58 protein-coding genes, 2 pseudogenes and 1 riboswitch (1 of these 61 running past the window's edge) are annotated in these 57,671 nt (G+C 30.1%); of the genes and pseudogenes, 20 read left to right on the plus strand and 40 right to left on the minus strand.

Features of this window, described 5'->3' with window-relative positions; translation table 11 throughout:
* From AS157_RS04320 to AS157_RS04415, 20 genes and pseudogenes are all read right to left on the minus strand, one after another.
* A pseudogene (locus tag AS157_RS04320) lies at positions 1–228 on the minus strand (hypothetical protein); the annotation flags it as partial.
* Positions 229–239: 11 nt separating this feature from the next.
* On the minus strand, positions 240–1,706 hold the full coding sequence (locus tag AS157_RS04325) for an HD-GYP domain-containing protein (RefSeq protein WP_214494973.1): 1,467 nt from the start codon (positions 1,704–1,706) through the stop codon (positions 240–242).
* Entirely contained in the window at positions 1,693–2,601 is a 909-nt protein-coding gene (locus tag AS157_RS04330) for an ABC transporter substrate-binding protein (protein WP_214494974.1), read from the minus strand. The genes AS157_RS04325 and AS157_RS04330 overlap by 14 nt, the downstream gene beginning before the upstream one ends.
* Positions 2,602–2,645: 44 nt before the next feature.
* Positions 2,646–3,704, minus strand: a complete 1,059-nt coding sequence (locus tag AS157_RS04335) for a BMP family lipoprotein (protein ID WP_077290009.1) — start codon at positions 3,702–3,704, stop codon at positions 2,646–2,648.
* Between the two features lie 10 nt (positions 3,705–3,714).
* The gene (der, locus tag AS157_RS04340; RefSeq protein WP_077290008.1) at positions 3,715–5,031 is read right to left on the minus strand and encodes a ribosome biogenesis GTPase Der; all 1,317 of its coding nucleotides are present in this window, start codon (positions 5,029–5,031) and stop codon (positions 3,715–3,717) included.
* Positions 5,000–7,432 (minus strand): bifunctional 4-hydroxy-3-methylbut-2-enyl diphosphate reductase/30S ribosomal protein S1, encoded by a 2,433-nt coding sequence (locus AS157_RS04345; protein WP_077290007.1) that lies wholly within the window; start codon positions 7,430–7,432, stop codon positions 5,000–5,002. The genes der and AS157_RS04345 overlap by 32 nt, the downstream gene beginning before the upstream one ends.
* Positions 7,405–8,073, minus strand: coding sequence for a (d)CMP kinase (cmk, locus tag AS157_RS04350; protein WP_077290006.1), 669 nt, complete (start codon positions 8,071–8,073; stop codon positions 7,405–7,407). The genes AS157_RS04345 and cmk overlap by 28 nt, the downstream gene beginning before the upstream one ends.
* An 8-nt stretch (positions 8,074–8,081) precedes the next feature.
* Positions 8,082–8,414 carry an STAS domain-containing protein gene (locus tag AS157_RS04355; RefSeq protein ID WP_077290005.1) on the minus strand — a complete coding sequence of 111 codons (333 nt, stop codon included), beginning with the start codon at positions 8,412–8,414 and terminating at the stop codon, positions 8,082–8,084.
* Complete coding sequence (gene aspS, locus AS157_RS04360) at positions 8,395–10,140, minus strand: aspartate--tRNA ligase (protein ID WP_077290004.1); 1,746 nt, start codon at positions 10,138–10,140, stop codon at positions 8,395–8,397. Before aspS ends, AS157_RS04355 begins: the two co-directional genes overlap by 20 nt.
* Before the next feature lie 5 nt (positions 10,141–10,145).
* A complete protein-coding gene (fsa, locus tag AS157_RS04365) occupies positions 10,146–10,796 on the minus strand; it encodes a fructose-6-phosphate aldolase (protein WP_075666593.1) in 651 nt (216 codons plus the stop codon).
* A gap of 20 nt (positions 10,797–10,816) precedes the next feature.
* Positions 10,817–12,967, minus strand: a complete 2,151-nt coding sequence (locus AS157_RS04370) for a carbohydrate ABC transporter permease (protein ID WP_077290003.1) — start codon at positions 12,965–12,967, stop codon at positions 10,817–10,819.
* A 10-nt stretch (positions 12,968–12,977) separates the two neighbouring features.
* On the minus strand, positions 12,978–14,264 hold the full coding sequence (locus tag AS157_RS04375; protein WP_077290002.1) for a carbohydrate ABC transporter permease: 1,287 nt from the start codon (positions 14,262–14,264) through the stop codon (positions 12,978–12,980).
* Between the two features lie 10 nt (positions 14,265–14,274).
* Positions 14,275–15,654 carry an ATP-dependent protease ATPase subunit HslU gene (gene hslU, locus AS157_RS04380; protein WP_077290001.1) on the minus strand — a complete coding sequence of 460 codons (1,380 nt, stop codon included), beginning with the start codon at positions 15,652–15,654 and terminating at the stop codon, positions 14,275–14,277.
* 10 nt (positions 15,655–15,664) lie between these two features.
* Entirely contained in the window at positions 15,665–16,657 is a 993-nt protein-coding gene (locus AS157_RS04385) for an HD-GYP domain-containing protein (RefSeq protein WP_077290000.1), read from the minus strand.
* Positions 16,654–17,895, minus strand: a complete 1,242-nt coding sequence (locus AS157_RS04390) for a M16 family metallopeptidase (protein ID WP_231450403.1) — start codon at positions 17,893–17,895, stop codon at positions 16,654–16,656. Before AS157_RS04390 ends, AS157_RS04385 begins: the two co-directional genes overlap by 4 nt.
* Before the next feature lie 14 nt (positions 17,896–17,909).
* Positions 17,910–20,006, minus strand: coding sequence for a polyribonucleotide nucleotidyltransferase (locus AS157_RS04395; protein WP_214494975.1), 2,097 nt, complete (start codon positions 20,004–20,006; stop codon positions 17,910–17,912).
* 11 nt (positions 20,007–20,017) lie between these two features.
* Positions 20,018–22,126, minus strand: a complete 2,109-nt coding sequence (locus AS157_RS04400) for a TIM-barrel domain-containing protein (protein ID WP_214494976.1) — start codon at positions 22,124–22,126, stop codon at positions 20,018–20,020.
* A 4-nt stretch (positions 22,127–22,130) separates the two neighbouring features.
* Entirely contained in the window at positions 22,131–22,967 is an 837-nt protein-coding gene (panC, locus tag AS157_RS04405) for a pantoate--beta-alanine ligase (RefSeq protein WP_077289997.1), read from the minus strand.
* The gene (gene dprA, locus AS157_RS04410) at positions 22,954–23,745 is read right to left on the minus strand and encodes a DNA-processing protein DprA (RefSeq protein ID WP_077289996.1); all 792 of its coding nucleotides are present in this window, start codon (positions 23,743–23,745) and stop codon (positions 22,954–22,956) included. The genes panC and dprA overlap by 14 nt, the downstream gene beginning before the upstream one ends.
* Positions 23,742–24,020 (minus strand): RnfABCDGE type electron transport complex subunit B, encoded by a 279-nt coding sequence (locus AS157_RS04415; RefSeq protein WP_077289995.1) that lies wholly within the window; start codon positions 24,018–24,020, stop codon positions 23,742–23,744. The genes dprA and AS157_RS04415 overlap by 4 nt, the downstream gene beginning before the upstream one ends.
* A gap of 106 nt (positions 24,021–24,126) precedes the next feature.
* On the opposite strand from AS157_RS04415, the gene murJ reads away from it, so the two are divergent.
* The 11 genes from murJ (at position 24,127) to hydE (ending at position 33,928) form a co-directional block, all read left to right on the plus strand.
* A complete protein-coding gene (gene murJ / locus AS157_RS04420) occupies positions 24,127–25,533 on the plus strand; it encodes a murein biosynthesis integral membrane protein MurJ (RefSeq protein WP_077289994.1) in 1,407 nt (468 codons plus the stop codon).
* Positions 25,520–26,212, plus strand: a complete 693-nt coding sequence (locus AS157_RS04425) for a biotin--[acetyl-CoA-carboxylase] ligase (RefSeq protein WP_077289993.1) — start codon at positions 25,520–25,522, stop codon at positions 26,210–26,212. The genes murJ and AS157_RS04425 overlap by 14 nt, the downstream gene beginning before the upstream one ends.
* Positions 26,205–27,230, plus strand: a complete 1,026-nt coding sequence (locus AS157_RS04430; RefSeq protein ID WP_077289992.1) for a 7-cyano-7-deazaguanine synthase — start codon at positions 26,205–26,207, stop codon at positions 27,228–27,230. Before AS157_RS04425 ends, AS157_RS04430 begins: the two co-directional genes overlap by 8 nt.
* On the plus strand, positions 27,149–27,844 hold the full coding sequence (gene rnc / locus AS157_RS04435; RefSeq protein ID WP_077289991.1) for a ribonuclease III: 696 nt from the start codon (positions 27,149–27,151) through the stop codon (positions 27,842–27,844). Before AS157_RS04430 ends, rnc begins: the two co-directional genes overlap by 82 nt.
* On the plus strand, positions 27,834–28,082 hold the full coding sequence (locus AS157_RS04440; protein WP_075666578.1) for a hypothetical protein: 249 nt from the start codon (positions 27,834–27,836) through the stop codon (positions 28,080–28,082). Before rnc ends, AS157_RS04440 begins: the two co-directional genes overlap by 11 nt.
* Entirely contained in the window at positions 28,079–28,954 is an 876-nt protein-coding gene (locus AS157_RS04445) for an AEC family transporter (protein WP_077289990.1), read from the plus strand. The genes AS157_RS04440 and AS157_RS04445 overlap by 4 nt, the downstream gene beginning before the upstream one ends.
* Before the next feature lie 177 nt (positions 28,955–29,131).
* Positions 29,132–30,880, plus strand: coding sequence for an NADH-dependent [FeFe] hydrogenase, group A6 (locus AS157_RS04450; protein WP_214494977.1), 1,749 nt, complete (start codon positions 29,132–29,134; stop codon positions 30,878–30,880).
* A 131-nt stretch (positions 30,881–31,011) separates the two neighbouring features.
* Complete coding sequence (locus tag AS157_RS04455) at positions 31,012–31,263, plus strand: TM1266 family iron-only hydrogenase system putative regulator (RefSeq protein ID WP_075666575.1); 252 nt, start codon at positions 31,012–31,014, stop codon at positions 31,261–31,263.
* 2 nt (positions 31,264–31,265) lie between these two features.
* A complete protein-coding gene (gene hydG, locus AS157_RS04460; protein ID WP_077289988.1) occupies positions 31,266–32,681 on the plus strand; it encodes a [FeFe] hydrogenase H-cluster radical SAM maturase HydG in 1,416 nt (471 codons plus the stop codon).
* Positions 32,668–32,937 (plus strand): hypothetical protein, encoded by a 270-nt coding sequence (locus tag AS157_RS04465; protein ID WP_077289987.1) that lies wholly within the window; start codon positions 32,668–32,670, stop codon positions 32,935–32,937. Before hydG ends, AS157_RS04465 begins: the two co-directional genes overlap by 14 nt.
* Positions 32,903–33,928, plus strand: a complete 1,026-nt coding sequence (gene hydE / locus AS157_RS04470) for a [FeFe] hydrogenase H-cluster radical SAM maturase HydE (protein WP_077289986.1) — start codon at positions 32,903–32,905, stop codon at positions 33,926–33,928. Before AS157_RS04465 ends, hydE begins: the two co-directional genes overlap by 35 nt.
* On the opposite strand, the gene AS157_RS04475 is transcribed toward hydE, so the two are convergent.
* The 9 genes from AS157_RS04475 to AS157_RS04515 form a co-directional block, all read right to left on the minus strand.
* Positions 33,901–35,202, minus strand: a complete 1,302-nt coding sequence (locus AS157_RS04475) for an amidohydrolase (protein WP_077289985.1) — start codon at positions 35,200–35,202, stop codon at positions 33,901–33,903. The two genes, hydE and AS157_RS04475, sit on opposite strands and share 28 nt — an antisense overlap.
* Positions 35,199–36,158 (minus strand): 6-phosphofructokinase, encoded by a 960-nt coding sequence (gene pfkA / locus AS157_RS04480; protein ID WP_077289984.1) that lies wholly within the window; start codon positions 36,156–36,158, stop codon positions 35,199–35,201. The genes AS157_RS04475 and pfkA overlap by 4 nt, the downstream gene beginning before the upstream one ends.
* 99 nt (positions 36,159–36,257) lie before the next feature.
* Positions 36,258–37,457 carry a thiamine-phosphate synthase family protein gene (locus tag AS157_RS04485; protein ID WP_077289983.1) on the minus strand — a complete coding sequence of 400 codons (1,200 nt, stop codon included), beginning with the start codon at positions 37,455–37,457 and terminating at the stop codon, positions 36,258–36,260.
* A 3-nt stretch (positions 37,458–37,460) separates the two neighbouring features.
* Positions 37,461–38,171: an IolE/MocC family protein gene (locus AS157_RS04490; protein WP_077289982.1), complete on the minus strand. Its 711-nt coding sequence runs from the start codon at positions 38,169–38,171 to the stop codon at positions 37,461–37,463.
* Positions 38,168–39,445 (minus strand): phosphomethylpyrimidine synthase ThiC, encoded by a 1,278-nt coding sequence (gene thiC / locus AS157_RS04495; RefSeq protein ID WP_077289981.1) that lies wholly within the window; start codon positions 39,443–39,445, stop codon positions 38,168–38,170. The genes AS157_RS04490 and thiC overlap by 4 nt, the downstream gene beginning before the upstream one ends.
* On the minus strand, positions 39,442–40,218 hold the full coding sequence (locus AS157_RS04500) for a sulfide-dependent adenosine diphosphate thiazole synthase (protein WP_077290039.1): 777 nt from the start codon (positions 40,216–40,218) through the stop codon (positions 39,442–39,444). Before AS157_RS04500 ends, thiC begins: the two co-directional genes overlap by 4 nt.
* Before the next feature lie 51 nt (positions 40,219–40,269).
* Positions 40,270–40,381: riboswitch (TPP riboswitch) on the minus strand.
* Positions 40,382–40,417: 36 nt separating this feature from the next.
* Positions 40,418–40,855, minus strand: a complete 438-nt coding sequence (locus AS157_RS04505; protein ID WP_231450401.1) for a DUF4234 domain-containing protein — start codon at positions 40,853–40,855, stop codon at positions 40,418–40,420.
* Positions 40,856–41,960: 1,105 nt separating this feature from the next.
* Positions 41,961–42,107: a hypothetical protein gene (locus AS157_RS04510; protein ID WP_214494978.1), complete on the minus strand. Its 147-nt coding sequence runs from the start codon at positions 42,105–42,107 to the stop codon at positions 41,961–41,963.
* 855 nt (positions 42,108–42,962) lie between these two features.
* Entirely contained in the window at positions 42,963–43,985 is a 1,023-nt protein-coding gene (locus AS157_RS04515) for an LVIVD repeat-containing protein (RefSeq protein ID WP_077289979.1), read from the minus strand.
* 1,414 nt (positions 43,986–45,399) lie between these two features.
* Here AS157_RS04515 and istA point away from each other — a divergent pair.
* Together istA and AS157_RS04525 are read left to right on the plus strand one after the other, a co-directional pair.
* Complete coding sequence (gene istA / locus AS157_RS04520; RefSeq protein ID WP_077289978.1) at positions 45,400–46,191, plus strand: IS21 family transposase; 792 nt, start codon at positions 45,400–45,402, stop codon at positions 46,189–46,191.
* Positions 46,192–46,364: 173 nt separating this feature from the next.
* Positions 46,365–46,751, plus strand: a pseudogene (locus tag AS157_RS04525) (ATP-binding protein); the annotation flags it as partial.
* A gap of 552 nt (positions 46,752–47,303) precedes the next feature.
* On the opposite strand, the gene AS157_RS04530 reads toward AS157_RS04525, so the two are convergent.
* The 11 genes from AS157_RS04530 to AS157_RS09720 form a co-directional block, all read right to left on the minus strand.
* A complete protein-coding gene (locus tag AS157_RS04530; protein WP_077290038.1) occupies positions 47,304–47,540 on the minus strand; it encodes a YciI family protein in 237 nt (78 codons plus the stop codon).
* 18 nt (positions 47,541–47,558) lie between these two features.
* Positions 47,559–47,735 (minus strand): hypothetical protein, encoded by a 177-nt coding sequence (locus tag AS157_RS04535; RefSeq protein WP_197023284.1) that lies wholly within the window; start codon positions 47,733–47,735, stop codon positions 47,559–47,561.
* Positions 47,732–48,097: an HD domain-containing protein gene (locus AS157_RS04540; protein WP_197023282.1), complete on the minus strand. Its 366-nt coding sequence runs from the start codon at positions 48,095–48,097 to the stop codon at positions 47,732–47,734. Before AS157_RS04540 ends, AS157_RS04535 begins: the two co-directional genes overlap by 4 nt.
* A gap of 10 nt (positions 48,098–48,107) precedes the next feature.
* Positions 48,108–48,971, minus strand: a complete 864-nt coding sequence (locus AS157_RS04545) for a hypothetical protein (protein ID WP_077289977.1) — start codon at positions 48,969–48,971, stop codon at positions 48,108–48,110.
* Positions 48,972–49,137: 166 nt separating this feature from the next.
* Positions 49,138–49,641 carry an amidohydrolase family protein gene (locus tag AS157_RS04550; RefSeq protein ID WP_214494981.1) on the minus strand — a complete coding sequence of 168 codons (504 nt, stop codon included), beginning with the start codon at positions 49,639–49,641 and terminating at the stop codon, positions 49,138–49,140.
* A 12-nt stretch (positions 49,642–49,653) separates the two neighbouring features.
* Complete coding sequence (locus AS157_RS04555; protein WP_077289975.1) at positions 49,654–49,887, minus strand: hypothetical protein; 234 nt, start codon at positions 49,885–49,887, stop codon at positions 49,654–49,656.
* Between the two features lie 438 nt (positions 49,888–50,325).
* Positions 50,326–50,874 carry an alpha/beta fold hydrolase gene (locus AS157_RS04560; protein ID WP_077289974.1) on the minus strand — a complete coding sequence of 183 codons (549 nt, stop codon included), beginning with the start codon at positions 50,872–50,874 and terminating at the stop codon, positions 50,326–50,328.
* A 110-nt stretch (positions 50,875–50,984) separates the two neighbouring features.
* On the minus strand, positions 50,985–51,503 hold the full coding sequence (locus AS157_RS09465; protein WP_197023280.1) for an NUDIX domain-containing protein: 519 nt from the start codon (positions 51,501–51,503) through the stop codon (positions 50,985–50,987).
* A 24-nt stretch (positions 51,504–51,527) separates the two neighbouring features.
* Complete coding sequence (locus AS157_RS04570) at positions 51,528–51,737, minus strand: inorganic diphosphatase (RefSeq protein ID WP_197023278.1); 210 nt, start codon at positions 51,735–51,737, stop codon at positions 51,528–51,530.
* 31 nt (positions 51,738–51,768) lie between these two features.
* On the minus strand, positions 51,769–52,227 hold the full coding sequence (locus AS157_RS04575; protein WP_077289973.1) for a hypothetical protein: 459 nt from the start codon (positions 52,225–52,227) through the stop codon (positions 51,769–51,771).
* A gap of 27 nt (positions 52,228–52,254) precedes the next feature.
* On the minus strand, positions 52,255–52,437 hold the full coding sequence (locus AS157_RS09720; RefSeq protein WP_197023276.1) for a PHP-associated domain-containing protein: 183 nt from the start codon (positions 52,435–52,437) through the stop codon (positions 52,255–52,257).
* A gap of 110 nt (positions 52,438–52,547) precedes the next feature.
* On the opposite strand from AS157_RS09720, the gene AS157_RS04585 reads away from it, so the two are divergent.
* The 7 genes from AS157_RS04585 to AS157_RS04615 all read left to right on the plus strand — a co-directional run.
* Positions 52,548–53,120 (plus strand): GNAT family N-acetyltransferase, encoded by a 573-nt coding sequence (locus AS157_RS04585; protein ID WP_077289971.1) that lies wholly within the window; start codon positions 52,548–52,550, stop codon positions 53,118–53,120.
* A 126-nt stretch (positions 53,121–53,246) separates the two neighbouring features.
* Positions 53,247–53,576, plus strand: a complete 330-nt coding sequence (locus tag AS157_RS04590) for a hypothetical protein (protein WP_077289970.1) — start codon at positions 53,247–53,249, stop codon at positions 53,574–53,576.
* On the plus strand, positions 53,524–53,868 hold the full coding sequence (locus AS157_RS04595) for a GNAT family N-acetyltransferase (protein ID WP_077289969.1): 345 nt from the start codon (positions 53,524–53,526) through the stop codon (positions 53,866–53,868). The genes AS157_RS04590 and AS157_RS04595 overlap by 53 nt, the downstream gene beginning before the upstream one ends.
* A 203-nt stretch (positions 53,869–54,071) precedes the next feature.
* On the plus strand, positions 54,072–54,281 hold the full coding sequence (locus AS157_RS04600; protein WP_077289968.1) for a hypothetical protein: 210 nt from the start codon (positions 54,072–54,074) through the stop codon (positions 54,279–54,281).
* Between the two features lie 35 nt (positions 54,282–54,316).
* Positions 54,317–54,913 carry a class I SAM-dependent methyltransferase gene (locus tag AS157_RS04605; protein ID WP_231450413.1) on the plus strand — a complete coding sequence of 199 codons (597 nt, stop codon included), beginning with the start codon at positions 54,317–54,319 and terminating at the stop codon, positions 54,911–54,913.
* 911 nt (positions 54,914–55,824) lie between these two features.
* On the plus strand, positions 55,825–57,153 hold the full coding sequence (locus tag AS157_RS04610; RefSeq protein WP_077289966.1) for a radical SAM/SPASM domain-containing protein: 1,329 nt from the start codon (positions 55,825–55,827) through the stop codon (positions 57,151–57,153).
* Between the two features lie 28 nt (positions 57,154–57,181).
* Positions 57,182–57,671, plus strand: the 5' portion of a protein-coding gene (locus AS157_RS04615) for a S41 family peptidase (RefSeq protein ID WP_250880056.1). It continues 854 nt past the right edge of the window; the window shows 490 of its 1,344 coding nt (coding positions 1–490); it begins with the start codon at positions 57,182–57,184; its stop codon lies beyond the right edge, outside the window.

Below are 57,671 nucleotides of genomic sequence, written 5' to 3' on the forward strand. Positions count from 1 at the left end.
AAAATCTCTAAGAGATGGAACTCTCTTAAAGTATAATGCTCCCATTTCTAATGTCTCTCTAAACGAAAGAGCAAACAGTTCTTTTAAAACTGCTAAGGAAAGAATTAGTGCGTCTGGGTATTTCTTAGGTCTACCTTTGGAGGTAGATTTTTGAGGAAGTTGTGGTAAAATATTGTTGTAAAATTTTTTAACAAGTTTGAGTATTTTCTTTATGTTAGTTCTTCTCATATCAGGGGAGATTATATCATCTCCCCTTTTATTTTTGAACCACTTCCTCTTATTTTTGAAACACTCCCACTTATATATCCTCTTTCCTTTAAAACTTCTAAAAATTGTGCAAATAACTTCGATGAAAACTTAATTTCAACCATATCTTTCATTATACTCAAAGATTTTTCAACTGAAAGTCCTTTTCTATATGGTCTATCTTCGGTAAGAGCAACAAAAACATCCACAATCGATACTATTTGAGCTCGTAAACTAATCTCTTGCCCTTTTAACCCATCTGGATAACCACTCCCATCCCAATTTTCATGGTGATGTCTAATTACATCACCGACAAGAGACCAACCCGGTATAGTTTTAATTATTTTTTCACCATAAATTGTATGTTTTTTCATTATTTCAAATTCTTCATCATTTAATTTTCCGGGCTTATTTAATATATATTCTGGAATACCTATCTTACCTATATCATGTAAAATCGCTCCATATTTTATTGCTTCAATTTCCGCAGGCTCTTTAATTCCCATTTTATCTGCCAAAAGTAGGGAAAAATCCATAACATTTCTTGAATGATTTCCGGTAACTGAATCTTTTATTTCAACAGCCTCGGCAAGAGCTGAAATAATTTGAAGATTTTTTTCCATCAATTCCGCATTGGTTTCCTCAAGCTCTGCCATTGTAGATTCTAAAATTTCTGCAGTTTTTTCGTATTCACTAAATATCTTTCTAAACTCTTCAAAAATATTTTTAATAGTTTTTTGCAGCTTACTAACATTTTCTAAATTAGTAGGAGAACTACCAAACTCATATAGCCTCTTATGTTTTTTAAAACTATCATATATCTTCTCTAATTCCATATTCAAATTTTTTACAACATTTTCCATTTTTTCAGATCTTCCTTTTTCAATATAAAATAAATAATAAAACAAGACGAAACCAATGGTAAAAATTATTGTCACAAGAAAATTCAACTTCATAACGAAAGCCGCCTTATATCCTACTACAAAAGTAAATCCATAATTTGATTTTGAAATTTCTTCGAAAAATGATTTTTTATATTTGCTTCCAATTTTTAAAGGTTCTGACGAACAAACAACCTTATCATCAACAATAAGATCATAATATTTAATAGCTTGTACATTTAAATTAAGCAAGTTCAACGGGATTTCATATAAGAAATATTGGTCTCCATGTTTTTCCACATATTTTAACGTATCAATTCTAAAATATATTCCTTTGATATATTTATTTGGCCCTTCAGTTAATATCCCTTTCAAATTTTTATTTGCTTCTTTATCAAAAAAGTTTTCATCTAACTTTGCAACTAAAAATTGTTTGTTGAGTAATAAATTATCAAAATATTTTGTAAACACCTTACTAGAATCTTTTAAAGTTATCTTTAAATAGTAATTAAGCGTTATAACCAATAAAATCAACAATATAAAATAGAATAAAAATAATAATCTCCTATTTACCTTCAAATATTAAACTCTCCTTTCTATACTTTGAAAAATTTACTATACTAATATTTTTTTCGATAAATCCTTCATCGTTAAAATACATTCCTCTACCAATTTCATGTCTCAAATAAAAATTAACAAATTGGTTGGTAGAAATAAACTTATGCTTTGAAAGCATTCTAAATATTATATAAATGGCTTCATTTGACCAATTGTAACTTTTAAACCCAAAAGTTACAACATATATATTTTTAAAATCTGGCAAACTATCCAACCCTTCATCAATTGCGGCATCAGATGCAACAATTACTCCACTAAAATCAGGCGCAAAATAACTTAAAAAATCGATAGCCCCTTTAGGTTCAAGCGTAATTACAATTGAATCATATTTACTTATGTCTTTAGAAAAAGTTTTAATGGAATAAAAATATGCATATTCTCCATTAAACTCTTTTAAGATTTTTAAAAATTCTCTTGAGTATTCTTTGTTAAATGGATCCAATATCACTAAAACATTTTTTGATGCATTATTCTTCAAAAATTTTATAATTACATTTATTTGATACTCATTAGTGGGAACTATTGAAAAAATTCTATTAGTACTCATTAACAATTTAGTCGATGTTATACTTGGAGAAATTGCAACAAGATCGTAATCTTCTAAAAATTTGAATATTCTAAATCCAGTAGTACTAAAATTAGGTCCAACTATAATATTCAATCCCTTTGATTTTATATACTTTAAAGTATTTTTAGAAAGTGCATCTTCATTTAAAGGGTATAAATTTAAAGGCTTATATTGTTGTGTAATAACCTCGTGTGAAGCATTCTTTAAAGAATAAAGAAATGCATAAGAATTTCCCTTAAAAAAATACCAATACAAAAATTGAAAAATTATCATTCCAACAATAATCATAAACCAAAACCAAAAACTCATTTTTTTTAACATTTTATCACCGTTTAAAACTTAATTTTTATTTTCATTCCATTAAGCTCTTCTTCAGATGATGGAATTATAAATTCTTCTTTTTTTATTAAACTTATTAGATATTCTATCTCACAAATCAAACTATCAGGAACTATCCCCTTGGTAAATATCATATTGCTAATTCCTTCACCATTTTCTTTTATTCCCAATTCCGTATTTCCAGGAACCCATTCTCCATTATACGCCATTTTAACAGCTAAATAACTTGCAACATCAACCCTTTTAATAGCACTTGCTAAAATATAGCCAGGTGCTTGTGGCTCTTGCTCAACATCACCACCTAACATAAAATAACCGCCATTTTTGTAGAAATAATCAATCAAGTCTTTTAAATTATCCGATTTTACTAATTTTTGATCCTCTTCTTTGACTGCTTCAATAATTCCTAATGCGGTTCCTCCACAAGCTTGTTGAATAATATCTACTTTTTCACTAATTAATGCCTGCGCCAATTCTTTTCCTTTTTTTGGATCTGTGAATGAATTTGCATACACAACCTTCACTTCAACATTTGTGTTATGAATTTGATTGAATGCTTTAACTCCCGCCCTAAATCCAATTTCATATCTCTTCACAGGTGGAATAGGAATTCCACCAATAATCGCGACTTTTCCAGTTTTTGTCATTCCAGCAGCAAGATATCCAGTTAAAAAACTACCCTCTTGTTCTTTAAATGTAAATGTCATAACATTTGAAAGTTCTGTACCGTTATCAAAATCTATTCCAACAAAATATGTATCAGGATACTGTTGCGCAACTTTATAAAATGCATCAGACATTAAATAACCTACAGCGAAAACTACATCTGCTTGTTCTGCCGCCTTACTTAAATTGCTTACATAATCTCCTTGTTCCTTTGACTGTATAACTTCATACTCAATACCAAACTCTTCACACGCTTTAACAATACCAGACCAAGTTCCATCCATAAAGGATCCATCACCTAATCCACCGACATCCGTTACCATTATAACCTTAAAGGAAAATACACTTATAGATAATAAAATCCCAAGTAATATAATCTTTTTCATAATATCCCCCCTAATGCCTATTTTTGAATTTCAAAAATATAGGTGCCCCATTGAAAGGATAGACATTCTCGCGAATAGTATTTCTAATATTATTTTGATAAAATTCTGGAACTTTTTTCCCATTTGTAAAAAATAAGAATGTTGGAGGTCTTACGTCTACCTGCGCACCATAAAATATCTTTAAACCTCTTGGTGGTGGTGAAAACATAACCATTCTCTGTATAGCAGCATTTACTGCACTTGTATTAACTCTGTAATTTAACGAAGTATATGCTTCATTAATTGCAGCTATTAATTTTTTTATTCCTTTGTTTTTTGCAGCACTTACAAATACCACAGGACTATAATTAATAAAATATAACTTTTCATTAAAATGTTCAATAAACTCCGTTTTTCTAAAATTAAAATTCTCCACAAGATCTATCTTATTAAAAACAACAACAGTTGCCTTTCCTCTATTTTCAGCAATCCCTGCTATTCTTTGATCTTGGTGTGTGATACCTTCGATGGCATCTATAACTAACACAACAACATCGGCTAATTCAACACTTCTTATAGCCCGCACATTACTGTACATATCAATACTTTTGTATTCAACTCTGGATTTTCTTCTTAATCCAGCTGTATCAATAAATAGATATTTTTGGCCATTAAATTCTATTAACTCATCAATTGCATCTCTTGTTGTGCCAGGTATAGGAGTAACAAGTACTCTTTCTTTGTTTAATATACTATTAAATAATGTTGATTTTCCCGCATTTGGCCTTCCAATTAACGCTACCCTAATTATAGAATCATTATTATTATCTTCTTCACTTAAATTTTTTCCTTTTTCTTCCAACTTCTCAATGATTTTTTCAACTAAATTATCAATATTTTTTCCTTGTTCTGCTGAAACAAATATTGGTTCACCAAATCCTAAGCTATAAAAATCCGATAAATTTACCAAAACTTTTTTTTCATTTTCAGATTTATTAACCACCAACAATACATCAGAATTTGATTTTCTTAAAAAATCCGCAAGATGATAGTCTTCAGAGGTTAATCCATTTTTTCCATCAAGCACAAATAAAACGAGATCTCCTTCTTTTAACATATCCAAAGTTAAATTTTTTAACTTGGAAGATATGATATCTTCTGGTCTCTCGAAAATTCCACATGTATCTATTAATCTAAAATATTTCCCAAAATAAGAGACGCGGTCACTAACCGCATCTCTTGTAACACCTTCTTTATTATCTACAATTGATTTTTTCCTACCTATTAATTTATTAAAAAGTGTTGATTTTCCAACATTACTCTTCCCTACTATTAAAACTGTCGCCATTTTTTACCTTCCTTTCAATGGAACTAAATCTTTCCTTCTCTGCTTCATTGTTTATTTCTTCTATTAAAGACTCACTTACTTTTTCTTTCTCGCTTGCAATAATCCTTAAAATTTCTCCATCTTCCTTAATACCAATAATCTTTACTTCTAATTCATCTCCTATATTGACAGTTGAATCTACATCCGACTTTGGTATATAAATTTCAACATTTTCAACAACACCAATATAGCCTTTTTTCAATTCCTTCGTTAATTTAACTTTTACTACATCTCCCACTTTGTGATTTTCTTTGAACAGCTTCCATGGATTTTGCTCCACTCTTTTTACGCTTAATTTCATTTTTCTATTCTCTTTATCAAGTTCTGTCACAACGGCCTTTACCTTTTCACCTTCAACTACAACTTCGTTTGGAGTTTTTATGTATTTCCATGAAATTTCTGAAATAGGACAATATCCACTTATCCCTTCCTCAATATCTATTATTATTCCTTTCTCAAAAATAACTCTAACAACACCAGTTACAACATTTCCAACTGGATATTTTTCTTCAATATTTTTCCATGGATCACCCTTTACTTCTTTATAACTTAACCTTATTTTCCTGTTCTCTTTATCCACCTCTTTTACAACTAATTTCACAAAATCTCCTTCCGAAATTAACTCTTTTAAATCCCCTCTCCTTCCCCAAAATACGTCGTCAATATGCACAAATCCATCAATACCTGGTTCAAGATTTACAAAAAGACCATATGGCATTATCTTTTTCACTTTTCCACTAACCACTTCTCCTACTTTATACTTTTTCTCAACGTTATTCCATGGATTTGGAAGTAATTCCTTTAAACTCAAAATTATCTTTTTTCTTTCCGGAACAATTTCTTTTAAATATAACTTAACGCTTTGCCCTTCACTCAATACATCATAAGCATTTACTTCATTATCATAAGAAATTTCCGAATTTGGTAACAATCCTTCAATACCCTCGCTAATCCTAATAAACGCTCCAAACTTTTCAATTTTCTTCACTATACCTTCGACAATATCTCCGCTTTTTCTCTCATTGAAAAATTTTTTCACTTGTTCTTCCACTAACGCCTTTCTTGAAAGTACAATGTTTAATCTTCTTTTATCTTCAAATTTTATAATCCTAAACTCACACTTGTATTCCGGTATATTATCATCGAATATCATAGATTCACTCTTTGGTAAAAATGCTTCTAAAACATTATCAATTAATACTTTATATCCTCCTTTAACTTTTGAAATAATCTTTCCTGTAACTTTTTCACCTTTTTCAAACTTTTCCTTCAAGATTTTTCTAATTTTTTTCAAATAGATTCTTCTCTCTGATAAATACGCCGTCCCATTTTCCTCATCTTTTTTTAACAATAATAATGTAATTTTATCGCCAATGTTATATTCATCCAAATCTTTTACAAGTTCATTGGAATCTACAATCCCTTCACCCTTCCAACCAAAATCCACAAAAAGCTCCGTGTCATTTTTTCTTAAAACAGTTGCTTCTACTTCTTCTCCTCTTCTAACATCTGTGTACAAATACTCCTCTAAAAGTTTTTCAAAATTTCCATCCATTTGCAGCATCCCTCCTAATATTTTTAATCTCTCTACCACTTTATCAACTAGTTCTTTCGGTGTAGATGTACCACTTATTATTCCAACTTTTTTTACCCCCTTGGGTATGAATTTTATCTCTTCAGGAAATTCAACATGAATAGCATTGGTATACTTTTCTGCAATCTTATAAAGCTTAGTTGTATTAGAACTGTGTTTTCCACCAACAACAACCATCAAATCCACAATTTTTGATAATTGTTGTGTTTCGATCTCTCTATCATATGTTATATTACATATACTATTTATTACTTTAAGCTCTTCAAATTTAGACATTTCTTTTACTTTTTCCACAAAAAGATTAAAATCTGAATACGACATGGTAGTTTGGCTTGCAACAGCTATTTTTTCCCCTACGACCATTACAGGATCTTTTGTAATGATAGCATCAGTACAATAACTCTTTAGCGCCTTCATCTCTGGATGTTCTTTTTTCCCAAAAACAACTACTTTATACCCCTCTTCTTCCAACTTTGAAACAGTTTTAAATAAATTTTTAACAATCCTACACGTAAGATCTTCTATTTTGTACTTTTTATTTAATTTTTTAATCTCATATTTGGGTAGTCCGTGTGCTCTAACCAAAAAAATATCTCCAGAAGTTTTTGACAAACCCAAATCATTTAATTCTTTCATAACAAATTTGTTGTGAACTATATCATCATCCGTCCAGACACTTACACCACTTTTTAAAAGAGTCTCGGCCCTATTTACTGCGTATTCTACTCCAAAACAAAAACCTACTCCCTTTGCCACAATGATTTGCATTTTTCTTTAACCACCTCTAATATCTTTTGAACTACTTCTTCAATGGAAAACTCCGTTGAATCTATTAATACAGCATCTTCGGCCTTTCTCAAAGGTGCAACATTCCTTTCAGAGTCTTGTTTATCTCTTAATTTTATTTCATTTAATACCTGCTCGTATGTTACTTCTACTCCCTTTTCTGTCAACTCCTTAAACCTTCTTTTTGCTCTGGCTTCTTGTGTGGCAACAAGAAATATCTTTACTTCTGCATCTGGTAAAACAACAGTTCCAATATCTCTTCCTTCCACTACTATATTTTCATTTTCCGCAATCTCTCTTTGAAGCCTTGTAAGATATCTTCTTACAATTTCATTTTTAGCATATTTAGAGGCATAAATTCCAACCTCAGGTGTTCTAATTTCATCACCAACTTTTTTTCCATTAAGAAAAAAATCTCCATTCGAAAAAGATAACTTTAATTCTTTTAATTTGTTTTCTATTTCTTCATCATTACTAACATTACTTTTCTCCAAATACAATCCAACAATTCTATACATAGCTCCAGTATCCAAGTAAAAGATACCTAAAGCTTTTGCAAGTAATTTTGCAATAGTCGTCTTTCCAGAACCAGCTGGTCCATCTATTGCTATTCTACATGGCATTCTATCACCTAAATTTCTTCAATACTTGAAATAATATTAAACACCTTATCTAATCTTGTCATTTCAAAAACTCTCATAACAGATTGTTTGGGAGACATTAAATACAACAATTTATTATTCATTCTCGCATCTTTTAAAATTGCAACCAAACTCCCTAAACCTGCACTATCTATGTAATTTACCTCAGAAAGATCAATGATAATCTTTTCTTTATCTGATGAAATCATTTTTTCTCTAATTTCCTTCTTTATATCTGCTGAATGATATGCATCAATATCTCCATATACTTTAGCAATTAATGCCTTTTCTTCATTTAGAAATTCAACCTTCGTATTCCTCATTTTCTATACCTCCTTTATAAATTTCAATTGATAATTCCTTTAATTGTTTTTCTTCAACAAATGACGGTGCACCTGTAAGTTGACATGTTCCACTTGTAGTTTTTGGAAATGCAATAACATCTCTTATTGAATTAACACCAGCAGCAATTGAAACCATCCTATCAAAACCAAATGCTATTCCTCCATGTGGTGGAACTCCGAAATTTAATGCGTCTAAGAAAAACCCAAATTTTTCGTTGGCCTCTTCTTCAGTTAAACCTATTATTTCAAAAACTTTTTTCTGAATATCACTATCATGTATCCTTATACTTCCTCCGCCTACTTCCGCTCCATTAATTATCATATCATATGCATAAGCTTTTATTTCATCCAATTTTTGTTCCAAATTTTTAGGCATTGTAAATGGATGATGCCTTGCTACATAACGATTTTCCTCTTCGTTCCATTCCAAAAACGGAAAATCAACTATCCATAGTGCATCATACCCTTCTTCCAACTCTTTAAAATATTCTTTTCCAATTTTTAATCTTAACGAACCAAGTGCACCATTAAGCACTTCTTTATCATCATAAGCCGCAAGTAATACCACTTGTTCTTTTTTTAATCTAAACTTTTCTACAATTTTTTCGTAATTTTTCAACAAAAACTTCGCTGTCGGTGATACTATTTTATCTTCAACTCTAAACCACAATAATCCACCTAAGCCTAATTGCTTTACATATTCTTCAAATTCAGATGCTATTTTTCGACTAATAGGAATACTTGTAATAAATCCTTTAACGTATCCACCATTTTCTATTACATTTTTTATTACCCTAAAATCTGTTTCTTTAAAATATTCTGTAAAGTCAATAAGCTCCATTCCATACCTTCTGTCTGGTTTATCACTACCGTATTTATCCATTGCTTCATCGTATGTTAATCTATCGAACTTTTCCGGTAACTTTATTCCTACACTTTTAAAAACTTCTCTTGCAAAGTCTTCCATTAAACACAAAATATCTTCCATTTCCATAAAAGACATTTCAATGTCAATTTGAGTAAACTCAGGTTGTCTATCTGCTCTTAAATCTTCGTCTCTAAAACACCTTGCAAATTGATAGTACCTATCAAAACCCGAAACCATTAAAAGCTGTTTAAATAACTGAGGTGATTGAGGCAAAGCATAAAATTTTCCCATTTGTAGTCTAGAAGGCACAAGAAAGTCCCGAGCTCCTTCGGGAGTACTTTTAGTTAAATATGGTGTTTCAATTTCAACAAAACCATGTTCATTCAAAAAATTTCTTGCAGTCTGCGCCATTTTGTGTCTAATTATTAAATTACTTTGCATTTCACCATTTCTCAAATCTATATATCTATACTTTAACCTTAAATCTTCAGAAACCTTTTCTCCTGGATAAAATGGTGGTATCTCTGCTTTAGACAAAACATTTATTTCTTCAACATCTATTTCTATTTCACCAGTTGGCATGTCTGTTTTTGTTTCATTTGGCCTTTCCAATACTTTTCCTTTCACTTGAATTACCCATTCCCTACCTAGCTTTTGAGAAACTTTATACGCTGACGAATTGGGACTTACCACCAATTGTGTTTTCCCATACCTATCTCTTAAAATTATAAATTTTATTCCCCCAAGATCTCTTATACGCTCTATCCATCCAGCAAGTACTACTTTTTCCCCTTTATTTTTAATTGTTAATTCTCCACAATTATGCGTCCTATACAAAATCCTCACCTTCCTGTTTGATATTTTTTCCAATCATCTAAAAATCTCTTAATACCTATTTCTGTCATAGGGTGATGAAACAACTTTTCAAGAACATTAAAAGGAATTGTAACAACATCTGCTCCCATTAATGCAGATTCTAAAACATGTTTGGGGTGTCTTACACTTGCAACAATTACTTCAGTTTCAAAACCATAATTAGAATATATGGTAATAATCTCATCAACAATTCCCATTCCATCATTAGCTATATCGTCCATTCTTCCTACAAATGGACTAACATAAGTAGCACCAGCTTTCGCCGCAAGCAATGCTTGATTTGCACTAAAAACTAGTGTAACATTAGTTTTTATACCTTCTGCTGATAAAATCTTAACAGCTTTTAACCCATCAGGGGTCATAGGAATTTTTACAACAACGTAATCATCAATTTTTGCAAGTTCCCTTGCTTCTTTTACCATTTCTTGCCAATCTAATGAAACTACTTCAGCAGAAACAGGCCCTCGAACGATCTGACATATCTCTTTAATAGTTTCCTTAAAAGGAGTACCAGCTTTTGCAATTAATGTAGGATTTGTTGTTACTCCATCAACTAATCCCCATTCCACTCCCTTTTTTATTTCGTCAATCTTTGCTGTATCGAGAAAAATCTTCATTTCATTCCCTCCTTTTTCAATTATTTTAATCCTGTTCTTGCAATTCCTCTAACAAAGTACTGTTGTGTGAATAAGAACAACAATATAACTGGTAGTATTGAAAATGTTGCTGCAGCCATTAATTGATTATAAAGTGTTCCAACATCCGAACTAAAATTTTGCAATCCAACTGGAAGAGTTCTATACTTATCAGAATTTGTAACTATTAATACCCATAAAAATCCATTCCAGCTTCCGACAAATTTCAACAAAGCACCGGTAATAATTACAGGTTTACTTAATGGTACCACAATTTTCCATAAAAACTTCCAATGAGAACAACCATCAATCTTAGAAGCATCAAATAATTCTCTTGGAATTGCTAAAAAATGCTGTCTCATTAAGAATATAGCAAATACACTTACAATCCAAGGAATTATTAATGCATAATACGTATCTATCCACCCAAACTTAGAAACAGTTATAAAGTTTGGAACAAGTAATACCTCACCTGGAACCATCATTGTAGCTAAAAAGATTCCAAATATTAAATTTCTTCCTGGGAAATTCATCCAAGAAAATGCATAAGCCGCCATTGATGCAAGTATTACTTCAAGCACCGTTGTTGCAGTTGCCACAAAAACCGTATTTAAGTAATATCTTCCAAATGGAGCTGAATTCCAGGCATCAACATAATTTTGAAAAACATTCTTTATAACCTCTCCAAAAGAAAATTTCAAGCTTACCATCTTTAAATTATCATCACTAAGGTATATAGGTGAAACATTTGAGAGTTCAATTTCTATTACTTCCCCATTTTTAACTCTAATGTTTTTAACAAATTCTGGAGCTTTTATTATTTTCCATGCATTCATTGAGTTATTGTAAACTCTTCTTACCTCATCAACATAATCCGTATACAACATTAATTCCTTTAAGAATTTATCTAAATTACTTATCTTAGATGATATGTTTTCCAACTTAGAAATAAATATTTTATAAGTATTACTATCTTTTAATCTTTCATCAGACACACATTTTAAATCATTAAAATTACCGCTTTTAAGAATATCTGTATAATCTATATTCTTTTCAATCAAAAGATTTTTATAACTTACTATTAAACTTTTTAAACTATTAAGTTGTGAAATACTAATGGCATATTCATTCATAAAATATTTGTCAACTTTTTTGGAAAATTTTTCAGGTAGATCCTTTAGATCTTTTTCGCTTAATATCTCCTCCAATATTGGATTGTTAATTTTTGAAATTTCATTTTTTAAAAGCTCATATTTCTCGTCTTTTGACATTACTTTTGCAACTATTAAAGAGTTTACAACTTTACTTTGAATATTCTTAAAATAATCGTATACTTTTAAATAAAACTCCAAAATTTTCATTTCTGATTTTATAACATCCACTACTTTATTGTTATAAACCTTATTTAAAACATTCTCTCCATTGTAATTTAAATCTAAACCAGATAAAATATCATAAATATTCTTTATTTCATCATTTTCCAATACCAAATATTTCCCCGCTTTATATTTTTTTATTATCTCTTTTGTTGAAAATAATTGTTCCTTCATTGAATTTAAAAATACTTTAAATTTTTCCTGTTCATTTTTATCTTTTATTCTTCTATTAACAAACTTGGAAATTAAACTTATTCCAGAAATTGCAGAATCAAATTTTCCAGTCAAATTTGAAATATATTCTAATCTATTAAAATACGGTTTTGAACCACTATTAAAGTACAAAAAAACTTCTTCAAAAAAATTTTCAGGTGTATCATATTGTATTTCTATGGGAATATCTACATTTTTCAACCAATTTTGAAATTGCGAATTGGATAATCTTTCTATATAATCAAATCCTTTTATATCTATTGTTAATACTCCTCTATAGAATGGATCATCTTCTACTGAAATGTTTAAAACATTGTCCTCTTCTTTTGAAGAGGTAAAACTTAAAGCTTCGCTCAAACTAATACCCTTTAAAGTCCTTACTGCACCTATTTTTGTTTCAACTTTAACATCTCTTTTGCTGAAAAAGTTCTTGGTATACCATTTTGGAGGCCATTGTTGAACTTCACTAGGCATTTTAAAAGATGTTATTATCATCCATGCAAAAGGCATAATCATTACAACAAAACCTATTGAAAGTAATAAATATATTATCAACTTCTTCATCACTTTCACCTCACGATACGTATTCTACAACTTTATTTCCAACTTTATATTGGATTGCAGTAAATATCAATATAACCGCAAATAATAAATATGCAGCTGCACTGGCAATTCCCATTCTCTGTTGCCTATAAAATAAATCAAATACATAATACACCATTGTCATACCACTATTATTGTACGGACCAGGTAACCCGTCGTATAAAACATAAACTTGTGCAAAAACCTTAAAAGCACCAATCATTGAAACAATTAATAGGAAAAACGTAGTCGGTGAAAGTAAAGGCCACGTAATTTTTGAAAATTTTTGCCAAGAATTTGCACCATCAACCTCTGCTGCTTCGTAATAAAATTGATCAATATTTTGAAGTCCAGCCAAGAAAATAATTGCATCATAACCTATCTGCTTCCAGATTGATACAATCGCAATAGTTGGAATTGTCCACTTTTCATCTTTTAACCACATTATTCCTTCTATATTAAACCAAGACAAAAAGTAATTCAAAAGTCCAAACTCGTCATTAAAAATCCACTTCCAAACCAATGAGACTGCTACTACGGATGTAACAAAAGGAATGAAATAACTCGTTCTAAAAAACACCCTAAATCTTACATTTGAATTTAATAAAACGGCTACTATCAACGATAACAAAAGTGTTATAGGAACTGTTAAAATAACGTAATAAAACGTATTAACTAGAGCTTTCATAAACAAATTCTTATCCTTTGCATCCATAAAAAACATAAATAATCCATTTTGATTAAATTTACTTGTTTCAAGCAAAACATACACAACAATTATAGCCGAAACATTAATCCAAGCAAAATTTTTAAATAATTTCGTCAAACTTTTGTTTTTTAAATTCAAAAACAAAACTACAGCTAAAGCTATATCTAAAAACAAAATAAAGGAATTCAATTTAAAAAATATTAAAAATGCCAATACAATAGCAAAAATATTAACAAAAAATATAGTAACCTTCTTATCTTTCCAAATTCTCACAAAAGCATAAACCGTAAAAATCAAAATTATAGAAAGAAAAATATATGAAATAGAATAAACTAACCCCTCCAAAAAAGAAAATTTTGGAGGATAGTTATACTCAAAAATTTTTAAATAGTTATCAAAACCACTAAAATAAGGGGTTTTCATGTTTCTAAAATCCCACTTAAAAAAACTTAAAACAAACGAAAAACCTACAGGCCAGAAAACAAATATACCTAACACAATTAACGATGGCAACAAAAACAAATATGCCAAAACTGACTCTTTTAGTCTTTTTTTAGCAGATGCCTTCACTTTCTCCCTCCTATAATATATACGAAGTTAAATCTTCATCTTCTATTATATCCTTCAATTTTTTATTAACAAACTCTTTGTCTACGACAATTCTTTCTTCTATGTCTGGTGCTTCAAATAAAACGTCTTCAAGTATCTTTTCAAGTACTGTATACAATCTCCTTGCACCAATATTTTCCAATTTTTGGTTCAATTTATACGATACCTTTGCTATTTCTCTTACACCATCTTCAGTAAACTCCAAATGTACTCCTTCAGTATAAAGCAACGCTTGATATTGTTTAGTTAAGGCGTTTTCCGGTTCAATTAAAATTCTTACAAAATCATTTTCAGTTAATGGTTCAAGTTCCACCCTTATTGGAAACCTTCCTTGCAATTCTGGTATAAGATCCGAAGGTTTTGAAACATGGAAAGCTCCTGCAGCTATAAATAATATAAAGTCTGTTTTAACAGGTCCATATTTTGTAGTTATAGTCGTTCCCTCTACTATTGGCAAAAGATCTCTTTGTACACCTTGTCTTGAAATATCTTGCCCTCCCCCAGATGTTTTTACCGCAATTTTATCCATTTCATCTATAAATACAATTCCCCTATTCTGAGCAAGTTCTAATGCTTCTTGAACGGCCTCATCCATATCAATAAGTTTTTCTTCTTCTATTGGCAACAACACTTTTTTAGCATCAGAAATTTTCATCTTTCTTCTTTTTTTCTGTTTTGGAAAAATATTCCCCAAAACATTTGATAAATCCATTCCAATATCCTCCATTTCAGGAAGACCTATAAAACCTATTGGAGAATTTCCCGTTTCAATTTCTATTTCGATCTCATCATTATCAAGTTCTCCATTTCTCAACTTTTTTCTTAATTCTTCTCTTTTACCTCTAAAATCTACATTTTCCTCTACAGTTTGAGTTTTTTCCAATTGCATCCCAAAAATATTTGCAAATGGGATTTGTGGTTTTTTTGCACTTGGTAAAATGGCATCTAAAATCCTTTCCTCGACATTTCTTTTAGCCTTTTCTTCAACTTCTTTCATTTTTTTTTGTTTTACCATGTTTACAGCTATTTCAACTAATTCTCTAATCATTGAATCAACATTTTTTCCAACATATCCAACTTCAGTAAATCTTGTTGCTTCAACCTTTAAAAATGGAGAACCAGAAAGTTGAGCTAATCTTCTTGCTATTTCTGTTTTACCAACACCAGTAGGTCCAATCATTAAAATATTTTTAGGAGTTATTTCTTTTTTCCATTCATCTGGTAATTTTTGTCTACGAATTCTATTTCTTATAGCAATAGCAACAGCCTTTTTAGCTTCATTTTGTCCCACAATAAACTTATCTAGTTCATTCACAATCTGTTTTGGAGTTAATCTATCAAAATTTTTCATGGTTTCCCTCCTAATTAATTACTTTCTTTATATATATCTTTTCCTTTACTAAATCAAGTAACCTTCCATTGGCTTTTACCAAAGGAATAAGGCCAGATAAAACTTTCACTACAACACCTCTTTCTCCGTTACTTAACTCTACCACCGTTCCAGTAGGATATATACCAACATACTGTACAAATTTTGAAACTATATTTGGATCAAACATTTTTCCAGAATTTGAAATTATAAATTTTACTGTCTCATACGGAGAAAAAGCTTTTCCAGGAAAATCTTTACTAATAAGCGTATCGTACGCATCAGCTATTGAAAGTATCCTTGCAAAAACCGGAATGGATGTTCCCTTTAAATTTCGCGGATATCCTTTTCCATCAAACCTTTCGTGATGATGTAATATTGAAAGTAAAACATCATCATTCATATTAAAATGTTTTCTCAACATTCCCGTTGCTTTTATTGGATGGGTATCATAGTATTCTATTATATCACGGACGGGTTTTTCGTGTGCAACATCATGTAAAATGGCAGAAATTATAAGTTTATTCAATGTTTCATCATCAAATCCCAAACTAATTCCAATAATAGAAGATATTACACCGGTATTTATAGCATGCCTTGCCAAAGGTTTTTGATCTTTCCTAATTAAATTAAGAATCTTTTCGTTGTATTTTTCAAGAACTTTTTTCATAATTTCCTCTGAGTGTTTAACTACTTTTTTTACATTTAATTCTCCATTCTTTACCTCTTCAAAGGTATTGGATAAATCTTTAGATAAGTTATCATATGATTCCATATCAATTGTTGGTTCTATATCTTCAGATGTTAGTACTTCTTCTACATAAATTGGAAGAATATTAACTCCACGGTTTTTTAAAAGATATATATCCCCTTCTTTTAATACAGAACCTTCCTTTATCAATATTATAAACCCCGAAGGATCATAAACATCCTCACCAACAATTTCACCTGGTTCAACTAATTCAATATTTTTCCATATAATCAAAAGAATTCCCCCCTAAAATTTAGATTATTTAACTTTTCGGGAGAAACATAAAACAACGACCACTGTTGAGTGAAAAGTTTCTCAAAAACATCTTCTATTTCCTTTTTTTGTATAGTCTTAATTCTTTTAATAATATCTATCGGAAGCTCAGGAGTAACATCATTCGCTAAATATTCAATTATCAAATTTGTAATAGTTGAAGTGCTTTCAGTTGAAAGTTCTAACTTTCCAATCATCCGTTTTTTTCCGTAATTGAACATATCATCAGTCAATTTAAAATTCCTTATAACCTCAGACATTTTTCTTACAAACTTTTCAACTTTTTCTAGAGACACAGCCGCATAAATATTAAAAATTCCCCAATTTTTTTGCGAAAGATTAGTAGAAAATATATCATAAACCAATCCTTCCCTTTCCCTTATTTCCTCAAAAAAATACGAACTCATACCACTACTTAATATTGTATTCAAAACTATCATTGGATATCTCTCATGCTCTTCAAGTGAAAATCCCTTTGTTACGTATAATATGTGAACTTGTTTTGCATTTTTTATTATCTTTCCTTCCAAAATCCCATGATTTATATCACTTTTGTGTTTCATGGTTCTAATAAAATTTCCGTATACTTTTTCAAGTTCATTAACTATTTTATCCAATACCTTTCTATCTGCATAACCAACTATTATTACTTTAACATTATACGGTGTATAAAATTCTTCATGAAATCTCTTAATATCATCTAACGATATATTTTTAATAGTTTCTTCTGTGCCGATTACTGTTTTAGAATGCGGTCCTCTTAATCCCTTTTGATACATCAAATCAAACAAATTACTCATGGGATCCTCTTTGTGAGAAAGATACTCTTGATAAATTATGCTTCTCTCTAACTCTAAATCTTCATCCTTAAAATTTGGATAAAAAACTATCTCCTTTAGCGCATCAAATGCATCAAATAAAGTAGAAGAAGGGACCTTTGCATAATATACAGTGTTTTCTTTATCTGTCCACGCATTTAACATGCCACCAACTTCTTCAACCATTAATTTTAATTCTTTCATATTATATTTCTTTGTCCCCCTAAAGGACAAGTGCTCAATAAAATGGGAAATGCCAGATAGTTCCTCTGGCTCGTAGACAGATCCCACCCCAACATTAAATGCAATAGTAGCAGATCTAACGCCTTCTACAGGATAAAAATATAGTTCAATTCCATTTCTTAAAACCATTTTTTCCATAATTTTCCATCCCTCTATTCTGCTTTTCCCAATTGAATTCTTCCACTATTGTCTATATTAACAACTACTACTTTTATTTGATCTCCTATCTTGTATTTTTTTCTAAATTCCTTTGAATCACTTCCCAATTTACTAGAATGTGCAAGTCCTATTTTTCCAGGCATTAATTCAACAAATAAACCATAAGGTTCAATTCTAGTAATCTTCCCTTCAAAAACATCACCAACTTCTATTTCTCTAGTTAATGTTTTTATATATTCAATGGCATCATTTACTTTCTTTTGATCCTTACCATAAATTGAAACTTTTCCAGTTGTATCATCAATGGATATTTCAACGCCAAATTCTTTAACAATAGATTTAATTACTTTACCGCCAGGACCTATTATTTCTCCAACCTTTATCGGATCTACCTCTATATTAGCAATTAAAGGAGCATAAGGTGATAGGGATTCTCTTGGCTTTTCAATAGTTTTAAACATTATATCCAAAATTTTCATTCTAGCTATTCTTGCCTGTTCTAAAGCTTTTTTTAGTAACTCCTCGTCCACTCCTGCTATTTTACAATCCATCTGAAACGCAGTAATACCATCTTTTGTACCCGTAACTTTAAAATCCATATCTCCCCAATGATCTTCTAAACCTTGAATATCAGTTAAAACAATTGCTTTTCCATCTTCTACGATTAAACCCATTGCAACCCCTGCAACATGTGTTTTTATTGGAACTCCAGCATCCATGAGTGCCAAAGAACCAGAACATACAGTTGCCATTGAAGAAGAACCATTTGATTCCAAAATTTCAGAAACTACACGTATTACATACGGAAAATCATCTTCAGCCGGTGCCACAGCTTTTAGTGCTCTTTCCGCTAAATGGCCATGACCTATTTCTCTTCTTCCAGGGCCTCTTAACGGTTTTACTTCTCCAACGGAAAATGGTGGAAAATTATAATGCAAAATAAAACGTTTTGTTCCTTCTTCCATTATAGTATCGACAATTTGTTCTTCCATTGGAGCACCAAGTGTTACTATTCCCAAACTTTGAGTTTCTCCCCTTGTAAAGAGTGCCGAACCATGAGTCCTTGGCAAAATCCCCACTTCACAAATAATTGGCCTAATATCCTCTGGTTTTCTTCCATCAGCTCTCAGTCCTTCTGTAACTATTATTTTCCTCATTAAACTTTTTGCTTTTTCATCAAAATATTCTTTTAAAAGCATTTCTTGAGTTGCTTTTTCCTCCTCATCGACATCAAATTCTTCAAAAATTTTTGAAATAACCTCTTCCTTATACTCTTTTAATCTTGCGGATCTTTCCAATTTTTCTTTGGTCAATAATCTTTCCTTTAATTCTTGCTCTAAAATTAAACTTTCCAACTTTTGAATTAGTTCTTCTTTTGGTTTTGGCTCTTCTATTTCCATCTTTTTAACGCTAATATCTTTCAAAATTTCCTCTTCAAAAGATATTATCTCTTTAATTGCATCATGTGCAACAAGCAATGCTTGCACCATTTCTTCCTCTAAAATCTCCTTTGCTTCTCCCTCCACCATTGTTATCGCATCTTTACTTCCTGCAACTACAATATCTAACCTGCTATTTTTTAATTGTTCTTCGGTCGGAAAAACAATAAACTTTCCATCAACATATCCCACTCTTACACCGGCAACAATACCAGTAAACGGTATCTTTGAAAAATTCAAAGCTAGCGAAGATGCAATTATACCAGTAACATCCGGTGGTGTATCAGAATCTACAGATAGCACAGTTACAATTAACTGCACATCATTTCTCAGATATTTTGGAAACAATGGCCTTATTGGTCGATCAATCAATCTTGCTGATAAAATTGCAGATTCAGAAGGTTTACCTTCCCGTTTTATAAATCCACCTGGAATTTTTCCGGCGGCGTAAAATTTTTCTTGATATTCAACAGTTAACGGGACAAAATCAACTCCTTCTATCACTCTATCTGAAATATTTGCAGTAGCTAATACCACACTATCTCCAAATTGAACCCATGCTGAACCTGAAGATTGTTTAGCAACTTTTCCATATTGAACTGTTAATTTTCTCCCAAATAACTCTTTACTCCATTCTTTAAAATCTTTCATCAAAACACCTCCTAAAATTCTAACTCAAATTCATCCAGACCAGACTTTCTGTAAATTTTAAATTTAATTTTCCGTTTCCTATGTAAAAAACCATTTCTTTTAGTTAAAAACTGTACATTTCCTTTATCGTAGACTACTTTGTATAAGTTATATAATCCTTTTTTGTAATTATAACTTTCACCATCATCTTCATACAAATATCCAACAGCTTTATCATTATAAGCTACTACGTGCGCAGTTAATACATCATTATATGAATTTTTCAAGTATTGTACCTCATCTTGCATAAATACAATAGAACCATCCAATATAAAATGCGGAATCTTGCTTAAAGGAGCATCCACAAGATTCCAACCTTTTCTTACAAAAATTTTGTTGTTGAAATTTAAAGCTCTCTTAGGCAAATAAACCATTCTTTTTGTCACACCAGGATTATACACAGGTGCAACTAATAAGCTTTTTCCAACCATAAACTGATCAAAAACCTGGTAAGATTCTTCATCGTTTTCAAAATGATAGAAAATTGGGGCAATAAGTGGTATATCTTCTAATATCCCTAACATATAGGATGTGTATAAATAGGGGATTAGTTTATACCTATAAACTATCACATCTTTTAATAATTCCTCATATTCTGTATCAAAACTCCAAGGCTCTTGCCTCCTAGTTCCAATAGCAGAATGATTCCTAAACAAAGGCATAAAGACTCCTAACTGCATAAACCTAACCATTAACTCTGGTTCAACATTACCCCCGAATCCTCCAACATCAAATCCAGAGTTAAAAACGCCAACCATCGACAAAGAGTTTATTCTTTGAATTTCTAAAAGTATATGCTCCCACCAACTGTGGTTGTCCCCAGTCCATACTCCTCCATATCTTTGAACTCCAGAATACGCTGATCTTGTAATTATCAACTTTCTTTTGTTCTTTGGAAAACCTCCAAATGTTGCACGAATCATATTAAAACCATAAACATTTTTCAACTTATAATGTTTCTTTCCCGAAAGATGTACTATTTCATCCCCTCTTCCCCTTTTTTTTATCTCTCCAATTTCTCCAATTACATTTGCAACCTTTATTCCATCTTCTAATTTTATATTCTTTAATTTTTCTTTTGCATTCTCTATATCTTTTTCACTTGCAAAAATTGCAATCTCATTCATATCATTCCAAAATCCATCTATTCCATCTTCCAAAAGCTTATTAACTTTTCTTGCCCACCATTTTCTAACTTTATTTTCACAAAAATCTGGAAACCTAACACGTCCAGGCCAAACTGCTCCTTCAAAATCTTTCCCTGAAGTATCTTTCAAAAAATATCTATCCTTGGCTTCTTCAAACACTTCATAATTCTTTTCTACTTTAACTCCAGGATCCAAAATTGCCGAAACTTTAAACCCCATATTATGAAGTTTCTCTAACATTAACTTGTAATTGGAAAAATTCTCTTTATTCCAAGTAAAAATCTTATACCCTTCCATATAATCGATATCAAACCAAATAACATCACATGGTATGTTTTTATCTCTAAATTTCTTTGCAATTTGCAAAACTTCACTTTGAGAAGAATAACTCCATCTACTTTGTTGATATCCCAAACTCCAAAATGGAAAGGCCACATTTTTACCGGTTAAATACAGGTATTGCTTTAAGATCTTCTTTACCTTTTCTTCTAAAATAATATATTGATTAAAGCCCTCTCCTCTAACTTTAAATTCTATTTCCCCTTTACCTTCACTATCTAGATCAATCTCCATATAACCAGGATAATCTGTAAATATTCCAAATTTCATGTTCTTTGAGATGTAAATAAAAAATGGAAAACTCTTATACAAAGGTTCTGCCCCGGGATGATGAATAAAATCATCTGTATTCCAAAAAATATATCTTCTTCCTTTTCTATTTAAAGGCCCAACTTTATCGCCAAAGCCAAAGTAAAAACCTCTTTTATCCTTTAACTTTATTCTTAATATCAAATATTCTTTTTCTTTTTTTAAAAGGCAATCATCAAAAATCACATTTCTCAGATATTCTTGATCTATCAACTTTAGCTTTTTTTCATTTACAACCGCTTCGCTACTTACATCCGGATTCCCATATATCACTTTGTAAATCATCCATTTACCCTCCAATGATTATATTATCAATTAATCTCGCTTTTCCAACAAATACTGCAATGGCAACGACAACCTTTCTGTCAATTATTTCAACTGGCATAAGGTTTTCCTCATCAACTATTTCAATATAATCAATTTTCAAAAGTGGATGCTCAAGAATTTTTCTCATTTCATCTCTTATTATTTTCACATCTACCACACCTGATTTAACAAGCTCTTTAGCTTTTAACAATGATTTATAAAGCCTTGTGGCTTCTTTTCTCTCTTCTTTGGTCAAATATATGTTTCTTGAAGACATGGCAAGTCCATCTTTTTCCCTAACAATTGGCATCTCTTTCAATTTAACATCAAAATTTAAATCCCTTACCATTCTCCTTAATACTCGAAACTGTTGAGCATCTTTTTGACCAAAGTATGCACGCGTAGGTCTTACTATGTTGAATAATTTTGTAACTACCGTACAAACACCTCTAAAATGACCTGGTCTTTTTGCACCACATAAAAATTTAGATAAAGAAACTTCTTCAACATATGTTGAAAAGTCTTTTTCATACATTTCTTCATTTGTAGGAATAAACACATAATCAACACTTTCACTTTCCAAAAGTTTCAAATCTCTTTCTAAATTTCTAGGATAATTATCGTAATCTTCATTTGGACCAAATTGTGTCGGATTTACAAATATACTCACTACAACTACATCATTTTCCTTTCTTGCAGCTCTAACTAATGAAAGATGTCCTTCGTGTAAATAACCCATCGTTGGAACAAAACCTATGGATTTCCCATTTAAACTTCTCGATATTTTTTTCATTTCATCTACTTTTTCAACAATTACCATACAGTACACCCCTTAAAATATAATAATCCAGTATGTCATCTGGTCCTGTTGCTAAAAATGCGCCATTTTTTATCAAGTAATTTGGACCTTGTGCATTTTCATTGTATATATTTCCAGGTATACAAAAAACATCTTTACCAAACTCTAATGCAAACCTTGCAGTAATCATTGTTCCGCTTTTTAATTTTCCCTCAACTATCAAAGTCCCTTCAGATATACCTGCAATGATCCTATTTCTCTCTCTAAAATATTCCTTTCTTGGACTTTTCCACGGTAAATATTCACTTATAACACAACCATCTAAAATTAACCTTTCGTATATTCTTCTATTTTTTTCAGGATAACAAACATCCACACCACTTCCTAAAATCGCAATTGTTTCCTTTGCACAATTATGGGCTATCGCGTCAATTCCCATTGCCATTCCACTTACAATCACAAAATAATTACTCAACTTTTTAGAAAATTCACATGCTACCTTTCTACCATATGAACTTGCTATACGTGTTCCTACAATTGAAAAGCTCCTTTTTAATAATAAAGACTTTTTCCCTTTTCCAAACAAAACAACAGGAGGATTCCACACATTTTTTAAATTTTCCGGGTAATATTCATCAAAATAGGTTACTACAAAATTCTCAGTCTTTGAAAGCCAATCTTCTAATTTAAAATACAAATCATTTTTTTCTCCATCTTCATCGTTACTTAGTTTTTTCTCAATTTCGTCTAGCCTATATCCAGAAAAATGCCAAACTACTATTTTTAAATTCTTTTTCATTGTTTTTCAAGTATTTCCTTTATCTTCTCTTGAACGCCCGATTTCTTTCCTGGAAGACATTTGTCAATTGCATCACCTTTTTTTACAATAGCTGAAGCATATCCTTCACAGCCTGGATATCCACACGCCCCACAATTTATTCCAGGTAATACTTTTGTAATTAACTCAATTCTTGGATCAACTTCAACTTTAAATTTTTCATTACTATACGCCAAAAATAGACCAAATCCCAATCCTAAAACTCCCATAACAAGTGCCGAATAAAGTACTACCACGTCAAACACCTCCTCTTTTTATTATTTCTAGATTTATTTTACCATAAATAGATTAAAATTGTCATTAATGCTATAATATCTATTGAAAAAATAAAAGGAGGAAAAAATGTCAATATTCGTTAGTAGTATTTTATTTTCTACAGCAACATTTTTTTCAAGAATATTAGGATTATTTAGAGACATACTCTTTGCAAAATACTTTGGTGTTTCTTACCAACTTGATGCTTATTTTATAGCTATAATGTTTCCATTTTTCTTAAGAAAAGTATTCGGTGAGGGTGCAATGTCTTCTGCTTTTGTACCATTGTACAGCGAAAAAGAAAACAAAGACATGTTTTTATCCTCTATAATAAACGGTTTTTCTATTATAATTTTTTTGCTGCTTCTTTTTACTTATCTATTCCCGGCAGTCTTTGTAAATTTATTTGGTGCAGGCGCTTCCATTCAAACAAAAGAATTATCAAAAAAGCTACTTCTAATAACAGCTCCGGCCATTTACTTTATCTTTCTTTGGTCAATATTATACTCAATTTTAAATACAAAAGACAAGTTTTTCTGGCCGGCTCTTACTCCAAGTCTATCAAATATTGCTATAATCATTGGAATATTCTTATCAAAAAAATATGGAATACTTGCACCAACATTCGGCTTCCTCTTTGGTAGTATACTTATGTTTTTAAGTTTAATAAAATCATTTTTTTCACATAAATATTATTTTACATTAAAATACTTTCCAGAATTTATTAAATATTTTATTCCTACCTTTTTTACAATGACTATTTCTCAAGTAAATACCGTTGTTGATATGAATGTTTCTTCTTTTTTTAGTGAAGGAAGCATTTCTTATTTGCAATACGCTTCTAGGTTTTATATGCTTCCGTATGGTTTATTTGCAGTTTCCGTTTCTACAGTAGTTCTCTCAAAAATATCAAATGAAAAACACCTTTTTAAAAATTACGTAAATGATGCGTTAAAATCAACACTAGTACTCACCATTCCTTCAACATTTGGATTGATCTACCTTTCTTTTGAGATAATAAAATTCTTTTATCAACACGGACAATTTTCCGCTTACGATACAGCAATAACTTCAAAGGTTTTAATTGCATACTCCTTGGGCTTACCTTTCTATGGTATTTATTCAACTCTTTCCAGAAGCTTTCATGCAATAAAAAACACAAAGATTCCCTTTTACGCAACTTTAATAGTCTCTTTTTCAAATATAATTTTAGATTTAATTTTTGGAATGAAGTGGGGGCCAATAGGTGTAGCATTTGCTACAAGTATTGCTGGAATTATTGGAGCAATGTATTTAATACTATATATAAAAATATTCCCTATAAAGGATTGTTTAAAAATACTCTTAAATAGTCTTATAATGACTTTGGGGATTATTCCATTTAAAAACCTTCATTTTTTAATCCAAATACTCATAGCAGTTATAATATATCTCCTACTTTCTACTATATTTTATAAAGAATTAATTTGGAGGTATTTGAATGCTAAAAGGTAACAAAATTATACATTTTGAAAAAATAAACAGTACAAATGACTATCTAAAGAATTCATATAAAAAATTAAAAAATGGAACTATTGTTGTTTCAAAAATCCAGACAAATGGAAGAGGTAGACTCGGAAGAAATTGGGAGTCAAATGAAGGTGGACTCTGGTTTTCTATATTAGTAAAAAGGAACTTAAAAAAACCAAACTTTTATACAAAATTATCTTCCATAGTAATCTTAAATGTACTAAAAAATCTAAATATTAATGCCAAAATCAAATGGCCAAACGACATATATGTTAATTCCAAAAAACTTTCTGGAATTCTAACAGAAGCAATATCATTTAACAATAAAATAAAATGTATTATAATTGGTATAGGTATAAACATAAATAATGATGTACCAAAAAATGGGATTTCAATTTATCACATAAAAAATAAAAAAATCAACCCAAATGATTTTTTAAAATTATTTATAAAAGAATACAACAAGAATTTTCTGTTATTCTCTTTATTTTCTCCACTATTAAACATCAAATGGAAAAAAAATTTAATGTTTAAAAAAGGAGATAAGATCGAAGGTTACAAAATAATCAAAATTTTTCCGGATTTTTTGCTACTTGAAAAAAATAAAAAACGAATAAAAATAAGGAGTATTCATGAATTGGAAAAAGGAGGGATAAATGATTAGTATTTTAAATAAGAAAATAAAAAACATAATAGATGAAATTAGAAAAACTGTGGGTAATAACAAAGTAATTGTAGCTTTTTCAGGAGGACTTGACAGTACAGTTGCAGCTCTTCTTTGTAAAGATGCTTTGGGGCCCGAAAAGGTGGAATTGGTAAATGTTGTTTATGGACCATTTACTTACAAAAAAAGCATCCAAATTGTTAAAAAAGCGGCAAATAAAATGGGATTAAAGTTAACATTTTTAGAATCCCTATATCAAAAAGAAATTTGGAAAAATGGACCATCCTGTAATATGTGTACAAAGTCAGTAAAAATGAATACGGTAAAAAACTATGCAAAAGACATACTAGTCGTTACGGGTTCTAATCAAAGTGACAGTTGGGGAAAAACTGGTTTAAAATTATTCAGCGGGCTTTACGCACCACTTGGTGACCTCAATAAAAAAGAAATAAAAGAAATTCTTAATTATTATTCATTCAAACTTGAAAGGATTGGAGAAAACGCTAAAAGAGAAGGATGCAAATTAAAACATTTATTAAAAATTATGACAAATATGAATTATCATGGCAAAGCTGTTGACTTAGCAAATGAGATTTTGCTTGAAAACGTTCCAAAGAATTTAGAACTTGCAAATGTAAAAATTATCGGACCACTTTCAAAAAATATAGCCATAATAAACGTTAAACCTATGGTAAACAATATCGAAGAAATTGGAAAAAAAATAGAGGCACTTGACGTAATTGATGAAGTTATAATTGCAAACAAACCATTAATTTTGAAAGTTTTAGCCAACCCATCTATTTACAGGGTAGAAAATTCAAAATATTGGATCGAAAAAGGAAAACTGCAACCCGAATTTGCAGTACCTATAAAAGTAGTTTGGAAAGAATCCAAAAATAATAAGCTTAGAACTATTCATGTAGTTGGGGTGGAAGAATGGGAAAATTTCGAACAAGAGAAATCGAAAATATCATTGGATACGAATTTAGAAAGAAAGAACTCTTGTTCACTGCTTTAACACATACTTCATACGCAAATGAACACAGAAAAGAATCTTATGAAAGATTAGAATTTCTGGGGGATTCTGTTATTGACTTATTAGTTTGTACAATTTTGTATGAAAATTATGAAAATCTATCAGAAGGTGCTATGGCTCAAATAAAATCTGCAGTTACAAGTGAAGACATTTTATACGAAATTGCAAAAAAATTAAACATAGGAAAATTTTTAATCCTTGGAAAAGGAGAAAAAAGAAGTGGAGGTTCTGAGAAAAAATCCATCTTAGCTGATGTAATTGAATCTTTAATTGCGGCTGTATATTTAGATTCAAAGAAAAACTTATATACTATAGAAAATCTATTTTCAGATATATTTAAGGAATATATAGAAATTTTTCTTTCTGGTAAAAGAATATTTGACTACAAAACAAAACTTCAAGAGATAACCCAAGAAAAATTCAAGCAACTTCCTGTATATGAAACTACAGTAATGGGAAATAAATTCTTTACGATACTAAAAATAAACGGCAAAATATTTTCAAAAGCAAAAGGAACTTCAAAAAAAGAATCTGAAAAACTTGCAGCAAAAATTGCATATGAAAAATTAAAGGAGGATGAAAAAAATGGAAAATAAAAAGTTGAAAGAATACAATATTACTTGGGAGAGATATGAAAAAGCACTTTCTAAAGTTTTGAGTAACTTTGCAAATAGTGGAATAGAAACTGTAACAGTTGAAGAAATTTGGGTAGAAACATCATTACCCATAGATTTGATTTTAGAAATTTTGGAAAGAAATAAATTAAATTATCCTGAAGAAATAAAAGAAATAAAGTACAAAAATGAAATAATATGGAGTAGAAATGAAAAATGATACTTTTTAATATCTTACCTCCGTTTGTTATAATTTTAATTGGCTTCCTCTTTGGTAAAATTTTTCCGTTTGACATTAAAATCTTATCAAAGATTTCTCTTTGGATAATGGCAAATACGTTAACTTTCACTTTTATCAACGATTATCCACCATCACTATCACAACTGAAAACATATGGTAGCGGTATAATAATACTATTTATAATATTCTATTTTATATCTTTGCCATTCAAAGAAAACAAATCACTTTTATTCACAAATAGTGTTTATATAAATACGGGGTACTTAGGATACCCCATTTTGTTATCCGTTTGGGGTGAAAAAGCCTTATCATATGGTGTTATATATTCTGTGATTAATATGATCTTGGGTTCCATATTTGTTCCAATGTTTCTTGACAAAAAAATAAGTTTAAAAAATACATTTAAACTTCCATACATATATGTAATAATACTTGCATATATCTTGTCATTACTTGGTATAAATTATAGAAATTTTCCAAAGCCAATTTTAGAAACAATTTTATTATTAAAAAATGCAGCTATACCAGTGTTACTTTTATTTGTTGGCTTATCCCTTTCAAAAATTACAATAAATAAAATAAACCACAAATTATTGTTATCAACTACACTAATTAGGTTATTTATTTATCCTTTTTTTGCACTAATTTATGTGATTATCTTTCACATGGAAAAAAACTTAGGAAAGGTATTTATATTAGAAAGTGCTATGCCAACTGCTATAAACAGTGTTATCCTAATAGATGCTTTAACTGGCGACTCTTCCGACATTAGTTTTACTGTTGCAATTACTACATTATTTTCTGCTTTTACTATACCTGTCTGGGTATTTTTAATAGAAAAGATTATTTAAATATAGAGTTAAATATTAGGATTTTTTTAACAAATTCACAAATTTAAGTTTTTTCATTTTAAAATACTTTGTGATATAATTTACTTGAAGAAATATAGGTTATAATATTTCTTTATCATTTTTCGGATAAGAATGTGAAAAATATCGTTTATGTTAATAAACTAGAGGAGGGATATGATGGCAAAAATTTTTCTCAACGGGAAAGAGTTTGAGGTACCAGACGGGATAACTGTTCTTGAAGCTGCGGAAAAGTTGGGGATACAAATTCCAACGTTATGTCACCATCCTGAACTTGAACCTATCGGTGCATGTAGAATTTGTATAGTAGAAATTGAGGGAGCACGAACTTTGCAACCAGCATGTACCACTAAAATAGCTGATGGAATGAAAATTAGGACAAATTCTGATAGAGTTGAAAATGCAATAAAATTTAATCTTTCATTAATAATGGCAAATCATCCGAATGATTGTATGTATTGTGAAGCTGACCAAAGATGTGAACTTAAAAAATTAGTTCACAAATACGATGTAAGACCTATTTTTAATCCCACAGATTTATCTGAGGTATTTGATAATAGTAGTCCTTCAATCCAAAGGGACCTTTCAAGATGTATTAAATGTCAAAGATGTGTAAGGGTTTGTAGCGAAATTCAAGGGATGAATATTTATTCAATGGTTGAAAGAGGTTATAAAACTATTCCACAAACAGCCTTCGATAAACCAGTTTATGAAACAAATTGTATTTCTTGTGGACAATGTGCGTATTTGTGTCCAGTAGGCGCAATTTATGAAACTCCAGATTGGAAAAAAGTACTAAAATTAATTGAAAGAAAAGAAAAAATATTAGTCGCCCAAACTGCTCCATCTGTTAGAGTTGCAATAGGCGAGGAATTTGGAATGGAACCTGGCTCGGTCAGTACTGGGAAAATGGTTGCATCCTTAAAAAAACTTGGTTTTGATTATGTATTTGATACAAACTTTGCAGCAGACCTTACAATTATGGAAGAAGGAACAGAGTTAATTGGAAGGTTAAAAGAAGGCGGACCATTCCCAATGTTTACAAGTTGTTGCCCAGGTTGGATAAATCTTCTTGAAAAGGAATATCCTGAATTTATCCCAAATGTATCAAGTGCTAAATCTCCACAACAGATGATGAGTTCAGTGGTTAAAACATATTTTGCCAAAAAGATTGGTGTAGATCCAGAAGATATTGTTATGGTATCTGTAATGCCATGTACTGCCAAAAAAGATGAAATAAAAAGACCTCAACAAAAAATAAAACTCGAAGATGGAAGAGAAATTCAGCCAACAGATTACGTTATAACCACAAGAGAACTTGCAAAATTAATAAAAATAAAAGAAATTAACTTTGCCGGATTAAAAGATGAAGAATTTGACAATCCGCTTGGCACTTCCACTGGTGCAGGTGCAATATTCGGTGTAACCGGTGGAGTTATGGAAGCTGCACTTAGAACCGCATACGAAATAATAACAAACAAACAACTACCAAAGCTAGAATTCGACAATGTAAGAGGATTAAATGGCATTAAGGAAGCAGAAGTTGATATTGAAGGTAAAAAACTTAAAATTGCAATTGCACATGGTACAGCCAATGTAAAAAAATTGTTAGATGACATGAGAGATGGAAGAAGATATTACGACTTTATCGAAATTATGGCTTGTCCTGGTGGATGTATCGGTGGCGGAGGACAACCAAAAAGCCTTGATCCAGAAATACTCAAAAAACGTGCAATGGCTATTTACTCAATAGATGAACTTAGTACACTTAGAAGATCACATGAAAACCCAGATGTTCAAAAACTATATGAAGAATTCCTTGAAAAACCATATAGTCACATTGCTCACGAGTTGTTACATACACACTATACAGATAGATCAGTTAAAAATAAAGTCGCAGCTGAATAGTACGCAATCTTTCTAAATTAAATAGTTCCTTTCTGAGGTTGAGGGAGCTACCTGAGACCAAGGAAAGGGGTGAAAAGTTATAAGGGATTTTTCCCCCTTTCCTTGGTATTTTTGGAAAGGGGGATTTTTTTATGGAAAATTTTTATTCTATAAATATTGTGGTAGGAAACAGAAACGATATATATGACAAAGTAAATGAGATATTACATAACTACTCAAAGTATATAAAATTAAGAGTTGGATATCCTATTGAGGAAGAAAATAGTGCTGTTATCTTTTTGCTTTTCAAAGCAAATAATGATACTCTTGGAAGTTTTACCGGAAAATTAGGACAATTAAAAACTGTAAAAGTAAAAAGTTTATTAATAAAAAAGGAGGCATAATTATGTATATTTTCGTAAAAGAAAAAGAAAATGAGAAAACTTTTATTAACACTGGTGAAATTTTTTCCATACTTGAATCTACAAAAAATCCAGAAAGTGAAAAAATACGCAATATTCTCCAAAAATCCCTCAATAAAGAAAGGCTTACACCGTATGAAGTTGCAACTTTACTAAATGCCAACTCGGATGAATTGTGGGAAGAAATTTTTGAAGCAGCAAGAAATTTAAAAGAAAAAGTATATGGAAATAGAATTGTATTATTTGCACCACTTTATATAGGAAACGAATGTATAAACGATTGTGAATATTGTGGATTTAGAATTTCAAACAAAGATGTTATTAGGAAAACCCTATCTATAGAAAAACTAAAAGATGAGGTAAAAGCACTTGTAATAAAAGGTCATAAACGACTTATAGTTGTCTACGGTGAACATCCTATGTATTCCCCTCAGTTCATTGCAAAAACAATTGATAATATTTATAACACAAAAGTTGGAAACGGTGAAATAAGGAGAGTAAATGTCAATGCTGCACCACAAACCGTTGAAGGATATAAAATAATAAAGGAAGTTGGTATAGGAACATTCCAAATATTTCAAGAAACATATCACATACCAACGTACAAAAAAATGCATCCCAGAGGACCAAAATCTAATTTTGCATGGAGACTATATGGACTTGATAGAGCCATGCTTGCTGGAATTGATGATGTTGGAATTGGAGCTTTATTCGGATTATACGATTGGAAATTTGAAGTTATGGGTCTTATTTATCATACCATTCACCTTGAAGAAAGATTTGGAGTAGGACCTCACACAATTTCATTTCCAAGAATAGAACCAGCTGTTGGAACTCCCACAGCAAAAAGGCCTCCATATCAAGTTAACGACGAAGATTTTAAAAAGATAGTTGCCATCTTAAGACTAGCTGTGCCATATACAGGGTTAATATTAACTGCAAGAGAACCAATGAATATAAGAAGAGAAGTTTTAAAACTTGGAGTTTCACAAATTGATGCTGGCTCAAGCATAGGTGTTGGTTCATATTCCGAAAAAGATCCAGAAGTAATTAAAAAAAGCCAATTTATTCTTGGCGATACAAGAACATTAGATGAAGTTATCTATGAACTTTTAAAAGAAAACTACATCCCATCTTTTTGTACTGCTTGTTACAGAGCAGGAAGAACAGGCGAACACTTCATGGAATTTGCAATTCCAGGTTTTGTAAAAAGATTTTGTACTCCAAATGCATTATTTACATTAAATGAATACCTAAATGATTATGCTTCTGAAAAAACGTATAAAATAGGAAAAAAAGTAATAAAAACGGAAATAGAAAAACTTGACACAAAACAAAAAGAAACAGTAAAAGATGGTCTAAACAAAATAGACAAAGGTGAGAGAGATGTCAGATTTTAAACTGAAAGATTTGTTAAATAAAATAGCAAAGAAATATAATTGTAAAATATGGATAAACAAAAAAATTGGTAAAAGAATAAGTTTCATAGAAAAAGCGGGAAACGAATATTATCTTCCACCGGAAGTACTTTATGAAGATAATGAATATATTATTTTCTGTGAAAATATCCATTCTAAAGATGATGCATACTTAAGAAAACTACTTTTAGAGGTGATAAAATATGCTAGAAATGCTGAAAAAAATTCAAAAAGATAATGTTACACTCGAAGCACTTGAATATTTAATATCTACTAACAAATACGATGATGATATCTTATCTTTTGCTGATGAAATTAGGAAAAAATACGTAGGTGATGAAATTCATATAAGAGCAATTATAGAATTTTCTAACTACTGCAAAATGGATTGTTTATATTGCGGATTAAGGGCCCCAAATAATAAAATAAAAAGATACAGAATGAGCCCTGATGAAATTTTTAGAAGAGCCAAATTAATATCAGAAAAAAACATAAAAACAATAGTTTTACAGTCAGGTGAAGATCCTTTCTATACCACTGAAATAATTGAAGAGCTAATAAAAAGAATAAAATCACTTAACGTTGCTATAACTCTAAGCATTGGGGAAAGAGATTTTAAAGAATATAAAATTTGGAAAGATGCCGGTGCCGATAGATATCTAATGAGACACGAAACTGCAGATAAAGAATTATACAATAACCTTCATCCACATGATACCTTTGAAAATAGAAAAAAACATCTCTTTAAATTAAAAGAATTAGGCTATGAAGTTGGAGCGGGGTGCATGGTTGGATTACCTGGGCAAGGAGCTAGAGAATTAGCAAAAGATCTACTCTTTTTAAAAGAACTTGATTCAGACATGATAGGTATTGGCCCATTTATTCCAAATCCAAATACTCCTTTGAAAAATGCAAAAGGCGGTGATTTAAAACTAACCTTAAAAATTATAGCACTTGCCCGAATATTAATTCCCACTGCAAATATTCCTGCAACCACTGCTATGGGAAGTCTTCATCCATTTGGAAGACAAATGGCTCTTAAGTCTGGGGCAAATGTAATAATGCCAAATCTAACCCCTAATCCCTACAGACCACACTATACACTGTACCCAAATAAAATTTGTCTATTTGAAGTAGATACAAGTTGTATTGAATGTGTTAAAGGTATGATAAAAGGTCTAAAAAGGAAAGTAGGACAAACTTATGGATTCAGAGTTAAGGTATCATAAACAAGTTCACCGTTTACAAAAACTTTTTCTAAATTTCTTAACGTTTTATCTTTAAAAATAATAAAATCAGCCAGATATTGGGGTTTTATAACCCCAATATTTTCTTCAATTAGTTTTCCAGAAAATTCAGTATACAATGAGATTGACTCGCTAAAGGAAAAGCCCAATTTTAAAGCAGCTTGAATTACATATAAAGGTGAAATTGGTGAAACTGGTCCATCACTTGAAAAAGAAATCAAAATATTATTTTCATACATATTTCTAAAAGGATATAAAAGTATATTACTAAAATCAACACTAGATATTAAATTCAAATCTTCAAAGAAAAAATGAGGTTGTACAGAAAAACTAAAGGAAGATAGCTTTTCAAAGTCCCTTTTTTTTACAAATTGTGCATGAATAATTCTATGGCCTGTTTTCTTTCCAAATGAATCAATAGTTCTACTTAGTGCCTCATCACCTATTGTATGAACACATACTTGCAAGTTATTTTTCTCTGCAAATTCCACTATATCACTAAAATTATCCGGCAAAGTAAAAATACCAAAACCACTACCATTTTTATACATTTTAGATAAAAATGCTGTTTTACCACCTAATGAACCATCTGCAAAAAGCTTTATACCAAAAATTTTTGATATTCCATAGCTACCAAACCCAAATTCCCATGGATTTTTTGTACATAATTTTTCATATACACGTAATTTACTCTCTTTCAAAAGTCTCTTTAACAATTCAAATGGAATCCCATGTAAATCATCTGAGTGTACACTCGTAATCCCATGTTTTAAAAACTCATTTATCCCCTCTTTAAAAGCCCTTACCAAAAATTCAGAAGGAATATATTCCCATATTTTTTCTATTTCATCTTCGAAAATATAATAATTGTTAATTTTCAAAAGCCTTTGCGCTTTCTTATTTAGAAATGCAACATGGCCACATTTTCTGATCAAAATAACTGCAGAGTTACATGTATCAAAAAATTCCTTATTATCTATCTTTTCCCAGCCTCTTCCTAAAATTATATCACTATCTATATCTAGAATTTTTTCAAAATTTTCATCGCTCAAATCTAAAGTTAATTTTTTTATTCCTACACCTAAAATATGTGCATGTGAATCAGAAAAACCTGGAAGGATATATTTCCCTTCCAGGTTAACTTCCTCATCAAAACTTCTTGGGAAAACAAACTTATTTTCCTCTACAAAAAAATTCTTTTTTACAAACTTATTATCTTCCCAAACATATCCATTACTAAACTTTATTACACTCATGACAATAAAGCCGTCAATTCCACTAATTCCATATTCAATGACTTCTTTTGTTTTAATACTTCATCGAGCTTTACTGGAACGATTTTTCCTCCCTGTAAAGCCATCATAACATAACTTTGACCCCTTTTTAAAAACTCAACAGCTGCAACTCCCATTCTAGATGCCAACAATCTATCAAAAGCAGTAGGGGAACCCCCACGTTGAATGTGTCCTAATATTGTTATTCTAGTCTCATATCCTATTCTATGTTCAAGATGTCTTGCAACTGTATAAGCACTTGCCGCACCTTCTGCCACTACAACTATACAATTAATTTTTCCCCTTTCTCTTTCCTTCAAGATTTTATTTCCAAGGGCTTCATAATTAACTGGGATTTCTGGGATTACTATAGCTTCTGCACCAGTAACTAAACCGGCCACTGTAGCAATGTAACCAGATGAACGTCCCATAACTTCTACAATAAATGCCCTTTCGTGTGATGATGCAGTATCTTTTAATTTTTGTATAGCATCAACAACAGTGTTTAAGCATGTATCTACTCCAATGCTCATATCAGTCATTGCAATATCGTTATCTATCGTTCCTGGAATTCCTACAACTGGCACCTTTTGTTCCTCTTCTAAAAACATCGCACCATGTAAACTACCTTCTCCACCAATTACAATCAATCCTTCTATTCCATGCTTTGCAAGAATTGATGCTGCTTCCCTTCTAGTCTCTTTTCTTACAAATTCAGGGCATCTACTACTTCTTAGGATAGTCCCTCCTTTTTCCATTATTCCCCCAACAGATGCAAAATCCATTTCTATAAAATCTTCATCCAATAACCCAGCATAACCTCTTTGAATACCTAAAACATTTATATCATTTTTTACAGCATAACGAACAACAGCACGTATAGCAGCATTCATTCCTGGAGCATCTCCACCGCTAGTCATAACTGCAATTTTTTTCATAGAAATCCTCCTTTTTCTAGTTTGCCTAAATATATAATACCACAAAACAAGGCAAATTCAATAAATAAAAAACAATATTTAACTATAAAGGAGTCTTTTTTAAAAAATTACACTTTTTACCTTTTCAATAACCTCTCTAGGATTTCTTCCAAAAACTCTTATCATTGCTTCTTTTCCCCAAAAACCTTTATCATATATTATATCAGGTGATTTATCTAAATCTTGTATAATATTTGCAATTCCCCATCTCAAAGACTGCCCTTCTTTTTCTTTTACCATTTTAGGCTCTAAATCTCTAAAATGCTCATACACTTTTAGACCTATTTTATTTGCTTTTTCTACGTATTTTTCATTAAATTTTATATTTGTCGTACACCTTATATAAGGGAATTTTTTCATCATTTCCAGTGTCATTCTTGCAGTATGAGATTTCCCCTTATAAGTTGCATCACCTAAAAAATGAGGCCTGCCAAAAAGCAACCTTATTCTTCCGGGAAACTTTGCCACTTCCTCTTCACTTTTCGCCCAAGGTAATGCATACGAAATATTTTGTCCAACTTCTGGAATAGTCAAATGACCTATTTCCATAATATCCATTACTATACTATTTAATTCATCTAAGACTTCAACTTTTTGCCATTCTCTTGCTAATAATTCAACCTGCACTCTGTTTTTAGATCTTTTCAAAACTTTAACCAAAATTTCCGATGCCCTTTTGATCGACTCTTCAGGAGTATATCCTAAAACCAAAAGCGAAGAAAACAATGTTGAAAACACACAACCTGTCCCCCTAAAATTACCTCTTATCCTTTCATGTTGAAAAACCTTACCTTTATATTTTATTTCTATCATCTCCGTATTTTCATGTCCACCTGTAATAACCATATTATCAAATATTCCAACTTTCTTTGCTTCAACGCTATTAACAACAATATAATCTGCAAATTTCATATATCTTTTTACTTCTTCCTCATCCAAAAATTTAAATCCACTTGAAGATTCCAAAACCGGATTCCAAACAATTGTTGAATTTTTAAAAAGATTTCTCAATTCCTTTATTATTTTAGGTTGTGCTACTCCAACTTTTACCACACTTACATCTTCTAATAACTCTATCTCATCTAAAATTTCTGAAATTTCTCTAAATTTTACATTATATGTCTTTTCGAGCGTTTGTTTGGTAAATGCACTGACTGCTGAATATACACTCATTCCCATAGCAGTAGCAATACCAACATCTTGTATTAAACCAGCACCTGACGAAGGATCAAATCCTGAAATTATTAGTAATTTTTTCATAATTCACCTCCAGAAATTCAAAAGTCTATTTAACCCTTTGCAGTCTGGTGTTGCTTCAATTACTATATCCACATCAAATTCTTTTATAAAATTTAACAAATTTATGTATTTTTCATTATCAGACCACGGTAAATGATGACATTTTTTATAAGTCTTATCATCTGCATAATACACGTGAAATTCTTCTACAAAATCTGACAATTCTTCTATAAATTCAAATGGATTTATTCTTTCATCAAGTAAAAGATGTCCAATATCAACACACATGGTTAACCCCAGTTCTTCGCATAAAAATTTATAATCTTTTGCCGCATAAAAATATTTATTCCCAAATGTATTTTCAATCCTAATCTTAATAATACCTTTTAATTCATTCAATAATTTAAAATTATCTTTCCAATCTTGCAATTGCAATGTATCTGGATAATGTACTATTAAATATTTGGCAGATAAATATTTGGCCATAAAAGCACTTTGCCTAATCTTCCTAAATGTTTCATGATAATCATTGCACGTTAATTTAGGATGAAAATTCATCTTAAATATAAATGGAGCATGTATTCCAAATGACTTTTTCAAATTAAACAAGTTATTCACAAATAAGGGACTCAAAAATCCTAATTCATAAAAATCTAAATCTTCGAATTTTTCCAAAAAATATTTTAAAAATCTAAAATCACTCCTTATAACACTCGTTGAAACTCCTATTCTCATTCTTTCAAATACTCCTCTACAATTTTTAATGAACAAAATGGTCCACACATTGAACAACCTTTCCCGTGAAATGGTCTATTCTTTAAATATTTATCAACTATCTCCTTGTCTAAAACAACTTCTTTTATGTTTTCAAAATTTAAGCTTTTTCTTGAAATAGCCACTTTATAATTTTCCTCAATAAATTTTCCTCTTGAAAAATCTACAGCCATTGCCGCAATTTTAGAAGAAATAACTCCTAATTTTACATCTTCAACAGAAGGCAATGACAAATGTTCCGAGGGAGTTACATAACAAATAAAATCCGCTCCACTTTTTGCGGCAATTGCTGCTCCAATCGATGAGGTAATATGATCATATCCAGGCGCAAAATCTAAAACTATTGGCCCAAGTAAAAACACTGGAGCATTTTTCCCATACTTTTTCATTAATTCAACAGTAGACTCTATTTGATCAATTGGAACATGTCCAGGCCCCTCCAGTATTACTTGAACATTCTTACTTCGAGCTTTTTCAACTAACTCTTCAAATATAAACCACTCTTCTAATTGTAACCTATCCAATGAATCAAATAAATTCCCGGGCCTTAAAGAATCTCCTAAACTCAGTGTAACATCATATTCTCTAGCAATATCTAAAACTTCATCGAAGTATCTATAAAACGGATTTTCAAATCCATTTTTAATTATCCAACCTGCAATAATAGAACCGCCACGACTTACTATTTTCATTATTCTACTAGACTTTTTTAGTTTTTTTACAATATCTTTTGTAATACTAACATGCAAAGTAACAAAATCTACACCTTGTTTTGCATGTTTTTCAAATATTTTTAAAAAATCTTTTTCCGAAAAATCTACAACATTCCTATTTTCCTTATATGCTATGACCGCTGCATCGTAAATTGGAACAGTCCCTACGGGAATATCTGAAATTTTCAATAATTCTTTGCGTTGAAAATCCAAATCTCCCCATGTAGAAAGAAGCATTACACTATCTGCTTTATATTCTCTCGCTGTTTTATATTTTTTTAATTCATATTCAAAGTTATCATATCCCAAAGAAGTACCGATGTTTGCATTAACTTTTATTTTTAAACCATTTCCTATCCCCATTGGATTTTTCAAAGAAACATGATTATTATTTTTTGGTATAACTATTGTCCCATCTAATAATCCTTTTACAAGATAATCAATACTTCTTCCTTCTTTTTTTGATATTTCATTAAGAATTGAAGGAACCTTACCACTTTTTATTTCATCTATTATTGTCATCCTTTCACCTCAACATCAATATTCTCGATAATAATATTTGCAATTTTAATTCCAGACTTTAACATACCACCGAATATTGGCCCCATTCTTGGACCACCCCCAACAGATACTGCGGCCATTCCCATTACAAGTAACCCCGGGAAAATTTCTTTAGTATTTTCAAGAACAAATTTTTCACCTTCTTTTGCATTCATAGGAAACTCCCTTATTTTTCCTAGAGGTAAGTCAATTGATAAATTTCTATCTATAACCATATTAACTACACTTGCAGGATGTCCAGTACCATCAATAACATATTTTGCCTTTACCGTTATAGGATCAACATGTAACCTTTGTTTTATAACAGGTGCCCAATTAATTACCACACCGTTTATTCTCTCTTTGCTCATTAGAACGTCTTCTACAAAAACATTATTAAATATTTTTGTACCCACTTTTGTTGAATTGTACAACAAAGCTGAAGCAAAATGTACGGAATCAATAGAAATAAACCCTTTAGTTTTCTTGTATTTCATATCTAGCTCTTCTAAAAACCACTCAACATCTTCCTCTACAACTAATTCATTAAATAACATCCCTCCGCCCCATGTTCCACCTCCTGGTTCATTTTTTTCCTCAAAAATTATCACATTAAACCCATTTTTCGATAAAACATATGAAGCGGCTAACGCACTAGGCCCTCCTCCAACAATTGCTACATCTACATCTAAACTTTTTTTTAATTTCTCGGTAAATTCCTCTACTATAATTTTTGAAATTTCTAAATCCCACATCTTAAATCCCTCCTTAAAAAAATTTTGCCCTCCACCGGAGGGCAAAATTTCATTTTTTCTCTTTCCCAGTCCCTCCGCCGGTATTACCCGGTTCAGGTTCTAAGGGTCGAAGGTTTCCACCTTCCTCTCAGCTCCGGAATATGGAGCTCCCCTCGGGAAATTATTCACTTTACATGTATATTTTAACTCAATTATTTTATCAGGTCAAACTTTTCTTAATTTCTTTTATTAATTTATAAAAAAACACATAAGAATATATTCCGAATGTTAATATAGAAAACAAAATTAAATTAAAAATAGATAGTCTTGACTTTAAAACGCTCAAAATCAATTTTAAGTATAAAAGCACAAACAGTAAAGCAAGAGTTTGCGAAAAGAAATACGTAAAAATAGAAGATGTCAAATAAAGCGGAAAAAAGGAAAAAATTACAAGACTTAAAACAATATAATAAATGGATAAAACATTTATCTTTAACTCTCTTTTAATTTTTAAGCCTATTACATACAAAAAAATCAAAAAAGAGATTGATGAAAGTCCCAAAAAAACTTCTGCAAGATCTTTATAGAAAAAATATAAAATATTTGAAAGTATCGAAAATCCCACATACATATAATATGAAATTACCACATATCTCATCCCTTCCTATTCACAAGTATAATAAAATTTTTTACTTAAGTCAATTTTTCAAGCAAGCCCGTTCAAAAAAGGAAAAAAGGGAAAGATGAAGTTATAAATTCAACAAAGAATTTTACAAATTTATTTTGCAATATTCTAAAAAGAAAGATAAACCACGAAAATACACAGAACCCATGATTTGTTTTCTCTTTTTTTACAAGTTCTTTTGAAAGCATTATTACAAAATATAAAGAATAAAGTACCCTCTCACACGTCTCTTTGGTATAGCTTCAAAGTATTAAATACTCAAACACGTTTTATCTTTCATATAAAAAAAGACAACAATCAAACTATGAAATACATATCGTGTGTGGGAAAAAAAGAACTATGAAAGTTCAAAGAAAATTATCAAAAAATCAAGTACAAAATAGAACAGATAATAAAAATAGTGAAAAATATATTTGGAAATAGAGATAGAACTTTTTTGTTTAAAATGCCAAAACTGTGTGTATATGCAAAATTTGTGCTGTACAATTTAATAGAGTTATCCAAATAGTTTTTTATTTAATTTTTCACATAACAATTATATCTCTTTATTTTTTGAAAAGACTCAAATAAGTTTTCTTTCAACTTCTTTCTCATTTTTTAAAGCGAGAATCCAAATTTCAACTAGGTTTTCTCCTGAAGCAAATATCTTTAATCATGAGAAAAGGAAACCGAATATCGCAGAAACAACATCACGAATGTAAATATATTTCCTCTAATCATCTTTTATAATAGGCCCCATCTTGTTATTTTATTCAATTTTGAAATTGCTAATTCCCATTAGAAATAAAATTTATCCAATGGCATGGTGTTTTTGGCATTTTATTATGTATTCGCGACAATCATCAAAAAAGTATTCGTATCAAAAATATATCTATGCCTTTTTATAAAATAAACTATGGTTGCATATACGTTGTTTAAAAATCACTCTTAAAACACCCACAAGATTTTCTTATAAGAACGTTTGTATGAAATTTAACTTTTATTGGCATTTTCTGCTTAACATTCGAAAGTCTATCAAAGGTTATGTCAGTCGTTATTCTCACAATATCATACATTGGTTGTTGCACTGTTGTAAGACTCAACGATCATCATCAAAACCTACTATAGCATGTATATCAGTAGGTAAATAGCCAAGTTGTTTTGAATTGTAACCAAATCCAAAATCTATTTCATCGTTTGAAGCAAAAATCGCTTCAGGTTTGATTGAACAAATAGCCTCACTCACTTTTTCCATGTCCTCTTTTGTAAAATTATCCAAAAAAACAAACGACTCATCATACTTTATTCCACTATTTTAAAAGTTTTCTTCTATAACTTTCTAATCTCTACAGAACATGATAACTATCAAAAAGACTCCTAACAAAAACTATTTTTTCGAAGCCATGAGCTTCCAAGAAGTATTGCATAATAAGCAAACTTCAAATTTCATTATCAAATGAGACCGTATATATTGAAACTTTTGAATATTTTTTCAAGGTATACACATGGTTTCTTAATTTCTGACATTTGATGTGCAAAAGCCTCACACGCTTCTAGATCAAAAACGATAAGTTCATCCACTTGCTTTTTTTCTAATAATAAACGATTTTTTTACAAATTGTTTCTTTATTATTTAAAGTTTCAAATGTCATAAAAAGCTATAATAGTTATTAGCAGAAAGAATATCTTCCACTCCACTAATTATTTCCATATAAAATGAAGCTGATGTTGACAGAAGTACAAGACCAACAGTTCTAGCCATACTTTTGCCAAGATTGACTGCTCGTTTATAAGAGAAAAATTGAAATTTCCAACGATTTTCAAAACTTTTTTTCAGGTATATTCAGAAACATATTCGCTTGTTATTCCAAGGAAGCTTATTCTTTTCTTATTCTGAAGTTCGCTAGATCTTCCCGTCGTTCTAAAATACACCCTGATCTTTTGTTATTTTAAGATGTATTTCCTTTTCTTGTCATTCTGAACACATACATGTGAAAGATTTAACCCCTTTTAACTACGCACTTAATAAATCATATTATTAAAAAAATGGCTTCGGAACTTCACCGAAGCCATTTTTTTGAAATATTTATATTTATTTTTATTATTCACCTAAACCAGTTACGCGCGGTCCATATCCATCTAATTTAAGAGTTTTAACTTTCTTCGGTCTTTTTATATTGGATATGTCAACTATTTCTAATTTATACCCCACTGGAACATATGCATAATTTCCTAAGACATATACTTTTCCTGGCACAGAATCATTAGTCTTGTACATTACAATTTTCTTTGGTTTTTTAGGGTTAGATATATCAACTACTGCAACACCTTTATTAAGTGAAATATACGCATACTTTCCTTTCACAAATATATCATTAACAGAGCCTTCTCCAAGTTCAAGATTTGTAACTGGTCTTGGTTTTGTAGGCTTAGATATTTTATATACTACTAACTCAAATCTCCAATCTATCATATACAGATAATCTTTTTTTGCGTATATTCCAACTGTTACTGCAAACGAGTCGCTGTCATTATCAAAGAACTCTTTATTATTAATTATTCTAACTAATTTTGGACTTTTAGGATTTGATACATCAATTATCGCAAAACCATCACCTTTACAAGCTACATATGCATACTTTCCTTCAACCCATATATCCGCCATTCTTATAGATGAATTAGTATTACTTAATAACTCAAGCTGACTAATCTGCTTTGGACTTTCAGGATTAGATATGTCAAATATTACAAAAAATCTTTTTTTATTTACGACATAGGCGTAATTATCTCTTATATATAGAGCATATGCTTCACCATTAGTGTTAACAGTTGCAACTTGTTTTGGATTTGTTAAATCAGATATATCAAATATCATAAGACCATTTTTTTTAGCTGTAACATATACATAATTTCCATTAACGTATGATCTATTAGCAGTTTTTGCATAAAATTGGCTAACTTCTTCTGGATACATTGGATCACTAAAATCCATAATTTTAACTTTCGAATTTACAGTTACAAGCACATAATTTTTCAAAGAAACGTTTTCACCAAAATACAAACCCGTGGTGAAAACAAGAAGAACTAATAAAGCTACTACCCGTACTTTAAATAATTTATTCATACTTTATACCTCCTATTTAAAAGAATTGTGACAAATATTTTATAAAAAAACTACACTGTTTTATAATAACAAAGAATCAATATATTTCAATTTCAACAATGTAACAATATCGTTAAACACAATATAAATACACCACTTAAATACTTCTTAAATGGTATTTCTGCTTGGTTATATTTATATATAGCTGTAGCTTCAAAAAAAAATATTTTTCCGAAAGAAAATCGACTTTGTAATATACTTATTTTTTATTAAAAACTTTTTTTCAAACGACTTAATTAATGTATAATATCATAGTAGAAGCATTACAAAACATAACATACAAATTATATTAATTATTTATGTATAAAAAGATTACAATACAAAATAACACCAATGTAAATATGCTATTTGCTCTAACGCATTGACAAATAGGTAACTTGCTATCTTTAACCGACACCGAAGATATAGCATTATTCGACATTCAAAGACCTTTTGTTTTGAACAAAACAAAAGTTAGAGATTTATTAGTTTCTCTATACAAAGGTCTATCTGTAGGAATCATAATACTATAGAAAATAGCTAAATCCAATCAACAATCCAAAAACAGAGCTATAACCCCTAATGAAAAAAAGAGCCAACTTATTTGGTCATTGATGGAAAACAAAGATTAACATTACTCTACTTTATAATCAAAAATAAGCCCGTAGTTTTTAATAATGTAAAAAAAGAAAAATTAAAATAGCTTTTAATCATATTATTAAAAATGAAACAATAAAAAAAGCACCCCGAAGTAGTACAATAAAACCAACGAGGGGGGTTATTTTTTTGACAAAAAAGGGCAGAAATTTAAGAAATATTATTCTAAACTAAGATAAGAAGTCATTAGACTTCACTTTGAAGAGAAACTTCCAAAAAGAACCATTTCTTCTCTTTTGGGTATTGATCAAAGCAGAGTTCGTTTGTAGATTAACAACTATCTTACTGTTGAACTAAAAAGGGGTAGGCCAAAAAAGGAAACTTTAGAAGAAGAAATGGAAAGTTGAAAGCTGAGAATGCATATTTGAAGCTCTCTATGAAAAAGATACTTGAAGAAAAAGAAATAAAAAAACAAAGATTGAAGTAATAAACCAACTAAACAAAGAATTCAGCATTAAAATATTGTGTAAAATAGTATGGATTTCAAGAAGCACATATTACCGAATATTACGCAAAAACCAAAGATGTAAATGGTAAAATACAAATGGCCAAGAAGAGGAAAATAAAAATGCGCAAAAATGTACATAAATGGTATCCTTCCAAAGGAAGGAGGGATACCAGAGATGGAAAAAGTCAAACAACATTTGGAAATGTTAAGGGGGATGGATTTAAGGCCGAACTTTTCTGAATTAGCCAGGCTATACGGGATAAACAGAAGGACAGTAAAGAAATACTGGAAATGAACAAATCTAGAAAGTTAGATAAATATTTTGAAAAGATATCGATGTTAATGTCAATTAAAGGTATCACGATTAGAACAGCATATGAAAGATTAAGAGATGAAGAAGGGGGAGTGGTAGGGACATATTCAAACTTTAGGAAATATGTAAAAAGGAAGGTGTTGAGATCAGAGAAAGCTTCTAAAGGACACCCAAGATTTGAAACTTTACCTGGTATTCAAGCTCAAGTAGATTGGAAAGAAAATATGAGGTTACATTCAAAGAGTGGTGAAGAATTTGTGGTAAATGTATTTAATTACAAATTGGGATATTCAAGATACTGTTACTTTGAATACAGACAAAGCAAGACACAACAAGATATTTTTGAATGTTTAATCAATGCATTTAAAACTACAGGTGGTGTTCCTCAAGAGATATTATTTGACAATATGAAATCTGTTGTTGACATTACTGAAAGTGGTAGAAAAATAAACAACAAGATGGAAGCTTTTGCAGCAGATTTTGGGTTTAAAATTAAATTATGTAAACCAAGACACTCATATACCAAAGGGAAAGTAGAGTTAGCAAATAAATTTTTAAATTGGTTATTAGCATATGATTACGCTTTTGAAAGTGAGGAAGAACTAAAAGATATAATTAGGAGAATAAATAAAAAAGTCAACACACAATTAAATCAAGCAACAAATGTTCCACCATTATTGTTATTTCAAAAAGAAAAAGAGTATTTATCCCCCTTGCCAAGAAGACACATCATTGAATCATATGTAGACCACTCCAAAAAGATTCATTAATATACTACAAAAATATACTACAAAGGGAATAAATACTCCTTTCCAATAGAATACATAGGAAAAATAGTTAATCTAAAAATTAATGAAAACTACTTTTAGATTTAAAAAGCTTAATATTTATAGAAAATAATGAAAATATATTATTTGTAGGTACTCCATGAGTTGGTAAAACGCATCTTGCAGTTTCATTAGGAATAGAATGTGCAAAACATAGATATTCAACATATTTTATACATTTCCAAGAATTAATAGCTCAATTGAAAAAAGCTCTAAAAGAAAATAGATTAGAAGTAAGACTTAAACACTTTGCAAAATACAAAGTATTAATAATAGATGAAATAGGATATTTACCAATAGATAGAGATGGAGCAAATATATTCTTCCAACTAATCTCAAAAAGATATGAAAAACATTCAACAATAACAGCAACCAATACTCCGTTCTCAGAATGGAGCGAGATATTTGTTTCTCCTGTACTATCTCAAGCAATATTAGATAGACTATTACACCATTCCCACGTAATCTTAATTAAAGGAAAAGCCCATAAAGGAAAAACTTGAATTTTTCTCTAATTTTTTTAAGCAATAATATCTAAACAACAACAATAATAATCCTTTTTTTGTACATTTTTATTTTCCCTTTTTTATGCATTTTTATCTTGACTTTTACATCCAGAAAGAGTTATTATTAACAAAAAAATTCAAAATCACGATTTAATATACAACGGTAAAATATATGTTCACCTTACACCTTTACTGGAAACTGGTTTGCAGTAGTTATAAAAGATAATAAATTAGGAACAATAATAGGCGATCCAACAGCAAACCAACCATCCAGCTATGGAGACATTTTAAGATTTCAACTACCAATTCCAGGATTTAAATCTTATGTATTCCCAAAAAATGGATGAGGCCTAACATTAATAAAGATCTGAAGGACTGACTGTCCCCTGATATCGAAGTTTATACAACGATAGAAGATATACTGAATAAAAAAGATTCACAAATAGAAAGACTTATAAAAATTATAGATAAAAAACCATGAAAAAAGTATCAATAACCGTTTTTATTAGAAAGAATAACTAACTCCCACTCAAACAGTTTATAAGTATACTATTTTCTTTTTATTATAGGATCATTGTTTGCAATTTCCGTAGCTTCATCTAAATCTGTTGCTTCAAAAATAAGCATTCCGCCATCTTCATTTAAGAAACATCCGTCAATAAAATACTTCTTAGCTGCAACATCGTTTAAATATTTTAAATGATCTTCAAAATCTGTTAGTCCAAATTTACTATCTTTAATTCTATAATCTATTCTAACGAACAATCTATCACCTTTTTTATACAAATTCCTTCTTTTCAGCAATCATAAATTTTCTTTTAACTCTTTTAAAAACTTTCTTGCAAATTTTTCTTTATCACTATAGAGATTCCGTGTTTCTGGAAGGTGAGACTTGAATTTTCCAAGTATGTTTTTTTCAATATACTCTATTGTTTCTTCCAATACTTGACCTCTTAAAGTACCAGTAATTAAGGATTTCAAATTATGAAAGTCTTACCTCCTCCAATTAAGTGAGCCCCATGAAGGATTTTACCTTCTAATGTTATAGGAGTTTTTTTCTTTTGAGATTTCCAGGAAACCTGAATTATCTTACTAATTTTTTCCTTTGACAATCCTTTAGTTTTAAGAAATTTCAATATCTGTTTTTCTTTTTCATAAATGATTCCATGAAAATAAGCACCATATATAATTAAATCCATATCTATTTCGTTTTCATAATGTGTTACTAACCTTTTGGCCATTTTAAGAATTCTTTTTATATGTGATAAATCATGCATCATATCTTTATAGGTATAAAAAGGTCTAACAAAATTTTCTAACTTTTCAACCGTCAAATTTTTCAAGATAATCGCCTCACTCAGATAAATAAGCTAATACTTCTTTTTTTATTATCTCAAAATTTAATCGAGCTAAGTCTTCAATACAGTACTTTTGATCTAATTTCTTTATTAACTCTTCTCCTAAAAAATAACCGACATCACTGATACCTAAAACTTCAAACCAATCTCCAAAAAAGTTTTTCGTGTTTCCCACTTCCAAGGCTTCTTTGTATAACTTTTTTAAAGTTCTCCTTTTTTCATTACATTGTTCCATCCACTTTTTACCCCGAGAATCTATGTTTTTTCCTAATAACTTGTTTTGATAAAATTGTGCAAATCCTTCTTCATATATTCTCCAAATTCCCAAATTATATTTATTTTTTTTAATCCCTCTTGGTAAATCATCTTCTCCTCTCAACTCAAAATGTATTACATGACATAATTCATGGGCTACAAGTGGTTCTAATTTTTCTAACGTATGCCATTTAAGTTCAGCAATTTTTTCAATTCCAAACAATATTGCCCTTTTTCCTTCATATTTATTCACCCAGCCAGCACTATTACCAAGTCCGCAATATAATACCATATTCAATTCTAAATTTAGATTAAACATCTCAAAACTTTTCTTACTTGTTTTGTTAATTATTTGCACTATATTCTGATATGCTTGAATCATTTTTTTGTAATTTTTCTCAATATTGTTAAAAACAAGTTTTTTTGCTATTTCTTGCCAGTTATACCCATTTAATTCGTAATCTTCTTTTATTTTTCTCTCAAGTTCAGGATATTTGGATATATACTTTTTGTCCCATAGTTCAACTTTTTCATTCACAGATAAATCTAATTTATTACAAAAAACTTTTATAAATTCTTGAAATGTATCAATAATTTTTATCACTCAAATTCCTCCTAATAACTTTTTTTATAATACCCTCCGAAAAACTAAACAAAGAAAAAACAACTTTGTACAACTCCAAGCTTTTTTAAATGGTTCTCAGGATGACATCCCCTTTGACGCTTTGTATCTTTTAAATGAGAAAAAAGGAAAAATGTTTAAATATATTTCAGATTAATCCATTCATTCTAATTATATCCAGTTCTTTTGCTGAAAAAACTTCATGTTCATACAACAACAAAAACTCTTCTGATACACCTTTTTGGAACACTATAAAATCATCTGTATTCACAGTTACCTTTATACCATTATAAAATAATTTTCTTATTGGGTGCTTCTTTATACTATCTACCCTGCTCAACATATAATTACTTGTTGGGCAAATGTTCAGCTGGATGTTATTTTTTTTTCGCAAAAAACTCATAACAGATTTTGATTTAACTTCTGTTATTCCGTGTTGAACCACGTTTAATTCAAGAATTTCTACCGTTTCCTGGATGCTATCAGCATCCCCAAATTCTCCAACGTGTGCTTTTAATTTTAAACCTATGGATTTTGCGTTTAAATTTTTTTTTGCTAGCTGTGCAAGTTCATCTCCATATAAATTAACAGACTTAAAATAGTCAAAGTCAAGATAAGGTTCAAACCATTTAATTAAAAAGTCTTCGAAAATACTTCTATTGAATCACAATTCAGGTATAAAAATTACTTCTGGAGCGTATTTTTGGTGAAGTTTCTTCAATGTCTTAATCAACTTCTCAGCTAATCCATTATAAAAATGTATAAAATAAACATCTATACTCATTTCTAACTTGATTACCCCATCCATTTTTGCCTGTACAAAAGCCGTCTCTATTGCTTTTTCAAAACCAGATGTTCCTTGTGATAATTTTTGCTGACCAGCCTTCCATTTCCTCAATACTGGTGATTCTTTTAGTTAACCTTGGAACTTTTCTTCCAAGCCACTTTTCTATATAGTCAAGATTACCTCCCAGGATTGCATAATTGTGAAGATCACTTTTTGGAATTTTTCTTAACTTTTTTATATCTTTATCCTAAAGTACTTTGATAAACTGTCTTGTATACATTGTTCTCCTCCCTATATCAATTTTGTCAACAATTATATAATACATTAAAAACCTATTTAATTTAAATTACAAATTCCCATTTAAAAATCTTATAGCTATATTTCTGAAAAACTCCTTTTTACTTATCATAAGGGGGTGATTTCCATTAGATGTAAATATTGTCAATGATGTTTTTATTTTCTTTGCAACCTCGAGCAATTTTTTATCAATATCATTTATTAAATTATCTTTTAAACTTCCAGTAATAAGTACAGGGCATGTGACTTTATCTAAATTATTTTTGAAATTGTCACAATATTTTTTGCATAATTAATAAACATCTCGCTATCAGCATCCACAACCATTTCCCAATCTTCCCCGTGCATCAATTCCCAAAATTGATTTACGCCATTTCTTTTTGCAATTTCTCTTTCATCTTCTATTTTCAAAGCTTCTTGTAATGTTATTTTTTCTCCAATAAAACTATCCGCTATAACTTTATCAACAATTTGAGGTTTATAAATTGCAAAGTTAAGTGCTAAGATAGCTCCTCCGCTGACTCCCAGGATACTTATTTTATTTAATTTTAATCTGCTGTATAACTCAGATAAAACTTTAACATTCTCCAACCAATAATCTTCCGGAAACACTTTTAACATTTTCGATTTGCCATGTCCTATCATATCAATCAATATTACTTTATAATATTTTGAATAATACAAAGCTTCTTCTTTTAACATTATAGATGAAGCTGTATTACCATGAATCATTAACAGTGGTTTTCCATTACCTATCACTTCATAATATAAGTCATATCCATTATAATTAATATATCCCATTGAATCCCCCTATCTATTTTTAACTTGTTAAAGTAATACTACGCTATTCTAATGCCTTTATTTTGACGCTTGGCTATACCTCTTTTACAGATTACATTTAAATTTATGTATCACAACATATCGATTAGTTCCCTTGGATAAAGTATTTCTTTTCTTTCTTTGAATTCCTTTATACTAACCCATTTTGCCACATTCGGAAAAATATCTGCTGTAATTTTTATTTCTTCTTTTTTATATATCTTATCTTCTACTTTTAATTCATAAATTCTGCACATTTCATGACATTTATAACCTTCAAGTTCAAAGAAATTTTCAATTGTAACTTTATATTCTACCTCATAAACTTCACAATTTAATTCTTCTTTTATTTCCCTTCTTATAGCATCGCCACTTTTTTCCAGAAACTCAATACCTCCCCCTGGTAAATAATAATATTTACCAATTTTTAAATCATTTTCTTCAATTACAAGAATTTCATCTCCACGTCTAATAATGCCTCTTACTGTATTTCTTATAGATTGCTTTAAGTAATCATATGCAAAAATCTCTATATCAAAGAACCTCTCCTGAAATTCTGTTAGTACTCGAATTTCCTCTTTGCTGTATAGACTTCTTTCACTTGCCACCACAAGCTTATCTTCCTGATCATTTTTTCAGTGGATTACTCCTATTACCTTACCTATATACTCATCTATCGGCTCATAAACTCGCAATATATAAGCATCTATTGCTTCTCCATCACTTGTTATAGAATCTGGTATATATCCATAATTTACTGGATAATAAAATCCATATTCAGAATGCTTAGAACCTATAGGTCTGTCAATTTTCACTTTTACTTTTTTATCTAAGAATTTTTTCATAATTTCACCATCCAACGTTATTTGCTTTCAACTATTTCAGCTTAGCTATTTTCAGTTTAAAATATGTGCTAAAAGTATGAACAATAACAAACAACACAGCCAAATAATTGTAAATTTTTAAATTTCCTAACATTCCTATAGCAATTAACCAAGCAATATATGTATATTCTGGCGCCAAAAGTCCTAATGCACTCTTACTCCAATAGCTGTTTGGAAAATATATAACCATCAGCCATGAAATAAAATAAATTGTAACTCCTATAACATATAAAGTGATATATTTTGTGAAGCTTAACGCAGATACATTAAAATTCATAAATACTGGAGCAATGAAAACAATTGCTCTTAAAATATTTTCCAACCAATCTAACTTTGCAAACTTTACTTTGGAAATTATATAACCAACTTTTTCTAATTTATGCGAAAAAAACAAATTCCAGAGAAATATCGGAATTAATAGTAAAAAACAATTACTTAAGATCGCGCTCAAAATCTTTCCCTCCAATACAAATCACAGCTATTGTTTATTATTTATTATTACTGGTTCACATCGCCCTTCTTTTATAGCACTAACTAAATCATAAATACTATCAACATCATCAAAAAAATGAGTCCCTACCTTAAACAAATCGCCAATATTATGGACGTCACTACCACCCGTCTGCGGCTTTTTTTTGCCAATTCTTTTGCTTGTAACCAATATTTATACGCTACCTTTCCGTTGTACACTTCAATTGCATCTACCAAGTTTACAATTTCAGCTGCAAACTTTTTATCATTAACCTTACAAACACCATACCCAGTAAATGGATGTGCTGCTATAATTATTCCTCCAAATTCATGAACATAATTTACAAATTCTTGGTAAGATTAAGAGCATATAAAAAAGAAGATATCGATATTGTTTTAGAATACATCAATGACCCAGAAGTAAAAAAATATTTAGTACCTGGTATCCCGTTTCCATTCAGAAAAGAAGATGAAGAAAAATGGTATCAAAATCTTGATCCCTTTAGTACAAAGTCATATTCATTTGATATAGAAACATTAGAAGGAAAAGAATATATAGGAGGATGTGGAATTAACGATGTTGATTGGAAAAATTCAGTAGCTGTTGTAGGAATCTTTTTAGGGAAACCCCATTGGAACAAAGGGTATGGCACAGATGCAATGAAAGTACTTGTAAGATTTATCTTTGAAGAAATGAACATTAACAAAATCAAATTGTATGTTTATAGCTTTAACAAAAGAGCAATAAAATCATATGAAAAGGTGGGATTTAAAAAAGAAGGAGTTTTAAGAGAAGAAATTTTCCGAAATGGAAAATATCATGATGTATATGTAATGGGTATCTTGAAAAAAGAGTGGCAAAGCAAAATTTAAAGGGGGGAGGGGGATAGGATATTAGTTATAGGGGCGTCAATTGGCGTTCCCGTTTATCTGGTTAAATACATTATAATTAAAATTTAACTGAATAATCATGTATATTAGTTGCGGGGGGGAAAAACCATGGTTTTCAAGGAAGAAAAAGGAAAACTTTATGTTTTTGAAAAAGGAGAACTCAGAGTATACATAGAAAATTGGAGAAAATACAAAAGATTTTATGGTGGAAAAATTATCGAAAATAAGTTTAGCGATTTTTCAGAATTTTTAGAAGTAATTCCTAAAGAATTCAAAAAATCGTATCCACGACATTCACTTATTCTAAACCTTGGAAAAGTAATAAATAACAAGCTTAATTCAAATGGTTATACGATTTTGAAAAGAAACTTTATGGTAATTGAACTTGGAAATTTTACTGAAAAAAACGGCAATAAATGCAGGACAATTAAAATATGATGATCTGATAAAAAATATAAATAGAATATATGAAGCAACCCCTTGGTATGATAAATTGCTAATGGGTGTTAAAAACATCAACGATATGATCAAGTTCTATGATGAAATAATAAAAGGAAACTACGGTACTGTATTGACGGAATTATCATTTGAACTTGAAAATCCATTTAGAGGGTTTATTCTTACTTTAAAAGAAAGTAATTCTGCTATTTTTATTGCAAATCTTGTTGTTTTACCAGAATATAGAAAACAAGGGTTAGGAACATTGTTAGTAAAAAAAAGTTTTGAATAAGGCTTATGAATTAGGGTATAAAAAAACTTTTTTAGTAGTGACTGATCTAAATCCATCCAAGCAACCTTATACAAAGCTTGGATTCAAATTGATTGATAGTTCATCATTTCTGGTTGTGCGTTAAGTTTTTTTGAATTACTGAAAATATTAAAATTTTAAGAAACAACAAAGTTATATTTAAAAATACGTAAGGGGGTTAAATTGTGAATGTTATTAAATGGATAGAAAGTGAATTAGATCCTGTCCCATGCACCTCGGAAGATTTCATTTACAATGATATGGAATCTCAATTTAACTATTCATTACCAATTATCTATCAACCTTTTGATGTAAAAAACAAATCTCATTGGGCAGATCAAGGAGCTATTTTTGATTTTTTTATTCAGTTGGTGGGAATGATAAAGTCTTACTAGATTTCGGTCCAGGAGATGGTTGGCCATCATTAATTATAGCACCCTTTGTAAAACAGGTAATAGGAATTGATGCTTCTAAAAAACGTATAGAAGTTTGTAAGGATAATGCAAAGAGATTAGGCATTAAAAACACACAATTCATATACTATTCCTCGGGAAGTCGATTGCCATTTCCAGATAATTTCTTTGATGGTATTATGGCTGCTTCTTCTATAGAGCAAACCCCTAATTCGAAAGAAACATTAAAAGAATTGTATCGAGTACTTAAACCTAGCGGAAAAATAAGAATCTACTATGAAGCTTTAAATAGGTATAAAAACGGTAAAGAAAACGATATTTGGATCGCCAAGCTAAACCAACAAACTTGTAAATTAATCCTTTATTTTAGAAACATAGAAGAGGAATACGCTATTCAATATGGTCTAACAATATCACTATCAAAAGAAGAATTAATAAAATTATTAGGAGAGACTACCTTTAATTCAATTACAATTGAATTTTTAGAAACAATTAAACCTTTAATAAGCAAAGCTCAGTTCTCAAAGTTACAACACCCTTCAGGACAAACTTACACACGATGGCTTAAGGAAATTGGATTCAAAAAAAATCCTACCAACTCATGGCGGAGCTGAGGTTGCTTTGAAAATCTTTAATGAACTTTCTGAAAAAGAACTTCCGCAGAGTTTAGAAAAGGTTAATGAAATCATTAAACCAATCATCAAAGTCGCCGTACAATTGACAGTTCCTATAGAATTAGATCCTTTAATTACTGCAATAAAATAAAATGGTGTGCAGAACTGCACACCATATTTTAACAATTACTTTTTTTACTCTGCTGACCATCTATACATCAATCTGGCATATATTCTTCCAAATTTTTTGAAAGAATCAAGAAACCAATTCTTATTTGATTGATGCATTTTAATATTTCCTCCGGGAAAAGTTGCATCAAATACTGCACCATATGGTACCGCTTTTACATAAGTTTCTCAATAAATCTTTTCAATGCTTCATTTAGCTGTTTGGTAATCATATCTACATTTTATCCAAGCCCCCTTTTGAAACAACATCTAAACGTCCCAAAATTCCATATAATTTTCCTGTATTTCCAAATGTTACATGTTCTGCATAGTTATCAACATTTAAAGTTTCAAAACCAAGTTTTTTACAAATTTCAAGTGTCTCAGAAAGTGCTTTGGTGGGCTCTTTCCCGGATATGGACTATTAATCTGTTTAGGTAAATGTTTTTTTATAGCAATTTCTCGACAGAATCTTCAAATTCGTTGTAATATTAAAAAAATAATATGTTAACACACAAACAATAAATTAGTAATCATTTAAAACACAAAGTATTTTTTTAATAATTTGTCATAAAAAAAAAAAAAAAAAGCAAAATGAATTTTTTTGAAGGTTGTACGAGTGAATTTATAAATTGTATAATGCAATTTGGATGGAATATAAAAAATTTTAAGTATTTTATTTAACAAGTGAATTTTTTCTCATATTCATTTAAATAAACAAACTAACGGGGGAGAAGGGTAATATGGAATTTAAACTCATAAGTCGCTTTGGAAAACATCTTCTTTTTTTGCCTGAGCATTTGTTGTTGTTTGAGATTGATGAAGAGTTATTTTCATTTTTTGAAAACAAAAGTACTTTGCCAGAATCTATAAAAAAGGAAATATTTAAATACTTACCAATTAAACAAAAAAATGAGTTGACGAAAACGGTTGAAGAAAAGTATGATATTAATGCAATAGTTCTAACAGTATCTCATGAATGTAATTTAAATTGCAAATATTGTTATGGAAACAACGGAACTTATGGTAATCCAGGAGTCATGGATTTTGAAACTGCTAAAAGAGCAATTGAAACTTTTTTTGATAAGGGTCAATCAAATGTGGGAATTACATTTTTCGGAGGAGAACCTCTGCTGAACTTTAAACTTATAAAACAAGTTACGAAATTTGCAAAAGAATATATTGGAAGAAATGTAAAATTTGGAATGACAACCAATGGAATTTTGATAAAAGATGATGTTGCATGTTTTCTGACAAATAATGATTTTAGTGTTCTGATAAGCTTAGATGGAGATCAATTTTACAATGATAAATTGCGTTACACAAAAGCTGGTAAAGGCACACATAATACTATCTTAAATAGTATTAAAAAATTATTATTGTATAACACAAATGGTAGAGTTAGTATTCGTGCTACGTTAACTTCTATAAATAACGATTTGATTGAATTAGTTGGATACTTTTCTTCTTTAGATTTACCATTCACAATTCAATTAGTTACAACAAATGATGAAAATTTAAGACCAACTTTCGAAGAATTATCTTCGAAAATTAATGATTTTGGAAAATATATTACAGATCTGGTTAGAGATAGAAATTACAAACAAGCTTTTAAAAAGACATTTGGATGGATGAACCTTGCAATAACTGTTGTTCATGGTAAAAATAAAAGATTTTATCCGTGTGGCGGTGGTAGAAAAGTTTTGGTTGTAAATCCAATGGGTGATATTTACATTTGCCATAGAATGGATGGAAACAATAACGGCAAGGTTGGAAATATATTTGAAGATACTCGTGAGGACATTATTGAAAATACAAGAAGATTATTTTCAGAGAAGCTCTATACTGTGGATCACTTACAAGATTGTTCTAACTGCTGGGCAAAATATATTTGTGGTGGTAGATGTTATCATGAATCACTGATTACGGCTAATGAATGGAATACCGTTGATAAGCTCAGTTGCCATTTTAAGAAAAAATTGTTTGAATTGGGATTAGTAATATATGCTTATTTACCTGATAAATTAAAAGATAATTTTTCAAAAGCAAACAAATCAGAAGTAGTTTCATAATAAACTGTTTTAAAAAAGGAGGGATTTTATGAAAAAATCTTTGAAAGTGTTAATAGTTCTTTTTTTAACAAGTGTTGTTTTTATTTCCTCGATATTTGCAGCCAAAATTGAACCAGAAAAACTTCAAAGAGATTTTGAATTTATTATTGCCCTTCTAAAAGAAGCGTACATTGATCCAAATGGACTGGTTAAAAGCCCAGAATTTGCAGAGATCGTTGATGATGTAAGAAGAAAACTTAACAAACCTATGGATAGTTTTGAATTTTTTAAAGCGGTTTCTCCTATTTTCCATTACCTGAATGATTACCATTGTAGTATTGAACTTCCCATTTCGAATGATTCTCAAATCTTTCCAATGACTCTTTATGTTATAGATAATAATATCTACGTTGTTTTTTCATTGATCGAGAATATACCAATAAAATCAAAAGTTTTGGCGATTGATGGCATCCCATCAGCACAAATAATAAAGGAGTTTGAGCAGTACACCATTACAAAAGATAACTCTTCTCGGAAAG

Origin of the sequence: Thermosipho sp. 1244 (assembly GCF_018588215.1) — a bacterium.
In the GTDB taxonomy this organism is placed as follows: domain Bacteria; phylum Thermotogota; class Thermotogae; order Thermotogales; family Fervidobacteriaceae; genus Thermosipho; species Thermosipho affectus.

Excerpts from the sequence above, each read along its gene's own strand:
- AS157_RS04330 (WP_214494974.1), bottom strand. The coding sequence starts at position 2,601 with ATGATTATTGTTGGAATGATAATTTTTCAATTTTTGTATTGGTATTTT.
- AS157_RS04335 (WP_077290009.1), bottom strand. The coding sequence starts at position 3,704 with ATGAAAAAGATTATATTACTTGGGATTTTATTATCTATAAGTGTATTT.
- der (WP_077290008.1), bottom strand. The coding sequence starts at position 5,031 with ATGGCGACAGTTTTAATAGTAGGGAAGAGTAATGTTGGAAAATCAACA.
- AS157_RS04345 (WP_077290007.1), bottom strand. The coding sequence starts at position 7,432 with ATGCAAATCATTGTGGCAAAGGGAGTAGGTTTTTGTTTTGGAGTAGAA.
- cmk (WP_077290006.1), bottom strand. The coding sequence starts at position 8,073 with ATGCCATGTAGAATAGCAATAGATGGACCAGCTGGTTCTGGAAAGACG.
- AS157_RS04355 (WP_077290005.1), bottom strand. The coding sequence starts at position 8,414 with ATGAGGAATACGAAGGTTGAATTTCTAAATGAAGAAAAGGCATTAATT.
- fsa (WP_075666593.1), bottom strand. The coding sequence starts at position 10,796 with ATGAAGATTTTTCTCGATACAGCAAAGATTGACGAAATAAAAAAGGGA.
- AS157_RS04370 (WP_077290003.1), bottom strand. The coding sequence starts at position 12,967 with ATGAAGAAGTTGATAATATATTTATTACTTTCAATAGGTTTTGTTGTA.
- hslU (WP_077290001.1), bottom strand. The coding sequence starts at position 15,654 with ATGAAAAATTTTGATAGATTAACTCCAAAACAGATTGTGAATGAACTA.
- AS157_RS04390 (WP_231450403.1), bottom strand. The coding sequence starts at position 17,895 with ATGGAAAAAATGGTTTTAAGAAATGGAATTGAACTATATTTTTATCCT.
- AS157_RS04395 (WP_214494975.1), bottom strand. The coding sequence starts at position 20,006 with ATGAAAGATTTTAAAGAATGGAGTAAAGAGTTATTTGGGAGAAAATTA.
- AS157_RS04400 (WP_214494976.1), bottom strand. The coding sequence starts at position 22,126 with ATGATTTACAAAGTGATATATGGGAATCCGGATGTAAGTAGCGAAGCG.
- panC (WP_077289997.1), bottom strand. The coding sequence starts at position 22,967 with ATGGTAATTGTTGAAAAAGTAGATGAAATGAAAAAAATATCGAGAAGT.
- dprA (WP_077289996.1), bottom strand. The coding sequence starts at position 23,745 with ATGAAAAAGAATTTAAAAATAGTAGTTTGGCATTTTTCTGGATATAGG.
- murJ (WP_077289994.1), top strand. The coding sequence starts at position 24,127 with ATGTCAATATTCGTTAGTAGTATTTTATTTTCTACAGCAACATTTTTT.
- AS157_RS04425 (WP_077289993.1), top strand. The coding sequence starts at position 25,520 with ATGCTAAAAGGTAACAAAATTATACATTTTGAAAAAATAAACAGTACA.
- AS157_RS04430 (WP_077289992.1), top strand. The coding sequence starts at position 26,205 with ATGATTAGTATTTTAAATAAGAAAATAAAAAACATAATAGATGAAATT.
- rnc (WP_077289991.1), top strand. The coding sequence starts at position 27,149 with ATGGGAAAATTTCGAACAAGAGAAATCGAAAATATCATTGGATACGAA.
- AS157_RS04440 (WP_075666578.1), top strand. The coding sequence starts at position 27,834 with ATGGAAAATAAAAAGTTGAAAGAATACAATATTACTTGGGAGAGATAT.
- AS157_RS04445 (WP_077289990.1), top strand. The coding sequence starts at position 28,079 with ATGATACTTTTTAATATCTTACCTCCGTTTGTTATAATTTTAATTGGC.
- AS157_RS04450 (WP_214494977.1), top strand. The coding sequence starts at position 29,132 with ATGGCAAAAATTTTTCTCAACGGGAAAGAGTTTGAGGTACCAGACGGG.
- AS157_RS04455 (WP_075666575.1), top strand. The coding sequence starts at position 31,012 with ATGGAAAATTTTTATTCTATAAATATTGTGGTAGGAAACAGAAACGAT.
- hydG (WP_077289988.1), top strand. The coding sequence starts at position 31,266 with ATGTATATTTTCGTAAAAGAAAAAGAAAATGAGAAAACTTTTATTAAC.
- AS157_RS04465 (WP_077289987.1), top strand. The coding sequence starts at position 32,668 with ATGTCAGATTTTAAACTGAAAGATTTGTTAAATAAAATAGCAAAGAAA.
- hydE (WP_077289986.1), top strand. The coding sequence starts at position 32,903 with ATGCTAGAAATGCTGAAAAAAATTCAAAAAGATAATGTTACACTCGAA.
- AS157_RS04475 (WP_077289985.1), bottom strand. The coding sequence starts at position 35,202 with ATGAGTGTAATAAAGTTTAGTAATGGATATGTTTGGGAAGATAATAAG.
- pfkA (WP_077289984.1), bottom strand. The coding sequence starts at position 36,158 with ATGAAAAAAATTGCAGTTATGACTAGCGGTGGAGATGCTCCAGGAATG.
- AS157_RS04485 (WP_077289983.1), bottom strand. The coding sequence starts at position 37,457 with ATGAAAAAATTACTAATAATTTCAGGATTTGATCCTTCGTCAGGTGCT.
- AS157_RS04490 (WP_077289982.1), bottom strand. The coding sequence starts at position 38,171 with ATGAGAATAGGAGTTTCAACGAGTGTTATAAGGAGTGATTTTAGATTT.
- thiC (WP_077289981.1), bottom strand. The coding sequence starts at position 39,445 with ATGACAATAATAGATGAAATAAAAAGTGGTAAGGTTCCTTCAATTCTT.
- AS157_RS04500 (WP_077290039.1), bottom strand. The coding sequence starts at position 40,218 with ATGTGGGATTTAGAAATTTCAAAAATTATAGTAGAGGAATTTACCGAG.
- AS157_RS04505 (WP_231450401.1), bottom strand. The coding sequence starts at position 40,855 with ATGAGATATGTGGTAATTTCATATTATATGTATGTGGGATTTTCGATA.
- AS157_RS04515 (WP_077289979.1), bottom strand. The coding sequence starts at position 43,985 with ATGAATAAATTATTTAAAGTACGGGTAGTAGCTTTATTAGTTCTTCTT.
- istA (WP_077289978.1), top strand. The coding sequence starts at position 45,400 with ATGAACAAATCTAGAAAGTTAGATAAATATTTTGAAAAGATATCGATG.
- AS157_RS04560 (WP_077289974.1), bottom strand. The coding sequence starts at position 50,874 with ATGGGATATATTAATTATAATGGATATGACTTATATTATGAAGTGATA.
- AS157_RS04570 (WP_197023278.1), bottom strand. The coding sequence starts at position 51,737 with ATGAAAAAATTCTTAGATAAAAAAGTAAAAGTGAAAATTGACAGACCT.
- AS157_RS04585 (WP_077289971.1), top strand. The coding sequence starts at position 52,548 with ATGTGCTGCTATAATTATTCCTCCAAATTCATGAACATAATTTACAAA.
- AS157_RS04590 (WP_077289970.1), top strand. The coding sequence starts at position 53,247 with ATGGTTTTCAAGGAAGAAAAAGGAAAACTTTATGTTTTTGAAAAAGGA.
- AS157_RS04610 (WP_077289966.1), top strand. The coding sequence starts at position 55,825 with ATGGAATTTAAACTCATAAGTCGCTTTGGAAAACATCTTCTTTTTTTG.